The sequence below is a fragment of the Herbidospora solisilvae genome (genome assembly GCF_009901565.1).
In the GTDB taxonomy this organism is placed as follows: Bacteria; Actinomycetota; Actinomycetes; order Streptosporangiales; family Streptosporangiaceae; genus Herbidospora; species Herbidospora solisilvae.
Window position 1 is genome coordinate 563,495 of the sequence record NZ_WXEW01000005.1, and the last position, 47,681, is coordinate 611,175.

Sequence of the window (47,681 nt, forward strand, 5' to 3'; positions counted from 1 at the left end):
GCCGAGTTCGCCGACCGGCCCAACGTGAACGTGACGTGCGACCCCCACGTCCGGGTGCTGGCCGACCGCAGTGAGTTGTCGGAGATCCTGATCAACTATCTGGAGAACGCCTTCCGCTACGGTGCTCCGCCGTTCGAGATCCACGTGGCCGGGCGGGACGGGGCCGTGGAGATCCGGGTGTGCGACCACGGCCCCGGCGTGCCGGAGGCGTTCCGGCCGAGGTTGTTCGAGCGCTTCAGCCGCGAGTCGCGCAGCCGCAGGGAGAGCAAGGGTTCGGGGCTGGGCCTCTGGATCGTCCGGAGTCTGGCCCAGGCCAATGGCGGTGAGGCCTATTTCGAGCCGGGCGACCAGGGAGGCTCCTGCTTCTGCGTACGCCTGCCCGAGGCGCCCCCGACCTGAACGCCGACCGACCTAGCAAGATTTCCTTACCGCATCCAGTCCTTGCTCGATTTCGTCATCCTGTTACGTTGATGACGCCCTGAGTTTTCGGTAAGACGCAAGGAAGGAACTTTCGTTGCTCCGTAAGCGCATCGCCGCCGCGATGGGAGCGGTCGCGGCGGCCGCCGCCGTGCCGCTCGTCCTGTTCGCCGGGCCGGCCCAGGCGAACCCGACCACCCCCTACATGTGTCCGTGGTCGATCGTCGACGACACCAACACCGCGCGCTGGATCCACTCGTGGGTCCAGGGCTACGGTCAGATCATCTGCCACTACAACGCCACCGCGACCATCAGCTGCCGCTGGAACGCCTACAACGGCGACCAGTGGTGGGGCTGGACCAATCCCTCGTTCTGCCCGCCCCGCGCCATCCCGACCACGCCGTAGTCCTCCGAGCGACGCTCCGGACCGAGAGCGTCCCCGCCGGGAGACCGGCGGCCGGTCCGGGCCACGCGGAAGCCCTGCTCAGGGGAGTGGCGGCCGCCAGCTCGATCAGCGGTCGCGGGGGACGTAGGACGGCGTGCGCAGGAACACGAACAGTCCGATCACCATGAGCAGGATCGAGGCCACGAACAACAGGACACTGCCGGGAACCCCGCCGGCCTCGTCGTCGGAGATCGTCGCCATCGGCGGCGCCGAGACGGTCACCAGCGCGGGACTGGGGGGCATCAGCAGGTCGGCGGACTTCCGCGCCGACTCCTGGGGATCCATTCCGGCGGGTCCCGTCTGCCACTCCTCGACCAGTTGCGCGGAGACACCCGTCAGGCTCGCCTCGGCGCTGGGCGGCAGGTCCTTGCCGAGCACGTGGATCGTGCGCGACGGCAGCACCTCGTCCAGCAGGGGGGACCGCTCGAAGGTCAGCGGCAGGCCCGACGGCAGGACCGCCATGACGACGTCTCCCTTCTCGAGAGCGCCGACGATGTCCTTCTGCGACATCCGCGTCACCTTGAGGCGCGGGTAGGCGGCCTTCAGCCTGTCCTCGTCGGAGAAATCGGTGCGGACCGCGACGACGCCGTCGTCGGCGTTGAGCTCGTCCGGCAGGTCGTCCGCCTTGATCTTGTCCGCGTTGAAGATCAGCGTGTTGCGGACCGCGGGAGGGGTCAGCAGCACCTGGTAGCCGGGGTAGCTCGCCGTGCTGGCGGTGATCACGAGGTGGGGGCGGTCCCGGTTGAGATCGGTGAACTCCCGCACTTCCGAGTGGTAGTTCTGGTTACGCAACATCTGGGCGTAGATGTCGGCCAGATAGCGGTCGCTCTGTTCGGCGTGGACGGTGATCGACTGCCGGACCTCCGTGACGACGGGCGTCGCGGTGTCGACCGGCGGGGCCACGTCCTCCGGGCCCGCGAAGAGGCCGATCATGGAGTAGAAGAACAATCCCAGGCCGATCGCGAGCGCCGACCCGCTGACGACGTATTTCACGTTGCCGGGCAATATGCGCTGCAACCAGGATCTTTCGCCGCGCATCGCCCTGATGACGCTCTTGACCTGCTTCGGCGTGGCCGAGTTCCGCAACAACGCGTCGGCGATCTCCGTCCGGCAGGTGTCGGAGGTGAAGGCCGCCCTCGCCACCTCCGTGTAGCGAGGTTCCGGGTGCGGGAACGTGCCGAAGGGGGCCTCGAAGCAGTTGTGGTCGAGCATGGCGGACTGAAGGATCATCCGGTCCGCGCGGGTCTCGATGGCGTTGAGCAGCTCTCGGAGCCGGACGGCCACCTCCGAGTCCTGCGTCGCCATGCGGAGCGACCCGACCAGCCTGGTGATCGGCGGGCGTTCGGGCACGAGCAGCGGGGGCGGCTGCTTCGGAAGGGTGTCGCGTTCCCGGGGTTCCTCGGGGACGACCCGCGAGGCCCGTTCGGCGTCCGGCAGCGCGCAGTCCTCCAGCAGGTTGCGCGCCTTGAGACAGCCCGTCTCGTCGAACGAGATGGGGGAGGTCTTCTCCGCGAGCCGCTCCACGAGCTCCCGGGGCGGCACCCGGTGACCGCTCAGCAGGGCGGCGTACTCGCGGGCCAGCGGCTCGGCGGCGGGTATGGGCGCGCCCTGCCGCCACGTGACGACGTGGGTGCCCTCGGCGGCGTGCTTGGCGAACGACAACCTGATCTTGTGGCCCGCGGTCGCGCTGACCCAGGTGGCGGCGGTCAGCCGGGTGCGCATCCCGTAGGGGAGCAGCGCCGCCACCTCGTCGACGAACCGCAGGCGCTCGATCATCGGGACGCCGTCTGCGCCGAGCACGCACACGTGCTTGCCGGTCATCAGGAGCGCGGCGGCGCTGGTCGCGTCGCCGTAGAGCCCGTCGTCCGGGGGAAGGGGGGCGTGGGCGCGGACCGCGACGGTGGGGGGCCGGGTGTCGGCGAGGTCCTTGAAGGCGTCGTACAGGGCCTCGTAGCTGATCCGCTGTCCGGCGAGCCGGTCGTAGGGGATGTAGTACCAGCGGGTGCGGTAGATCTTTCGGTTGGTGCCGTCGCGATGGCCCGACCACTCGTTCTGCAGGGCGAGCACGACGTAGTAGGAGATCCCTTCGTCCGGCTGCCGGGTGGCGGCGAAGGCGATCGTCACCTGGGGCTGGTCGCCCGTGGCGCCGGTCGCGTAGCGGCTCCTGATCTCGTCGAAGATGCCGAGGCTGAGGCCGTCGCTGTGGCTCAGCACCTCGTAGTCGTTGTAGCTGCCCGGCGGTTTGCCCTCCAGCGCCCACTCGTAGTCGACGGTCACGTGGCGGACGGTCACGGGGCTGTCGGTCATCGCGACCGCCCCTGCCGGGACAGGCGCTCACCGAGCCACAACATCGGTTCCACCACGTTGATCGGATAGACGGGGCCCCGGATCCGCAGCGCGGCGTGGTCGGACTCGTCGGGGATCAGGTTCAGGTAGTCGTTCCAGTCGAACGTCTCGGTCTGCGGGTTGACGTAGAAGCCGATCGAGGAGGTCACGTAGAACTTGATGTGGCTCTCGTGGAAGAACTTGTCGAGTGAATTGATCACCATGTCGGCGGTGCCGGTGGCCGAGACCCGGGAGAGCTGGCCGAACAGGTCGCGCGCCTCGTCGCTGCCGACGCGCGGGAAACGGTGCCGGTCGTCCAGCTCGATCAGGCCGCGCTTCTGCGCGGTCTGCAGGACCCGGGGGTCGTCGAACTTGGTGATGCACACCGCGATGTGGTGGGGCAGTTTGCCGCCGATGAACTCGTTGCTCTCCAGCATCTTCTCGGCCAGCCGGTTCAGCGGGCCGTGGAGGTGGTCGTAGGCGTCGCCGACCTCGAACTCCCGGATCGGGTCGAAGAGGAACACGATGCCGCGGCTCTGGGTGAGGTTGGCCATCAGCTCCTCCTGCCGTTCCTCGGCGCCCCCTGTCGGGCCGCCGCGTTTGCCGGGGGCGAAGTGGCCGCCGGGCGCGTCGACCATGGTCAGCCCGATCGTGGTGGACGCGCGTTTCGACTGCCGCCGGAACAGGCTCCGCTGCGCCGGGCCGATCAGCGCCCACTGGAAGGTCTCCAGGGCGGTGCTGGCCTCGGGGAACTCCTTGCCCGAGGTCAGCGCGCTGGTCATCTCGGTCAGGTAGGCGGTGGACTCCGGGTTCTGCCCGATGATCTTCCAGTCGTCCTCGCGGCGGTTCAGCGCGATGGACAGCGCGGCCAGCAGTGTCGTCTTGCCACTACCGGGAGCGCCCCACATGGCGATGTGGTGGCGGGGCGATTCGGGCTGCATGGGTTCAGTACTCCACGTCGATCAGGGGGAACGGGACAGGGACGGCATCGGAGACGAGCCCGAGACCGGAGATGAGCCCTCGGATGTCGAGCGCGTCGAAGTTGGCCAGCGCCGCCGATCCGAGCTGCCGCCACACCCGCGGCAGCCGGTCTCCGTACTGGTAGTCGACGATCGCGCCGAAGACGACGTGCCGCGACTGCTCCAGGCGGATGGCGACGGCCCGCCAGTCGTGCCGGTGGGGGCAGGGCAGCACCCGGGAGGTGTCGAGTTTCGGCGGGTGCGGCGGCCGGTCGCCGATGGTGAGCAGCGCGACCGACGACGCCGGGTCGCGGGAGAGCCGGCGATCGACGGTGACCAGCATGTCCTCGACCTGGGCGGCGTGCGGATGGTAGGGGTAGCCCTGGGTGATCGCGCCGCGTTCCTCCAGCTCGTCGAGGGCGTCCTGGGCGGCGGCGACGTCGACCCGCCAGGCGCGCACCTCGACGGGGGAGTCCTTCACCGCCCGGTCGAACGAGTGGGCCCCGTACGCCACCACCGACACCGACAGGCCGGGCCGGCCCGACAACGTCGAGACCACCTGACGGGCCCGCCCCACCCGCTCGGCCACCTTCTCCTCGGCCCCGCAGACCTCGATCGCGCAGATGAGGTGTCCCGCGTCGGAGGGGCGCACGGGCAGCCGGGCCGGGATCTCGTCGATCAGCTCCGCCCAGCCCCGGTGGTCGTCGGTCAGCGGCGGCAGACCGCTGAATTGCACCCGGCCGGGCCGCCGGAGTTCGGCGGTGACGTTGTAGGTCCCGGGGTGGAGCGCCCCGGACGCCACCGACAGCAGCAGCGGCTCCTGCCCCTGCCAGGTGACCACTGCGAACGCGGTGCCGTTGGGGCCGCCCTGTTCGCAGTGGAGCGTCATCGTCATGGTCGCGCCGGGCCGGGCCTGCACCGGGAACAGCGGCACCGTCGCGAGTTCCAGGGTCCCGTCGGGACGGGGGCGTAAGACCACCAGGTCGTAGGAGCGGGTCAGCGGATCGTCGCGCAGCACCTCGGTGATCACCGCGGCGACGGAGGCGTCGACGCGCAGCGTCGGCGCGTCGGGACGGGCCGCCCGCAGCCACTCGAAGGCCTCGTCGGCCTGGGAGCCGCCCAGCGAGGAGCAGACGAGCAGCGTGTCGTCGCCGGGGTCGACGTCGGCCGCCCGGAGCAGGGCCGCGCGCTCCTGGCCGAGCTCGGTCCACGACGAGTGCCATCGGCGCCCGCGCGGCACCCCGTGGTCGTCACGGATGATCTTGAACGAGGTGAGCCCGTCGGCGGCCACCTCCACCACGCTCAGCCTGCCGCTCCCGGGGAGACCCGCCACGGCCTTGGCGAGCGCCTTACGAAGAAGATCGTTGTCGGGGTCGGGCACCGGGTGCGCCTCCGAGGGGTGTCGTCAATTGTGGAGTGTCGTTAACGGGGTCGGGACGGCGCCGTAAATAGGCGTCCCGATTACGCGAAGGTCCCGGTTTAAAGCGAAGTGCGATAATGCAGATAGGCTAGCGGGGGTTGGCCGTGACTGCGAGGATCTAGACCCAGCACAGAACGTGAGCTTCACGGGTGGGGAAAACATGAGGCGCTTTCTGATCGCGTTATCCGGGGCGCGGCCTGATGTCCTGGCACGGTGTAAAGGCGAGACCGCGAAATTCGAGGGCGTCGGCGGCGCGGTGCTGACCACGGCGGTGATCGCCGTGATCTCGATGTGTTTCGCCCTGGTGAGCGCCCTCGACGTCAGCGTCTGGCTGGCGGTGCCGACCGCGCTGGTCTGGGGCCTGATGATCCTGAGCCTCGACCGGTGGCTGGTCACCACGATGCGCAGCGACAGCCCGCGCCGTTTCGCGCTGGCGGTGCCGCGTCTTCTCATGGCCGTCCTGCTCGGGGCCGTCGTCTCGACGCCATTGGTACTGCAAATCTTCAAATCGGAAATTGACGCACAAATCGTAGAAATCAAGCAGCAGCGTGCCGAGGAGTTCGCGCGGGAGCAGAACCAGGGCACGATGGGCAAAAGCGTCGACGAGCTGCGCGCCGATGTGGCCCGGCTGCAGCAGGTGATTTCGTCCGGCGGAGACGTTCCGGTCGATCTCTCGCAGGACGCGAAGATCAAATCACTTCAGGCCGATCGGGCGACTGCGGAGAAACAGGCAGACAAGCACTACAAGGAATGGCAGTGCCAGCTCTACGGCGGCGCCGGCTGCACGAAGAAGGGCGACGGCCCCCTCGCGCAGAGCAGCAAGAAGGCCTACGACCGGAGCCAGGCGCGCATCGCCGACCTGAACCGGCAGATCGAGACCCGCAAAGAGGAGCTCACCGCCGCCGGCGCCGACGCGAAGGAGAGCCGGCTGGCCAGCGCCCGCGAGGCGCTCCCGAAGGCGCAGGAGCAGCTCGACCTCGCGGTGCAGCGCCAGTCCGACCTGCAGGCCGTCTTCGACGAGGAGAACCTCGTCACCGACGGACTGCTGATCCGGCTCCAGGCCCTCAACGAGGTCACCGGCAAGGACACCACCCTCAGCACCGCCCGGATCGTGCTGTTCCTGCTGTTCCTGCTGATCGAGTGCCTGCCGGTGACGATCAAGCTGATGATGCGGCCGGGCAACTACGAAAGGGTGCTCGCCCTCGCGGAGAAGGACGAATACCGCAAGGCCCGCAGCGCCTTCAACGAGGGAGGCCCTCAGGGCGAGGGCGGCGAACCCGACCCGGGCGGGTCGTGGAACGTGTGGGGCGTCTGGTCCCGGCCGTCCGACACGGGCGACAACTGGAGGTCGCCGGGCCCGCGTGGCCCCAACGGCACCACCGTGGAAGACCGCCCCGAACCCGTGGCCGGCATGCGCGACGACGACGCCCTGCGCCGGATGAACGACACCCGGGCCGCCCGCCTGTCCAGCATCGACCGCCCCGGCGGTGTGGAACTCCTGCCCGACGACGACCACTGACAGCGGGATGATCAAAGGTAGATACGAGCTGATCCGCCAGCTCGGCGCAGGTGGCATGGGCACCGTGTGGGTGGCCCGCGACACCATGCTCGGCCGGAAGGTGGCGCTCAAGCGCATCACCCTGTCCGGCCACAAGGAGGCCGTCGAGACCCAGCGCCAGCGCGCGCTGCGGGAGGCGAGGGCCGCCGCGTCGGTCCACCACCCGGCGGTGGTCCCCGTCCACGACTGGTTCCTCGACGACGACGGCACCCCGTGGATCGTGATGGCCTACATCGAGGGCGCCACGCTGGAAGAGTGGATGGAGCGCGGCCCGCTTACCGAACACGAGGTGGCCACGCTGGCCCGCCAGGTACTGGGCGGCCTGATGGCCGTCCACCGGGTGGGCGTGCTCCACCGTGACATCAAGCCCGCGAACATCGTGGTCACCCGCGACGGGCACGTGTGCCTGGTCGACTTCGGCATCGCCCGCATCGTCGGCGAGACCGGCGTGACCGCGACTGGCCTGCTCCTCGGGACGGTCGAATACATGGCCCCCGAACGGGTCAACGACCGCGCCCAGTCCCCGGCGGCCGACCTGTGGTCGTTCGGCGTGACCTTCATCCACGCCCTGGAGGGCCACTCGCCGTTCCGGCGCAGCACCTTCCCCGCCACCTTCATGGCCATTTTGAACGACCCCCTGCCGCCCCCGCGCCGCCCCGGTCCCCTGTACGACGCCCTGACGGCCGTGCTGCCCAAGGATCCGGGGCGCCGCGTCTCCGCCGAAACACTGGCCGCCCGGCTCGACAGGATCCTCGCCCCGCAGCTTCCCGCATATGGCCGGCGCGGCCGGGCGGCCTCCGGGCGATCGGACGGGGACGCGCGGGGCGGCTCGGGCCGGCCCGCGCAGCCGGACCCTCGTGCGCAGGGCGCGCCGAGGCGGTCTGACCCTCAGGCCCAGCGTGGTTCGGCCGATCCCGGCCGATCGGCTCCCGGCCCGGGTGCGCCTGTACAGCCGGACCCTCGTGCGCGGGGCGAGTCCGCTGCGGCCAGGCGACCGGAGCCTCAGGAACAGGGCGGCCGGGCGGCCTCCGGGCGATCGGACCCTGGCGCGCAGGGCGGCTCGGGCGGGTCGGCACAGCCAGGGCCTCGTGCGCAGGGCGAGGAAGGGGCGTTCAGGCAGCCAGGCCTTGAGGCTCAGCACGCTCAGGCGGGTCCCGGGCGATCGCATCCTGGCCTGAGGGATGGTTCGGGCGCGCCTGAGCAGCTGAGGTCTTACTCGCAGGGCGAGAAAGGGGCGTTCAAGGAGCCGGGCCCCGAAGCTCAGGGCGGCCGATCGGGCTCTGGCGCGCGGGGTGGCTCGGGGGCCGGGCAGCCGGGGTCTCGTGCGCAGGGCGAGTCTGGCGCTTCCAGGCAGTCGGACCCTCAAGCGCAGCGTGGCTCCGCCGCGCCCAGGCAGTCGGAGTCTCGTGCGCAACGAGATCCGGGCACGCCCAGGCAGTCCGGGCCTCGTGCCCAACGAGATCCGGGTGCGCCCGGGCAGGCTGGTCCTTCCCCGCGCCGTGGTCCGGTCCCGCGCGGAGAGGCCGTCCCCCCTGGGCGAGGTGGTCGCCGCGACCCCGCCGCCGACGGGCCGCCCGTGTCCGTCAAGAGGATGGAACCGCGGGGAGCGGCCGAGGCACTCGACGACCTGGTGACGACTCGCCCCCACGACGTGGCCGCGACCCTGAAAGCCCTGCCGGCTGAGCGGGCCGGGCGCATTCTGGGCCTCATGCGCCCGGATGGTGCGGCGGCGGTGCTGGGGATCCTGCCCCCCGACCAGGGCGTGCGTCTTCTCTTGCACACGGGTGAGCGCACGGCCGGGGCGTTGCTCGGTGTGCTCGGCGTCACCGTGGCGGCGACGCGCCTCCTTGAGGGCATGACTCTGGCCCGGGCCTGTGACGTGCTGGAGCATGTGCCGCCGGCCGTGACCGCCGGCCTGCTCAAGGCGTCGTCGGACGGCCGGTCGGGCCGCCTGCTCAAGGGCCTCAGCCCCGCGACCAAGGCCAAGATCGCCGAGACCGGCTGATCGGTGCCCGTGGCCTCGGTTCGGGCAGCCCGGGGTCCTGAGCGGTTCAGTTGCCGCGGACGACGATGTCGCCGTACGACGTGACCGCCCGGATGTCGACCGTGAGGTTCCCGTCGAACTTCTGCCGGAGGTCGCGCAGGGTGCCGTGACCCGTGGTCGCCTCGAGCCCCGCCGAGACGCCCGCCGCGACGCCGACCTCGATCGTCCCGGCGCTGGTCTTCAGGTCGAGCAGGCCGCTGACGGCCTCGGCGACGCGGATGTCGCCTTGGGCGGTGTCGGCGATGACGGGCCCGTCGACGGTGCCGAGGGAGATGTCGCCCTTGGCGGTCTGGATCCGGCCGCCGGCGAGGCGGCCCTCGGTCCGGAAGTCGGTGGCCATGCCGCTGCCCTCGATCGCCGACCCGGCGGGCAGCTCGACGGTCACCTCGACCGAGCCGCTCCTGCCGAACTTGGGACCATCGGGCGCCCTGACCTCCAGGACACCGCCGGTGAACGCGACGGTGGTCTGCTCGGCCGCCTTGGCGTCGACCGCGCCGCCGGGGTTGCTCGGCCGGACGTTCACGACGGTGTCGGCGCGGTCGCCGGCGACGATCCGGACGAGACCCATCGGGACGGTGATCTGGGCGGTGACGGCCTGGGGGGTGTCGAACTTCTGCATGGTGTGCTCCGTGGGCGTTCGCTGTGTTTCTGACATTGGAAAGGCTAAGTTGCGTTCGCGTATCCTTCAACTGGCTCGTTGCATAAAATGAGCATCTACGCATGTCACAGTGCTGAAATCATTGCAATGGTTCTGTGCCTGAATGCAATGCGACGCCATCTCGTGTTGCAATGACCTGGTGTGAAGGTCATAATCGGCAACGGCGGATGCGGTCGAGGGAAGGGGCGGGCCGGATGCCCGGAGGAAGACTCAGTCAGCAGGAGCGTCAGCAGATCGCCGCAGGGCTCGCCGACGGGCTGGCCTACGCAGAGATCGCCCGGGGGTTGGGCCGGCCCACGTCGACCGTCACCCGTGAGGTCATGCGCAACGGCGGGCCGACCGCCTACCGTGCCGAGATGGCCCACCGGGCCACCGAACGCCGCGCCCACCGCCGCAGGCGGTCACCCGCCGGCGCTCCGGCGGCGGCGCCCGACGCCTACGGGCGTGATCCCGAGGCCGTCCGCGACTTCGAGGAGGCGTTCACGACCTCGTTCGTCGAGTCGGGGCTGCCGCGCATGATGTCGCGCATCCTGGCCTGCCTCTACGTCAGCGACAGCGGCGGGATGACAGCGGCCGAACTGGTCCGCCGGCTCCAGGTCAGCCCGGCCTCCGTGTCCAAGTCCATCGCCTTCCTGGAAGGCCGGGCCCTCGTCCGGCGTGAACGTCGGGACGACCGCCGCGAGCGCTACGTCGTCGACCTCGACCTCTGGTATCAGTCGATGCTGGCCAGCGCCCGCGCGAACGACCGCGTCGTCGTGGCGGCGCGCCAAGGGGTCGAGGTGATGGGGCGGGACACTCCGGCGGGGCAACGGCTGGAGTCGGTGGCCCGCTTCATGGACCACGTCACCAACGATCTGATCCGCTCGACCCTGCAGTGGCGGCCGATCCTCTTCCCCGACAACGCCGGGAAACTGTCAGACGGCGTCGAGTGACAACCCGATGACGTCGAGGACATGGGCGACCCGTTCGCTGGGTTTCTCGAAGACGAGGTCGTGGCCCCGGTCGCGGACGGTCGCGCGGGCGCGCATCAGGCCGAAGATGCCGGTCGAGTCCATGAAGTCGACGTCGGCGAGGTTCACCCTCAGGCGACTGCGGCCCTCCACCATCAGCAGGAGGAAGTCGTAGAGGTCGAAGATCGATGTTATGTCGATGTCGCCGCCCACGTGGACGACGATCGCGGCGTCGCGTTTTCGTACGCTGAGCCGGAGGTTCATCTCTGGTCCCGGGTCAGACGACCATCAGCGTCCTGGTGTGCTGGTAAACGCCGCATACCCCCGCAAAACGCCCGCAAACCTGCGTTGATCACAGAGGGCGGGGTAGGGCGCACACATGACTAAAAAGGACGAACCATCCAAAGGTGACGAAGTCACGTGGAAGAGCCACGGTCAGACCGTCCACGGCAAGGTCGAGAAGAAGATCACCAAGCGGACCGAGGAGTCGGGCCGCACGGTCGACGCCTCGCCGGACGAGCCGCAGTACCGCGTGCGCAGCGACAAGAGCGGGCGGACCGCCGTACACAAGCCGGAGGCGCTCGATGACGACGGGTGATGAGGACTTCGACGGAGCCGTCAACATGACGGCCGCCGAACTGGAGAAGTGGCTCGGCACCGACGAGTCCAAGAGCGTCGGCCAGAAGACCGGCGGCGGCGAGTCGACCGGCCACGAGTCGGGCCGCAAGATCGTCGCGATCCTGCGCAAGCGCAAGGGCGAGCTCACCGACGCCGACCGGGCGCACATGCGCAAGGTGACCGGCTACGTCCGCCGCCACCTGGCCCAGCGCCCGAGCGGCGACGTCAGCGGCACGCCGTGGCGCTACTCGCTCATGAACTGGGGGCACGACCCGGAGAAAGCACGATCTTGATCGCCCCGTCGCGCTTCTTCTGGAACGTCTCGTACGCCTGCGGCGCCTGTTCCAGCGGGAGCCTGTGGGTGGTCAGGTCCATGACACCGAGCGGGTCGGACTCGTCGGTGACCAGGGGCATCAGGTCGTCGATCCAGCGTTTGACGTGAGCCTGGCCCATGCGCAGCGTGATGCCCTTGTCGAACAGCTTGAGCATGGGCATCGGGTCGCTCATGCCGGCGTACACGCCGGAGATCGAGACGGTGCCGCCGCGGCGGACCGCGTCGAAGGCGGTGTAGAGCGCGCTCAGGCGGTCGACGCCGGCCGTCGACATGAGCGGGGCGGCGAGCTTGCCGGGCAGGAGGGTGGTCATGGTCTGGGCGGCCTTGGCCACGGGCGAGCCGTGCGCCTCCATGCCGACCGCGTCGATCACCGAGTCGGCGCCGCGCCCGCCCGTCATGTCGAGGATCCGTGCCTGCACGTTGCCGGCCTCGGAGGCGTCGACGGTCTCGACGCCGTGGCGGCGGGCCATCTCCAGCCGCTCGGGCACGCCGTCGACGCCGATCACACGATGGCCGAGGTGGCGGGCGATGCGGGCGCACATCTGGCCGATCGGGCCGAGGCCGAGCACCGCCACCGAACCGCCCTCGGGCACGTCGGCGAAGGCGACCGCCTGCCAGGCCGTGGGCAGCACGTCCGAGAGGAAGAGGAACCGCTCGTCGGGCGGGCCCTCGGGCACCTTGATCGGGCCGAACTGGGCCTGCGGCACCCGCAGATACTCGGCCTGGCCGCCGGGGACCTGGCCGTAGAGCTTGGTGTAGCCGAACAGGGCGGCGCCCTTGCCCTGCTCGCGGACCTGGGTGGTCTCGCACTGGGCGTACAGCCGCTGGTCGCAGGTGTGGCAGTGGCCGCAGGAGATGTTGAACGGGATCACCACGCGGTCGCCCGGTTCGATGTGGGTGACCTCGGGGCCGACCTCCTCGACGACGCCCATGGGCTCGTGGCCCAGGATGTCGCCCTCCTCGATGAACGGGCCGAACAGTTCGTACAGGTGCAGGTCGGAGCCGCAGATCGCAGTCGAGGTGACCTTGATGATCGCGTCGTTCGGCTCCTTGATCGCCGGGTCGGGGACCTCGTCGACGCGGACGTCGCGCTTGCCGTGCCAGGTGACTGCCTTCATGATCTGCTCCCTTGGATTCGGAACCCCCTTTATTCGCCGTGCCCCCCTTCGAAAACCGCTAACGGATCGAATCCCGGGTAGTGCGGGGCGCATGAAGCGACTGGCCGTTCTCCTGCTGGTCGCGATCTCCGCCTGTGGTGGGGTGGGGTCGTCCACCTCCGGCTTCACCACCATGGGGTTCGGCCTGCCCGACGAGATCGCGACCACCCGTGTGGACGCCTTCAAGAAGGCCCACCCCGACATCCCGGTGACGATCAACCAGGGGCAGTTCGACGAGCAGGCGTTCCTGTCGTCGGTCGCCTCCGGCAACCCGGCCGACGTGGTCTACCTGCCCCGCGAGAAGATCGGCGGGTACGCCGCCCGGGGCGCCCTCCAGCCCATCGGCGGCTGCATCGGCGAACAGGCCATCCCGACCGGCGACTACTACCCGGCGGCGGCCGCCCAGGTCCAGCTCCAGGGCCAGTGGTACGGCATCCCCGAGTTCTACAACTCCGTCGTCCTGGTCGTGAACGACAAGGCGGCGAAGGACGCCGGCGTCGACCCGGCGAAGATCGACACCAGCGACTGGGACGCCCTGGCCGACCTGGCCGCGAAGATGACCAAGACGTCCGGCGGCACCATCGAACGGCTCGGCCTCCACCCCAAGCTGCCCGAGTTCCTCCCTCTCTGGGCCAAGGCCAACGGCGCCGACCTGCTCAGCGCCGACGGCACGACGCCCCACCTCGACGACCCGAAGGTCGCCGAGGCACTGGAGTACGCCGCGAAGCTGATCGCAGACCAGGGCGGCTGGAAGCGGGTGAAGGCCTTCGCCGACACCTTCGACTACTTCGGCGCGGGCAACCCCTTCGCCAAGGACCAGCTCGGCATGCTGCTCACCGAGCAGTTCGTCGTGGCGGCCATGGCGGGCGTCGACCCCGACGCGGAGATCACCGTCCTGCCGTTCCTGGGCCGCGACGGCCAGCCGGTCAACAGCGTCGGCGGCAACGCCTGGGCGGTGCCCAAGGGGGCCAAGAACCCCGAAGCGGCCTGCGTGTGGATGAAGGAGATGACCTCCACCGAGACGTGGATCGCGGCGGCCCGGGCCCGCCAGGCCAAACGGTCGGCCGAGGGCAAGGTCAACATCGGCACGTACACGGGGAACATGAAGGCCGACGACGTGATCTTCAGGGAGATCGTCAAGCCGTCGGGCCGCCGCGCCTACGACGACGCCGTCACGGTGATCCGCTCGGTGCAGCAGGCCGGTTTCACCGTCCCGCCGTCGCGGGCCGCGGCCGAGTTCACCACCGCCTACCAGCAGGCGGCGACCCGGGTCCTCCAGGGCGCCCAGCCGGCCGCCGACTCGCTCCGTCAGGCGCAGGCCGAGGCGGTCAAGGCGCTGGGCCCGTGAGGACGGGGGAGACGCGGTGGGCGTACACGTTCCTGCTGCCCTGGATCATCGGGCTGGTGCTGTTCCAGGCCGGGCCGATGATCGCCAGCGCGGTGCTCTCGTTCACCGACTACGACCTCATCGGGGCACCCGAGTTCGTCGGGCTCGACAACTACGCCGCCCTGGCCGCCGACCCGAGGGTGGCCCGCGCCATCGAGAACACGCTGCTCTACACCGTGATCCACGTGCCGCTGGCCTGCGTGCTCGCGCTCGGGCTGGCGCTGCTGCTCAACCAGGTCACCGGCCGGGCCGCCGGGGTGTTCCGCACGGTCTTCTACCTGCCGTCGATGACCCCCACCGTGGCGGTCGGGGTGCTGTTCCTGTTCCTGCTGAACGGCCAGGCCGGGCTGCTCAACGAGGTGCTGGGCGTGTTCGGGATCGAGGGCCCGCAGTGGACGAGCGATCCCGACTGGATGTTGCCCGGCATCGTGATCATGTCGCTGTGGAACCTGGGCGCGAGCACGATCGTGTTGTTCGCGGCGCTGCGCAACGTGCCGCGTGAGCTGACCGAGGCCGCCATGATCGACGGCGCGGGCAGTTGGCAGCGGTTCCGGCACATCACCCTGCCGATGATCAGTGCCGCGCTGTTCTTCGTGGTGATCGTCGACACGATCGCCGCGCTGCAGATGTTCGACCAGGTCTACACGATGTACTTCGGCACCTCGCAGGCCCAGCAGACCACCGGGGACGCCGCCCTGTTCTACGTCGTCTACCTGTTCCAGCAGGGCTTCCAGTACCTCCACATGGGCTACGCCTCCGCGCTGGCCTGGTTGCTGTTCGCCGTGATCGCCGTGATCACGTTCATTCAGATCAAGGTCGGTGACCGTCTGGTGCACTACGAATGACCGCCCGCCGGATCTTCCCCCTGATGCTCCTGGGCGCGGCCTCGGCGATCTTCCTCTACCCGTTCGTCTGGCTGGTCTTCGCCTCGCTGCGCCCGCGCGACCTCACCTTCTCCGGGCAACTGCCGATCCCGTTCCGCCCGCAGAGCTACGCCGATGTGTGGGACGCCGCGCCCATGCTGACGTGGCTGCTCAACTCGGTCGTCGTCGGCGTCGCGGCGGCCCTGGCGGTGACGGTGTCGAGCGCGTTCGTGGCCTTCGGGTTCGCCTACTTCCGGTTCCCCGGCCGGGGGGTCATGTTCGCGAGCGTGCTCGGCACGATGATGCTCCCGGCGGCGGTGACGCTGGTGCCGACGTACCTGATCTGGAACTCCGTCGGGCTGACCGGCACGCAGGTGCCGCTGTGGGCGGGCAACCTGTTCGGCTCGGCCTTCTACATCTTCCTGCTCCGCCAGTTCATGCTCGGCCTGCCCCGCTACGTCTTCGAGGCGGCGCGGGTCGACGGGGCGTCATACTTGGGGCTGTTCTGGAAGATCGCGGTGCCGCTGTCGCGCCCGGCGCTGATCATCGCGTTCATCTTCGAGCTCAAGGCGAGCTGGTTCGACCTGATGAAGCCGCTGATCTACCTCCAGGACGCCGAGCTGTTCACCCTGCCGCGCGGGTTGAAGGCCGTGGTCGACCAGTTCTACCAGGGCGGCGACCCGAAATGGGAGATCGTGCTAGCGGCAAGCGTGGTGACCACGCTGCCGCTGATCGTGGTCTTCTTCTTCGGGCAGCGCTACTTCCTCCAGGGCATCGCCACCACCGGCCGCCGGTGAGGCCTCAGCTCACCAGCGCCTGGGTCGCCGAGTCCTTCAGCCGGGCGTTGGCCCAGCGGAGCTGGCGGAGCGTGTCCGGGTGGCACCGCTGGGCGAGCGACAGCAGATCGGCCCGCCGCGCGCCCTGGGCGGCCTGGGCCAGCAGCTCCCAGTCGGCCGACACCCCGGCCGCCAGCCGGTAGAGATAACGGAAGTCGGCCAGCAGCAGCACCGAGGGCTCCCGGTGGCCGAGCCACTCGGCGTCGGCGGCGGACAACTCCGCCCAGACCTCCGGGGCGGCCGCCTGGAGTTCGGGCGTCCGGCCGGTCTTGGTGCGTGTGGAACTGGTAGAGCGAGCGGCCGGTGGTCAACCAGAACGGGAAGTCGTCGCCGGGCGACTCGTGCGGGGCGACGTACTCGGCCGCCCGGATGACCGCCCTGCCCTCGGGGTTCAGCGCGCGGTAGTCGGTGGCCTCGAACGGGGCGCCGGTGATCAGGTCGCGGCCGTAGGTCTCGCAGTAGTCGGGATCGGCCGGGAACTCGCCGCCCGCGTAGAGCCGCTCCGTGCCGTCGGGCCGCTCGTCGGTGCAGGGCCACTGCACGCCGCCCGCGCGGAGCCTCTCGTACGTCAGCCCGCTGTAGTCGCACGGGCGGCCCCGGGAGCACTCCTTCCAGGCCTCGAACGCGCCCTCGGGGTCGTGCCACTTGACCAGGGGCGCGCCGTCACGGTCGGTCAGGTCGAGCCGGGCGGCGAACTCGACCAGGATGTCCAGGTCCGATCGGGCCACCCCGGGAGGCTCGACGGCCTGCTCCGACAGGTGGACGGTCCGGTCGGTGTTGGTGAAGGCGCCGGTCTTCTCGCCCCAGGCGGCGGCCGGGAGCACCACGTCGGCCAGGTCGGTGGTCTCGGTCGGGAAGAGGTCCTGGACGACCAGGAACAGGTCCTCCCTGGAAAGGATCTCCCGGATGCGGCGCAGCTCCGGCAGCGAGACGGCGGGGTTGGTGCCGATGACGTACAGGAACCTGATCGAGCCCTCCTCCGCGTAGCGGAAGATCTGCATGGCGTGGGTCGGCGGCGAGTAGCTCGGGATGTCCAGCGGTTCGATGTTCCAGATCCGCGCCAGGTCGGCGACGTGCGCGGGGTTCGACCAGTTCCGGAAGCCGGGCAGGTCGCCGTCGGCGCCGCACTCGCGGTTGTTCTGCGCAGTCGGCTGGCCGTTCATCTGGAGCACGCCGCAACCGGGCCGGCCGAGCATGCCGCGCACCAAATGGACGTTGTTGACCTGCACCGCCGCGGCGGTGGCCTGGTTGGCCTGGTAGAAGCCCTGCAGCACGGTCGACAGCAGCCGCTCGGCGGTGCCGATCAGCTCGGCGGCCCGGCGCAGGTCGTCTTCGGGCACCTCGCAGATCAGCGCGGCCTTCTCCAGCGGGTAGTCGGAGACCACGCGCCGCAGCTCGTCGAAGCCGACCGTGTGGGCGTCGATGTAGGCCTGGTCGATCCACCCGTTCTCGATGATCTCGTGCAGCAGGCCGTTCATCAGGGCCACGTTGCTGCCCGGCCGGTTGGCCAGGTGGAGGGTCGCGGCCTCGGCGACGGGCGTCGTCCGGGGATCGACGCAGATCACGGCCGGGGGACGGGGCCCGGCCAGCCGGTCGAGGATGCGGCTCCACGTGACGGTCTGGGTGGCGGCCATGTTGTGGCCGTAGAGGCAGATGACGTCGGCGTGGTCGATGTCGGCGTAACTGCCCGGCTGGCCGTCGCAGCCGAACGACTCCTTCAGGGCCGCCGCCGCGGTCGCGGTACACAGGCGGGTGTTGCCGTCGACGTGGTTGGTGCCCAGGCCGCCGTGGGCGATCAGGCCGAGGGTGTAGTACTCCTCCAGGAAGAGCTGGCCGCTCGTGTAGAAGGCGAGCGCGCTCGGCCCCTGCTCGTCGAGCAGCTCCCGCACCCGGCCGGTCACCCGGCCCAGCGCGGTGTCCCAGCTCGCCTCGACCAGACGGCCGTTCTCCCTGACCAGCGGCCTGGTGAGGCGGTCGGGGGAGTTGTTGGCCTGCCAGCCGAACAGGTCCTTCGGATCGACCCGGCCGTGGTTGACCCGGTCGCCGGCCCGGCCCCGGACCCCGGCGATGCGGCCGTCCTTGACCGCGATCTCCAGGCCGTCGCCGTTGCTGTGCAGGACCGCGGCGCTCGGCACCCAGAAGTCGACGTCGCCGGGTTCCAGCCCGTCGGCCAGGTGACAGTCGACCCGCACCGGCCACGGTTCGCCCGGACCGTAGGGGGTGCGGGCTCCCCACGGGTCGGCGATCCGGCCGGTCGTCATTCGATTGCGCATGTCAGTCGCCTCACCTGTCATGTCTCTTGTGCGGATCGAGGGCGTCCAGGGACCGGCGGGCCGTCTCCACCCGCGAGGGCAGGGTGCGGCGCCGGGCCAGGGCGCGCGGCAGCCGCGTGACGGCCTCGCCCAGCCCCCGCCACCCCGCCGGGCCCGTGTGCGCCATCGTCAGGGCGGCGCGGGCCACGACCGCCCAGGGCCGCCGCAGCACGGCGGTGAGCAGGGCGTTGCGGCCCACGAGGATCTGCCGCCGGAGGGGGTCGCGGACCGGAGAGGGGTGGTGGTGGGCCACCACCTCCTCGACGTAGGACAACCCCCAGCCGGCCGCGGCGAGGTCCAGGGCGAGCCGCTCCTCCTCGCCCATGAAGAAGATCACGTCGTCGAAGCCGTCGGCGGCCAGGAACGCGTTCCGCCGCACCATCGCGCCGCACGCGAGGAACCCCAGAACGCTGGGGCCCGGAAGATCGGGTGCGCGCGGCAGCGGTGACCGGGCCATCTCCGCGCAGACCGGGTCGACGACCTCGCCGGACCCGACCAGCACCCGGGCCGCGAGCACGGCCAGGCGCGGAGAGGCGTCCATGAGGTCGGCGCCCCGCGTCAGCGCGCCCGGCTCCCACCACGAGTCGTCGTCGGCGAAGGCGACGTAGGGCGTGGTGGCGAGCCGCACCCCGATGTTGCGGGCGCCGGCGCCGAGGTTCTCGCCCGCTTCGACGAGCCGATGGTGCGGGAAGCGGGCCCGGATCATGGCGGCGCTGCCGTCGGTCGAGCCGTTGTCGACCACGATGACGGGCGAACCGTGGTGGGGGAGCGAGCGCTCCAGTTCGGCACGACGGTCACGGGTGACCACGACCACCGTCACCCGCGCGTCGTCGACTGTCATCGCCGCTCCCCCGGACCTGAGGTCAGCCCTCGCTCACGGCCTTGCTCACCGCGTTGGGCCCGTCGTACTCCCGATCGGGAATGGACTGCAGCGCCTTGACGGTCGTGTCGTCGGCTCCATGGGAGCGGGCCGCGTCGACCAGATCGCCGCGCCGGGCCGGATAGTCGACACCCGACAGGTCCTTCTGCAACTGGATCGGATTCGGTTTCGCCGCCATCTCCTTCTCCTTCCTCCACTGGGGACCGCCGGGTTCAGCGGTCCACGCGCAGGCTGGGCACCGGGTGCGGTACTCGTGTCCCGACTTCACGGCGTCTGACCAGCTCCGCCGCCAGGCGCAGGTGTTCCAGCTCCATGTTCAGGTGGAGCTCCAAAACGGAAGCACCTTTCGGTGATCGCTCATGAATCGGCTCCGGCTCCGCCGGTCCAGCCGATGAAGGGGGCGCATTGTTCGGCCCGTTGCGAAGCTACCCGGGGTCTCCTGGGTGCTAACGCGTCGTTTGCGATGGGTTCAGCCGGGTATGGCGGGTTGTCAGCACAACAGTCGCGCTGCCGAGCACTTCCTGTCTGTCCACAGGAGAGCTCATGAGGACTCATACGCCATCCCGGACCACGTCCCCGCTCCGACAGGCCGCGTTGATACTCGGCGTGGTGTTCCTGCTGGTGGGGATCCTCGGCTTCATTCCCGGCATCACCACCAACTACGACACGATGCAGTTCGCCGGCCACCACTCGCAGGCGATGCTGCTCGGCGTCTTCCAGGTGTCGGTCCTGCACAACATCGTCCACCTGCTGTTCGGCGTCTGGGGCCTGGCGGCCTACCGGACCTGGAACGCCTCCCGCGCCTTCCTCGTCGGCGGCGGGGTGATCTATCTGCTCCTGTTCCTGTACGGTCTGCTGATCGACCGCGCGAGCGGCGCCAACTTCGTCCCGCTCAACACGGCCGACAACTGGCTGCACCTGGCTCTGGGCGTCGTCATGATCGCCCTCGGCCTGGGCCTGTCCCGGCCGTCACTGGCCGGAAACCGGACGTGAGCTCATGGACGGCGCATCGGGGGTCCGGTTCATCGGGAACGCCACCACGCTGATCAGCCACGACGGCTTCACCATCCTGACCGACCCCAACTTCCTGCACCGAGGCGAACGCGCCCACCTGGGCTACGGCCTGACCACCCGGCGGCTGCGCGACCCCGCGATCGACATCGCGGAGTTGCCGCCGCTGGACGCGGTCGTCCTCTCACACATGCACGGCGACCACTGGGACCACGTGGCGAGCGACGGCCTGGACAAGGACCTGCCGATCCTCACCACGGGACACGCCGCCCGCCGCCTGCACCGCGAGGGCTTCGGCAACGCGCGCGGCCTGCGCGCCTGGCGCGACCACGAGCTGCGCAAGGGCGACCACTCGCTCACGGTCACCGCCCTGCCCGCCCGGCACGCGCCCGGCCCGGCGCAGTACCTGCTGCCGCCGGTCATGGGCAGCATGCTGGAGTTCTCCGGCCCCGACGACCGGGTCGACCTGCGCATCCACATCAGCGGGGACACCCTGCTCGACCCGAGGCTCGGCCAGATCGCCACCCGCTTCCCGGACATCGACCTGGCCATCGTCCACCTGGGCGGCACGAGGATCCTCGGCATGATGCTGGTCACCATGGACGCCGAACAGGGCACCGAGTGGGTCAGGCTGATCGACCCGCGCGAGGTGCTGCCGATCCACTACGACGACTACGACGTCTTCACCTCGTCGCTAGAGGACTTCCACGACCGCATGGACGAGGCGGGCCTGGCCGACCGCATCCGCTACGTCGACCGCGGCGAGACCTACCCGATCGGCCACCGAACGGGGGCCGACGGCAACATCGGACGAACCCATTACTAGAGCCGCCATTCTGGAATTATCTGTTAATTTTCAGAGGCGTATTTCCGATTCACGCGTCGGCGGGCTGCAGTGCCTGCTCGCTCGCCTGGCGCACTCGTTCGATCTGCGCCTCGGTGACGTTGAGGGCGCCGAATTGCTTGACCGCCTGGTAGTAGGTCCAGGCGACGCCGTTGCAGGTGTTGCGGGGCACGGTGGAGTAGCCCGCGCAGACCTGCTTCATGTCGAAGTAGAACGCGTCGTCGACACGCGCCTTGTTCGCCGGGAACTGGCCCACGGCCTTGTAGTTGCGGTAGCCGAAGTCGTGGCGGCGGCACGGCATCCGGAAGTCGAAGCCGAGCGGCTGGTCGGGGCTGGTGGAGCACAGGTCGGTCGACCAGTCGAAACCGTAGTCGGCCCAGGCGCCCTGGTTCTGCCAGGCGGCCCGCCAGCTGCCGGCGCTCGCGGAGGTGGGCTGGCTGAAGGTGGAGAGTGCGGAAAGCTTTTGCTGCAATGTCACCGCCTGTGCGGGAAATGTTAATCCGATTAATGTGGCGAGGGAGGGGGCGACGATCGCGACGGCTCGCTTGACCATGAGCTCTGCCTTTGTCCGTGAGGAGACATGCCGAAGTCCAACGATGCGGCGAAATCGTCCCCGGTGCCGGAACAGATCTGCATCAAGATCGGCCTGAACATTCACAGAACATCGCCATTTACAATCTGACATGTCTGTTGTCAGCCGATCGACGGGCGGGGCGAGACCGTCAGGAGCCGCGGCTACGCCGCGCCACCCGGGGGAGTGAAGAGGCCGAAGAGGTTGCCCGCCGGGTCGCGGACGTAGGCGTTGGCCGGGCCCGACTCCGACGCCTCATGCCGGGCGACCACCGTGCCGCCCAGTCGTTCGACCGTCGCGCACGTCTGGGCGACGTCCCGCACCGCGACCGTGAACACCGCGTGCCCCGGCATGGCGCCGTCCGTCGCCATGATGCCTCCCGTGGGGGCGGTCGCGCCCGCGGCGGTGATCAGCCTGTAGTCCATTCCCGCCGCGGCGCCCTTTTCGTCCTTGACCGCGCGCCAGCCGAACACCTCACCGTAGAAGGTCTGGGCGGCGTCCGGGTCGGCGGTCGCGATCTCGAACCAAGCCACGGTTCCCCACATCGTCATGGTCGTCTCCTCTTGTCGTTGACCTGCGTGCGCCCACCTTCGCAGGCCATGGCGACACCCTTATGTCGGGGTTTTTCCGGTCATGACGAAAGTCTTACGCCGGGCCCCGCGAAGCCCGCCGGGCTCGCCGGATTCCGTAGCGTCGCGGGCATGCGCGTACTCGTCACCGGAGGAGCCGGGTTCATCGGCTCGCACGTCGTCACCGCCCTGACCGCCGCCGGCCATGAACCGGTCGTGTTCGACGCCCTGGTCCCAGCCGTCCACCCCGACGCGGAGTTCGTCCGGGGAGACGTGCGGGACGCGGCGGCGGTGGCAGAGGTGCTGCGCGGGGTGGACGTGGTCTGTCACCAGGCGGCCATGGTCGGGCTCGGCACGGACTTCGGCGACGCGCCCGACTACGTGTCGTGCAACGACCTGGGCACCGCCGTGCTCCTGGCCGCGATGGCGCGCGCGGGGGTGACCCGGCTGGTTCAGGCGGGATCCATGGTCGTTTACGGAGAGGGCCGTTACACCTGTGCGGTCCACGGCGTGGTGCGGCCCGGTCCCCGGGCGGTCGCCGACCTGGCGGCGGGGCGGTTCGAGCCCCGCTGCCCGCGTTGCGGCGCCGGGCTGCTTCCCGGCCTGGTCTCCGAGGATGCGCCGGTCGATCCGCGCAACGTCTACGCCACCACCAAACTCGCCCAGGAACACCTGGCCGCCTCGTGGGCGCGGGCGACCGGCGGCCGGGCGGTGTCGCTGCGCTATCACAACGTCTACGGGCCGGGCATGCCCAGGGACACCCCCTACGCCGGGGTGGCCTCGTTCTTCCGGTCGGCGCTGGAGCGCGGCGAGGCGCCCACGGTCTTCGAGGACGGCGGGCAGCGCCGCGACTTCGTCCACGTGGGAGACGTCGCGCGGGCCAACGTGGCGGCGCTCACCACCATCGAGGGAGCGGGCCACACCGCCTACAACGTCGGCAGCGGCGACCCGCACACGGTCGGTGAGATGGCCGCCGCCCTGGCCGAGGCGTTCGGCGGGCCGATGCCGGTCGTCACGGGCGACTACCGGCTGGGCGACGTGCGGCACGTCACCGCCGACTCCTCCCGGGCGCGCGCGGCGCTGGGCTGGAAGCCGGAGGTGGCGTTCGCCGACGGGGTCGCGGAGTTCGCCCGCGCTCCCCTCAGGTCACCAGCGGCAGGGTGACCTCGAACCGGCAACCACCCGGCACGTTGCGCACGTCCGCCCGTCCCGCGTGGGCCTCGACGATGCCGCGCACGATCGCCAGCCCGAGCCCGGCCCCGGCGGGCGGGGTGCGGGCGGCGGTGCCGCGCCAGCCGGTGTCGAAGACCCGGGGCAGGTCGTCGGCCGGGATGCCGCCGCACGCGTCGGTGACCGCCAGGACCGCGCTGTCGCCGCGCCGGGTGGCGCTCACCGCGACCGTGCCGTCGGCCGGGGTGTGCCTGATGGCGTTGACCAGCAGGTTGGCCAGCACACGGGTCATCTCCTTGCCGTCGACCTCCACCGGCACGTGGTCGATCTCCTCGCCCACCAGCCGCACCCCGCGCTCGTCGGCCAGCGGCCCGGCCCCCAGCAGCGCGTCGGCGGCCAGGTCGCGCAGCGACATCCGGCTCGGCACGGGGGTGAACGCCCCCGCGTGGATGCGCGACAACTCGAACAGGTCGCCGACCATCGCGGTCAGCCGCTCGACCTCGGCCCGGATCTGCCGGTGGTAACGGCCCGGATCGGCGGCGACGCCGTCTTCCAGGGCCTCGGCCATCGCGCGCAGGCCGGTGAGCGGGGTGCGCAGGTCGTGGGAGATCCAGGCGACCAGCTCACGCCGCGACGCCTCAAGCGCCCTCTCCCGCTGCCGGGAGGCGGCCAGCTTCTCGCTGGTGGCGGCCAGTTCCCGGGCGAGGTCATCCAGTTCGGCGGTGGCCGGGGCGGCAGGCGCGGCGAAGTCGCCGCCGTCGCCGAAGTCGCGGGCGGCCCGCGCCAGGTCGCGGCTGCGGGCGACCACCCACCGGCCCAGCACCAGCGCGGTCGCCAGCGACACCACGGCGGCCATCGCGACCACCAGCGTCATCACCCAGAGGTCGTGGGGCGACAGGAACATCGCCCAGGCGACCGACAGCGTCCCGGCGAGCATGGCGGTGACCGCGACGACCGCCACCACGATCAGCGAGACGGCCACCGAACGCCGCCGCAGGAACATCAGCACGCCCGCCCCCGCGAGCCCGGCCAGCGCCGCCCCGCCGAGCGCGAACAACGCGATGAGCAGCACGTCCTTCATTCCGGCCGCCCCTGATCGAACCCGGGGTCGAAGCGGTAGCCGACCCCCCACACCGTGTGGATCAGACGGGGCTGGGCCGGATCGTCCTCGATCTTGCCGCGCAACCGTCTGACGTGGACGGTCACCGTCGACAGGTCGCCGAAGTCCCACCCCCACACCTCCCGCATCAGCTCCTCGCGGGTGTGCGCCCGATAGGGATGCGACAGGAAGTGGGCCAGCAGGTCGAACTCACGCAACGTCAGCGCCAGCTCGACCCCGTCCTTGGCGGCGCGGTGCGTCTCCGGGTCGAGCGTGATCCCGGCCGCGCCCAGCGGCCCGCGCACGGCCGGGACGGCCGCCCGGCTGCGCCGCAGCACCGACTCGACGCGCAGCACCAGCTCACGGGGGCTGAACGGTTTGGTGACGTAGTCGTCGGCGCCCACCTCCAGCCCGGCGATCCGGTCGTCCTCCTCGCCCCGGGCGGTCAGCATGATCACCGGGACGGGGCTCGCGGCGCGCAGCCGCCGGCAGACCTCCAGCCCGTCGAGGCCGGGCAGCATCAGGTCGAGCACCACCAGGTCGGGCCCGCCCCCGAGGGCGCGGTCGAGCCCGGTGGGGCCGTCGGCGGCCCGGTCGACGGTGTGGCCGGCGCGCAGCAGGTAGTCGGAGACGACACCGGCGACGGTCGGGTCGTCCTCCACGACCAGGATCCTCATGAGCCCAGCCTGACATCTGAGAGCAGGCATAACGGACGGCGTCCGCGTTTCGTAAGGACTCCACGGCCGAAATCCGGCCCGGTTCTTCCTACGGTGGCGGGTGTGATCCAACCAACAGTGGACGTCGTGCTGCCCTGTCTGGACGAGGCCGAGGCCCTGCCGTGGGTGCTGGAACGCATCCCGCCCGGGTGGCGCGCCCTCGTCGTGGACAACGGGTCGACCGACGGATCGGCCGAGATCGCCCGCTCCCTGGGCGCGACCGTGGTGCCTGAGTCCCGGCGCGGGTTCGGGGCGGCCTGTCACGCGGGGCTCGTGGCGGCGACGGCGGACGTCGTCTGTTTCTGCGACTGTGACGCCTCGCTCGATCCAGGGCTGCTGACGGGGTTCGTACAGAAGCTGGAAGCAGGCGACGACCTGGTGCTGGGACGCCGCCGCCCGAAGTCGCGCGGGGTGTGGCCCGCGCACGCGCGGGCCGGGAACCGGGTGTTGTCGCATCTCGTCAGACGCCGGACCGGCGTGCGGCTCAGGGACCTCGGCCCGCTGCGGGCGGCCCGGCGCGAGGCGCTGCTCAAGCTGGACCTCACCGACCGGCGCAGCGGCTACCCGCTGGAGATGGTGGTGCGCGCCGCCGACGAGGGCTGGCGCATCCGCGAGGTCGACGTGCCCTACCTGCCCCGCAGCGGGAAGTCCAAGGTCACCGGCACCTGGCGGGGAACGTTCCAGGCGGTCATGGACATGCGGAAGGTGCTGGCCCGATGACGACCCTGCTCGTGATCGCCAAGGAGCCGGTGCCGGGCCGGGTGAAGACCCGGCTGACCCCGCCGTTCACCCCGTCCGAGGCGGCGGCGCTGGCCGAGGCGTCCCTGGCCGACACCCTCTCCGCGCTGATGGACACACCGGCCGACCGCCGGGTGCTCGTGCTCGACGGCTCTCCCGGCCCCTGGACGCCACCGGGCCTGGAGATCCGGCCGCAGTGCGGCGGAGGCCTGGACGAACGCCTGGCCGCCGCGTTCGCCGCCTGCGCCGGGCCGGCCCTGCTGATCGGCATGGACACCCCGCAGGTCACCCCCGGTCTGCTCGAACCCGCCCTGGATTTCAGCCGGTACGACGCCTGGTTCGGCCCGGCCGACGACGGCGGCTTCTGGGCCCTCGGCCTCCGGGACCCCGACCCGGCGCTGCTGCTCGGCGTGCCGATGTCGGTGCCGCAGACCGGCTCCGCGCAACGCGCCCGGTTACGGCACCTGAAGGTCGGCGAACTCCCGGCCCTGCGCGACGTCGACACCGCCGCCGACGCCCGGGAAGTGGCCGCCCAGGCGCCCTGGACCCGGTTCGCCCGAGCACACCTGGCACTCTCGGCGGCCCTGCGGTGACCTGGCACGACGACCCTTATGCCCTCGCCCTGCGGGCCGGACGCGGCCCGCTGTTCCTGCGCCGCGCGGACGGCAGGCGGTTCCCCCTCGACGTCGAGCGCTGGTGCGCGGTCGCGGACGCCGCTGACTGGTCGGTGCTGGCGCGGTGCCGAGGTGCGGTCCTGGACGTCGGCTGCGGGCCCGGCCGCCTGGTCGCCGCCCTGGCCGAACAGGGCCACCGCACGCTCGGCGTCGACATCAGCCCGGCGGCCGTCGCCGGAACACGCAGCCGGGGCGGCATGGCCCTGTGCCGGTCGGTGTTCGACCCGCTTCCGGGGGCGGGCCGCTGGACCACGGCCCTGCTCGTCGACGGCAACATCGGCATCGGCGGCGACCCGGTCGCCCTGCTGCGCCGCATGGCCGAACTGACCGCCCCGAACGGCCGGTTGATCGCCGAGGCCGACCCCGTCGAGGTGGACGACCACCACGAGGTCCGCCTCGACGACGGCCGTGGCGGTCTCGGCGCCCCGTTCCGCTGGGCCAGGGTCGGCCCGGCGGCCCTCGTGAGACACGCCGCCACGGCGGGCTGGTCGCCCGTCGACGACTGGTCGGTCGCCGGACGACGGTTCGTCGAACTGGTCAGCGCCGACGCCGGACCAGCACCAGCACGACCGCGACCACGGCGACTGCAACCAGGCAGATCAGCAGGTTGAGCCCGTAGGGCTGGGCGAGCAGGGTCGGGTTCGGCGGCGGGCCGGGGCGCAGCAGCACGGGCACCGTGATCAGGACGAGCGCCCCCATGGTGATCAGTGCCCCGCGCACCACCGCCCGGTCGGGCAACCGCGCCACCAGCAACCCGGCCAGCAGGACCAAGGGGCCGATGACGACGTCGTGCAGGGCGATCGCGCCGGCGAACCCGACGACGACGCCCCACAGTCCCGGCAGCGGCAGCAGGAGGAACAGTCCGACCGTGATCAGCGCGACCCCGGCCGCGCCCAGCGTGATCCTCACAGCACCTCCAGCCGGGAGACCCACTTGGTCTGCAATACACCCGGCCGGTTGGGAGCGATGATCCGAGCCGGATAACCGTGGTCGAGCGAGAGCACCTCGTCGTTGAGGCGCAGCGCGAGGAGGGTCTGGGGGTCGTCGGCGTACGGGGCGGGCATCGCCGTGGTCCGGTAGTAGCCCCACACCTCCATCGACGTCACCCGCACCGCCGTGCCCGGCGGTATGCCCGCCCGTGCCAGCAGGTCGCGGATCGGCACGCCGGTCCACCAGGCGTCGACGCTCCATCCTTCGACGCAGGCGATCGGCAGGCGCACCCGCCGCTGCGGCAGGGCGGTCAGCTCCGCCAGGCTGATCCGGTACGGGGCCGGCCCGCCCACCTCCAGCGCCCAGTCCGCGGCCGAGGCGTGGGTGACCTGGGCGGCGGCGGCCGTCCGGTTGACGGGCACACCCTGGGTCGCGTTGTCGGGGTTGCGGGGCGCGAGCAGGTCGAAGGCGCGCAACGGGGTGAACGCCTGCCCGACGGTCGTCAGGGTGACGGCGCCCACGGCCGCGCCGACCCCGGCGAGCAGGGCCCGGCGGTCGGCCGCGTCCACGTCGGACGTCTTCCTCCTCCAGTGGGCTCTGATCAGCGGCGCCTTCACGGCCAGGTGGAGCAGCAGCGACCCGGCCACGATCCAGGCGACGGCGTAGTGGGCCTGGGTGAACGAGAACGGCCACGGATACCACTGCAAGATGTTGATCAGCCCGGTGAACAGCTCGAACACCGTCGCGGCGACGAGCAGGGCGATCGTCAGCCGCTCGACCAGGTGGGTGAGCGACCGGAACGGCGGCCAGGCGAACAGCCGGGGGTAGACCGTCCACAGTTTCGCCATGACCAGGACGATCGCCGCCAGCCCCGAGGCGACGTGCAATCCCTGCGTCAGCCGGTAGCCCCACACGGGCCGGGTCGGCAGCAGACCGGCCGCCCAGCCGGGCGGGTGCTGGAGGACGTGGCTGATCAGCCCGGTCAGGAAGCACACGACGATCGCCGCCCCGAGCCAGCGGCCGATCGCCACGGCGGTGCGGGGGTCGTGCAACCGCCCTCTGAACTGCGGAAGCGCGGATCTCATGGCTCCCATGCAACCGCGCCGCGGCCCCGATCAGAGGGGCCGGACACCTTACGAAACCCGGACGTCCGGCCGCACGGGGATCTCTTCTGGCGGCGCGCGGGCCAGGGTGGCGGAGTGAGGCTCACCGTCGTCCTGCTCGCCGCCCTGGTCGCCGCCGTGGCCTGTGCGGTCACCCGTGCCGGGCAACTCGCCGACCCGGCCGGCCTGACCGCCTGGTACGCCGTGTGCTGGGTGCTGTTCGCGGCGGCGGCGTGGTCGCTGCGCCGCGTGCCCGCCCGCCGGGCCGCCGCGCTGGTGATCGCGGGCGGCCTCGCCGTAGGGGCGACCGGTCTCCTGGACGGCCCCCGGACCAGCACCGACTCCTACCGCTACGCCTGGGACGGCCGCGTCCAGGCCGCCGGCGTCTCCCCCTACGACCATCCTCCGGCCGACCGCGCCCTGACCGACCTGCGCGACGAATGGTTGTTCCCGGATCGCTCCGTCTGCTCCCAGACCTACCTGTCGTGGCTCCCGGAGGGCGGCTGCACCCGCATCAACCGCCCCACCGTGCCGACCATCTATCCACCGGTGGCCGAGGCCTACTTCCTGGCCGTGCACACGCTGTCGCCCTCTGGCTCCCGCAACAAACCGCTGCAGCTCGGCGGCCTGCTGCTGGCCCTGGCGACGACGTCGCTGCTGGTCCGCGTCGCCGGGGCCCGAGCCGCGTCCCTGTGGGCGTGGTGCCCGGCGGTGCCGGTCGAGGCGGTCAACAACGCCCACGCCGACGTGCTCGCCGTCCTGCTGGCCGTCGCCGGGATCGTGGTCGTGGCCCGCCGCCGCGTCGCCGGGGGAGCGCTGCTGGGCGCGGCCGTCGCCGCGAAGTTCCTGCCCGCGCTGCTGCTGCCCGGCGTTCTTTCCCGGGTACGCCGACCGCGCGACGCCCTGGCGGTCCTCGTGCCGGCTGGGGCGGTGGTGGCAGCCGCCTACCTGCCCTACCTGCTGGCCTCGAAGGCGTCGGTGTTCGGCTACCTCGCCGGATACACGGCCGAAGAGGGCTACCAGGACGCCTCCGACGGCCGCTACTCCCTCGTCAGATGGTTGCTCCCCGACGCCTGGGCGTTGCCGGTCGTCGTCGTGGTGATGGGCTGCGTGGCGGCGTACACGATGATCAAAGGCGACCCCGAACGGCCCTGGACCGGCGCGCTGACCGTCACGGGCACCGCCTTCCTGCTGCTCACCCCCGGCTACTCCTGGTACGCCCTGCTGGTCGTCGCCCTGGTCGCGCTCGACGGGCGGTGGGAATGGCTCGGCGTCGCCGCGGCCGGGGCGGTCGCCTACGTGACCGACATGGGCACGGCCGCCTACGCGGCCGCCGCCCTGCTCGTCGCCGGGGTGACCTGGTGTCGCGCAGTCGCCCGCGGGGTAGATCAACGCCGCGCTGCGACAGCCGACGCCGGGGGACGGGAAAGCCAGGGATGACTGGTGATCTCCCTCATCACCCGTGCGGAACCTGCGGACGACTGACCGGATTTTGCACGACCGATAACCGGTCGAAACACCCGCCGGTCACTGTGGAGCCACATCCGAGCCCCCCGAGAGCTCGTGCCACGGATGGGAGTTCACCATTTCCACCAACCACTGGAGCTCGGCGAGCCGCCGCAGCCTGCTGGCCGCCGGCCTGGCCGCGACCTTCGCGGCCACCCTCCCCGCCCCCGCCAAGGCGTCGCCCGGTGACAAGGGCCACCCGAAACCCGTGAAGTGGGACCACCACCTCAGATCCACCCCGGACAAACTGCACTGGGGCGGCTACCCGATCGGCTGGACCCCCGGCCTCACGATGAGGTCAGGCCAGACCGTCCGCGTCGACACCCTCTCCCACCAGGGCTTCACCAACCCCGCCATCCACCCGCACGACTACTTCGGCGCCTTCGGGGTGAACCCGAAGGAGATCCTCCCCGACGGCATCGCCTTCTGGCAGACCCTCCCCGAACGCGAGGCCACCGGCAGACGGTACGGCGGCCACGTCCTGACCGGCCCCATCTACGTCGAAGGCGCGGAGCCGGGCGACACCATCGCGATCGACATCCTGGACGTCGACACCCGGGTCCCCTACGGCTTCAACAACACCGCCCCGACCGGCGGCGTCATGGCGACGTTCTACCCGGGTTGGCGCGAGGGCGACCAGGGCCTCGACATCCCCGCCGTCATCCCGCCCGACCTCCCGGCCGGCGTCTGGCCCGACGTCCGCACCCACCTTTACCGGACCGGCATGCACCGCGGCGAAGAGGTCGTCTTCTTCGCCGACGACATCATCATCCCGACCCACAAGTTCATGGGCATCATCGCGGTCGCCTCGCCCACCGGCGAGTTCATCGGCAACACCGAGAACGAGCCGCCACCCGCCACCGGCGTGCAGAACTCGACGCCTCCGGGCAAGTTCGGCGGCAACATGGACGTCCGCGACCTCAACGTCGGCACGACCCTCTACCTGCCGGTCTTCCAGCCGGGAGCGCAGATCTTCATCGGCGACCCGCACAGCTGCCAGGGCGACGGCGAGGTCAGCGGCACGGCGGTCGAACACTCGCTGTCCGGGACGTTCCGCATCACCGTGATCAAGAACACGACGACCGAACTGCCGTGGGCCGAGACCGACGACCACTGGATCATGATGGGCATCCACTGGGACCTCGACCGGGCGATGCGGATCGCGGTCGAGAAGACCGTGGACTTCCTGGTCACGACCCAAGGGCTGACCGTACCGAAGGCCTACTCGTTCGCCTCGATCGCGGTGAACTACCACAACGCCGAGGTCGTCGACCGGACGCAGGTGGTGACCGGCTACATCCCGAAGAACGTCTTCAAGGGCCGCCGGCGCTGAACCGGGGCGATCGGGTGCGGTCCTGACGGGGTGGCGGAGCGGATTCGCTTCGCCATGCCCCCAGACCCCGGTGAGCCCAGATTGATCGCCGGGAAGACGATCAACTTGCCGACCTGTGGGCAGCACCGAAGTTCTCGCCGACCCGGAAGCGGTCGCGTCCCTATTCGGAGGTGCCTGACATGGCCGTGTTCGAGCTGATCTGCTACCTGATCGCGTTCGTTCTCTTCGTCCTCGCCGCGCTCAACGTCGGCGCCCGCTTCAACCTGATGGCGGCCGGACTCGCGGCAGCCGTCCTGCCGACCCTGGTCGAGGCGTTCAACGCTCTGAACTGAGGAGCCGTTTCGAGAAAGCTCTCCAAGAGAGGGATCGCTTCTTGCGGCCGCCCACGAGCCGGCGTAATCCGCTCGCCGGCTCAATGGACGGTGTATTCGATTCTGTACGGATAGACGGCGCTCGGCCGGTGTGCGACGCGGAAAGCGGAATCACCGATGAGCGACCGTGAATCACCGGCCAGGCGACAGGGTCCGCACGGTGGTTCACGGAATCGCCGTCTTCGTTTCCCGACGGCACGGACTGTCGACTCCGCGTGATACGTGCTACCGTCAATTTCAGCCGCAGTTGTGATTTCCGAAAACTTCAGGTGCCTCACCGGGTTTCATGCCGGTGACGGCACTTTTGTATTTCTGGAGCTTTTCCAGATGGGGTGATCACCGTAGGTGGAGAACATCGTCCCGGCGTGAGGCGCTCCGTGAAGGTGGCCCTGCTCGGGCCGATCGCCTGGCGTACGCCTCCGCTTCATTACGGTCCGTGGGAGCAGGTGACGAGCCTGCTCGCCGAAGGGCTCGTCGCCCGGGGGGTCGAGGTGACCCTGTTCGCCACCCTCGACTCGGTCACGTCGGGGTCGCTCGACGGAGTGTGTCCGCACGGGTATGCCGACGATCCACGGCTCGACGGACGCGTGTGGGAGGCGATGCACGTCGCCCACGCGCTGGGGCGTTCGGCCGAGTTCGATCTCGTCCACAATCATCTCGACTGGTTGCCCCTGGCCTTCGCCGGTCAGTGCCGTGCCCCGCTGCTCACCACCGTCCACGGCTTCTCCGGAAAGGGCATCCTGCCCGCCTATGCGCGGGCACGATCGGCCTACGTGTCCATCTCGGACGCCGACCGTGCGCCGGAACTGGATTACGTCGCCACCGTCCACCACGGCATCGATCTCGACGCCCTCCCCTTCTCCGCCGAGGGCGGTTCCCGGCTCATCAGTTTCGGCCGCGTTCATCCCGACAAGGGAACGCACACCGCGATCGAGATCGCCCGGCGGGCGGGCATGCCGCTGACCATCTGCGGAATCGTCCAGGACGAGCGGTATTTCGAGGAGCGGATCGCTCCGATGGTCGACGGGGAACAGGTGCGGTTCCTCGGATCGGTCGGCCCAGAGCGGCGTGGCGAGATCCTCGGCGGCGGCGCCGCCCTCCTGCATCCCATCGACTTCGACGAACCGTTCGGCCTGTCGGTGGTCGAGGCGATGGCCTGCGGAACGCCCGTCATCGCCTACCGCCGCGGCTCCATGGCCGAGGTCGTGGACCAGGGTGTGACGGGCTTTCTGGTGGATTCACTCGACGAGGCCGTCGCCGCGGTGGCGCGCGTCGGGACGATCGATCGTGTGGGCTGCCGGGCGCGGGCGGAACACAGATTCAGCGTGCACAAAATGGTCACTAATTATCTGCGGGTATATGATGAATTGTTAGGACGTCGATAACGTCTCGCAATGTCGTTTCTGCCGCAGATCCCGCCATCGCCGAGGATCGCGGCAGCCGGGCACCCGCACGAGGGCGGGCCCCCGGTGACAGGCTCGCGAATTCATCGCCCAGGCGACGTACAGCCCTCTTCATCGAGCGAGCCCGCACGACATGCATCCTGGTGTGGGCGCTACTGGAAGGCATGACAGTTGGCCTGCACATATGGCTTTCTCAGTACCCATCCGCCCACCCGCTGCGGGCTGGCGACCTTCAACTCCGCGCTGGCCGCCCATCTCGGCGGCGGCGGAATCGTCCGGGTCACCGCGGACGGCGACGACGCACGGCCCCGGCCCGGAGTCGTGCACACCTGGGCCGCGGAAGCGCCCGACGGATGGAGCGCGGCGGCTTCCGCCCTGGAGAACTTCGACGTGGCGGTCGTCCAGCACGAATACGGCATCTATCCGGGGCCGGACGGCCAGGATGTCCTGCCGTTGCTGCGGTCGCTGGCCGTGCCCAGCGTCGTGGTGCTGCACACCGTCCTGACCAGGCCCACGTACCGGCAGAGGGTGCTGCTCGAGGAGATCGTGGCCGCCGCCGGCGCCGTCGTGACCATGACCGACACCGCGCGTGGCCGGTTGCTGGCGGGCTATCACGTCGACCCCGACAAGGTTCACCTCATTCCCCATGGAACCGCCGACCACAGGCGGGTGCCCGCCCGGCGACTGTCCCGGCCCCATCTGCTGACCTGGGGGTTGCTGGGTCCCGGCAAGGGCATCGAGTGGGCGGTGCGCGCGCTGGCGCTCCTCGACGAGGTGTCGCCGATCTACACCATCGCCGGCCGGACCCACCCCAAGGTGCTGGAGGCCGAGGGCGAGTCCTACCGCGACGGTCTGCGTGAGATCGCCGACGTCCTCGGCGTGTCCGCGTCCGTCCGGCACGACCCCGTCTACCTGGACCAGGATTCGCTGAGCCGGCTCGTGCGTTCGGCGGACGTCGTCGTGCTGCCCTACGACTCGGCGGAACAGGTCACCTCGGGTGTGCTCATCGAGGCCGTCGCCGCGGGCGTGCCCGTGGTCGCCACCTCGTTCCCGCACGCCGTGGAGCTGCTCACGGGTGGTCCGGGGCTGCTGGTGCCCCACCGTGACCCCGCCGCGCTCGCCGCCGCCGTACGCCGTGTCCTCAGGGAGCCCGGGCTGGCCGCCGAGCTCGTCGGGCGGACACCCGCCCTTGCTCCGACCCTGATGTGGCCCGCGGTCGCCGCCCGGTACGCCGGCCTGGCCGGGTCACTGCTCGCCGGGCGATCGGCCGCGATGTCGCCATGACCACCTTCACATCGGATTACCGGCACCTGATCCGGCTGAGCGACGACACCGGTCTGTTCGAGCACGCGCGGCACGCCGTCGTCCGCCGCCATCACGGCTACTGCACCGACGACGTCGCCCGCGGCCTGGTCGTCGTCAGCCGGGAACCCCGCCCATCCCGTCGGCTGATCCGCTTGTCGGAGTGTTACCTGACCTTTCTCACCCACGCCCAAGACGACTCCGGCGCGTTCCGCAACCGCCTGGGGTTCGATCGGCGCTGGCGCGACCATCCGGGGCTCGGCGACTGGTGGGGCCGGGCCATGTGGGGCCTGGGCACCGCCGCCGCCCGCGACGCCTCCCCATGGATCCGGGAGGAAGCCCTGTCCGCCTTCGCAGCGGGAGCCGGGCGGCGCTCCTCGCACCTTCGTGCCATGGCCTTCGCGGGGCTGGGCGCGGCGGAGGTCCTGCGAGCCGCCCCGGACAGCGCCGTGGCCGCGGCCCTGCTGACGGACGCCGCCGAGGCCGTCGGCATGTCCGCGGAGGATCCCTCCTGGCCCTGGCCTCAGCCCCACCTGACGTACGCCAACGCCGCGCTCGCCGAAGTGCTCATCGCGGCCGGGGACCTGAGCGGCGACCGGCACCTGCTCGACAGAGGTCTGCGGCTGCTCACCTGGCTCTGCGGCGTCCAGACGAGGGACGGCCGGTTCTCGGTCGTGCCCACCGCCGGCTGGCGCCGGGACGGACCGCGAGACCGCTACGACCAGCAGCCGATCGAGGTGGCCGCACTGGCCGACGCCTGCGCCGCCGCCGCGCTCGCCACCGGCGACCCTTCGTGGCTGGACGAGGTGCGGCGGGCCGCAGGCTGGTTCTACGGCGCCAACGACGCGAATGCCCTGATGTGGGACCCGGTCACCGGGGGCGGCTACGACGGCCTGACCGGCCACGGCCCCAACCTCAACCAGGGCGCGGAGTCCACCATCGCCCTGATCTCCACGATGCAGCACGCCCGGACGCTGCCGTGACCGCCGGAGACCTGGCCACCCGGCTCGCTCCGGCCATCGCCCCCGACCCGGGCAGAGTGATCGTCAAGCTCTTCGTGCCGGGCGAGGACGCCGCGATCACCCGGACGCGGGCCGCCGCGCTCATCTCGCGGATCATGCTCCTCGACGAGGACACGGCCGTGGACCTGCTCCGTGCCACGCTGCTCCGGTTCGGCGGCCGGCACCATGATCTGGAGGCGATCTTCGCCCATCACCACGACCTGGTCCGCCATCGGGTCCCCCGGCACGCCGAGTTGTCCCTGCCCGCCCGCCTCCTGGTGGGCGCTTATTTCAGCCACGAATACGCCGTGGAGGGCGCCGCGCTGTGCAACCCCTCGATGGTGCCGCACCCCGACCAGACCGGCCTGGACCCCGGCCGGCTCCGGGTGGCGATCAGCCTGCGGCAGATCGGCGAGGGGCACCTGTCGTCCATCGGCTTCGCCACGGCCGTGCTCGGCCCCGGGTCCGATCTGCTCCTCACCGACCGGGGCGGACCTCTGTCGGTCGGGCGCAGGCACTCGACGCGGCATCGGCGTGACCTGCTCGCGGGCGGGCTCTCCGACGACGCGAGGGACAACGAGGTCTCGGCCGCCATGCTGGACTCCATGCCGGAACGCTTCACCGACGACGACTTCGAGCGGGCGATCGCCCGGCTGCCCGCCGAACTGCTCACCCGCACCACCACGCGGCGGACGCTGGAGGAACTGCGCCGGGCGACGAGCTCCGACTACGCGGTGACCTTCCCCGAAGACCTCCCCCTCCACCGGCGGGTGCTCTGGCCGGCGACCGCGGCCGAGAGCAACGGCATGGAGGACGCGCGGTTCGTGCGGGTGTGCGACGAGGAGGGCCGGCCGTCGTACCGGGCCACCTACACCGCCTACGACGGGCGGCACATCCACTCTCACCTGATCGCCAGCGATGACCTGCGCCATTTCGAGATCACCCCGATGCGCGGTCCGGCCTCGGCCAACAAGGGCATGGCGCTGTTCCCCCGGCCGGTGGGGGGAAGAGAACTGGCCCTGTGCCGCTCCGACGGCGAGACCGTCGGTCTCAGCACGCTCGGCCCCGACCACACCTGGCGAGCGCCGGTCCCGCTCCACCGTCCCCGCCGCGGCTGGGAACTGGTCCAGGTGGGCAACTGCGGATCACCCATCGAGACGGAGTTCGGCTGGCTCGTCCTGACCCATGGCGTCGGACCCATGCGCGACTACGCCCTCGGCGCCCTGCTGCTCGACTCCCGGGAGCCGCACCGCGTGATCGGCGAACTGCCCGGCGCGCTGCTCACCGCCGACGCGACCGAACGCGAAGGCTACGTCCCCAACGTCGTCTACTCCTGTGGAGGTCTTCTGCACGCCGGTGCCGTGTGGCTGCCCTACGGAGCGAGCGACACCCGCGTCGGGTTCGCCCGAGTGCCGCTGGACGAACTGATCGAGGCCATGCGCCCCCGCTAGAGGTCGTCACGGCAGTGCCAGGCGCAGGACGCGCTTCCACACCGAGCCCACCTGGCGGGCCAGGGAATCGGAGGTGTAGGCGAGGCCGTACCGGTCGCACAGGGCCCGGACCCGGGGGGCGATCTCGGCGTAGCGGTTGCTGGGCAGGTCGGGGAACAGGTGGTGTTCGATCTGGTGGCCCAGGTTGCCGCTCATGATGTGGAACAGCCGGCCGCCGTCGATGTTGCAGGAGCCGAGAAGCTGGCGGACATACCATTCGCCGCGGGTCTCGCCGTCGAGGCGGTCCTCGGTGAAGAACTCGGCTCCGGCCGGGAAGTGGCCGCAGAAGATGATGGTGTGCGCCCACACGTTGCGGGCCAGGTTCGCGGTCAGGTTGGCCAGCAGGGCGGGCAGGAAGGCCGGGCCGGCCAGCAGCGGGAAGGCGACGTAGTCCTTGACGACCTGGCGTCGTACCTTGCGGGCGACCACGCCCAGCTGGGCCAGGACGTCCGCCGGAGTCTTCTCCCCGGACGGGACGCGTTCGAGTTCGAGGTCGTAGATCGCGATGCCGTATTCGAAGAAGAGCGCGAGCAGCACGTTGTAGAAGGGCTGGGCCAGGTAGATCGGACGCCAGTCCTGTTCGGGGGTGATCCGCATCGCGGAGTAGCCGATGTCCCGATCCTTGCCGAGCACGTTGGTCCAGGTGTGGTGGACGAAGTTGTGCGAGTGCTTCCACAGGTCGGCCGGGCAGACGATGTCCCATTCCCAGGTGGTGGAGTGGATCTTCGGGTCGCGCATCCAGTCCCACTGCCCGTGCAGGACGTTGTGGCCGATCTCCATGTTCTCCAGGATCTTCGCGGTGGCCAGCGCCGCCGTCCCGGCGAGCCAGGCGGGTGGCAGCCAGGAGGCCAGCAGCATCACCCGGCCGCCCACTTCCAGCCTGCGCTGGACGGCGATGACGTCGCGGATGTAGCGGGCGTCCCGGTCGCCGAGGTCGGCCAGTACCTCCTCCCGGATCTTGTCCAGCTCGCGGCCGAACTCCTCGACGTCGTCCAGGGTGAGATGCGCTGTGGCGGTCATGTGCGTTCCTCTCAGAGCTCCAGTTCGAGTGGGCCAGCGGCGGCTGACACGCAGGTCTGGATCAGGTCGCCGGCGTCGCCGTGGACCAGGCCGGAGCGCAGGTCGCGGACCCGGCCGGAGCGCAGGGGGGCCACGCAGGTGTGGCAGATGCCCATACGGCAGCCACTGGGCATGAGGACTCCCGCGTTCTCGCCGACCGTCAGCAGCGGCGTCGCGCCGTCGGCGTCGGTCTCCCGGCCGGTCGTAGTGAAACGCACGCGACCTCCCGCGGCGCCGGCGGCCGACGCCGCCGGAAGGAGGGATTCGGTGAAACGTTCGATGCGCAGCCGCCGCGCCGGGCCGGGCCACTGGGCCGCGAGTTCGTCGAGCATTCCAGGCGGGCCGCAGGCCCAGACGGCACGCTGCGTCCAATCGGGGCAGAGCCCGGCAAGGTCCGCCGGCCTGAGCCGGCCCGCGCTCCGCGTGTGCCGTTCATGCAGCCGCAGGTACGGTGACCGCGCGGCCAGCCGCCGGAGCCGGTCACCGAAGATGACCTCCTGCGGTGTGGGCGCCGAGTGGATCAGAACCACGTCGGGCGGCCGGTGTCCGGCGTCGGCCGCGATCTCCTCGGACAGCAGGCTGCCCAGCATGGCCATCACCGGGGTGATGCCGCTGCCGGCGGTCAGGAACAGCAGGCGCGGCGGTGTGGGCTCGGGGACCACGAACACGCCGTCCGGTCCGGCCAGCCTGACGATCGTTCCTGGAGTGATGCTCCTCGCGAGGTGACGGGAGACGAACCCGCCCGGGGTCGCCTTGACCGTGATGGTGATGCGGCCGTCCGGCCGGTGCGGGGGCGAGGACAGCGAGTAGGTCCGCCAGTGGCGCCGCCCTTCGATGTCGACACCGATGCGGACCCATTGACCTGGGAGATGTGCCCGCCAGCCGCGCCCGGGGCGGATCACCAGGGTGGTCGCGTCGGCCGTCTCCGGATGAACCCCTTCGACCCGGCCCCGCAGCTCGCCGGCCGGCCAGAGCGGATCCAGCAGGCTCAGGTAGTCCTCGGGCGACAACGGCGTCGACAACCACCGGCCGGCCTCGGCCAGCGGCCGCAGAACCCACGGCAACATGACGGTCATGACGCGGTGGTCGCCTTTCTCGGCACGGCGGGTCCTGGATGATCACCTGGGTTATCCCCGCCGGTCCATCAAGGGGTCGTCACCGCTGGCCCCGTAACACGTACATTCGCCCGAACCCGGTCATCGCCGTGGGTGATGGGCTCAGCTCGGATCGCCTGTTTCCATCGGGTGGCCGAGCGCCTTGACTGGGAGTGATCAGTCGGCGCAGCTCGCGTCGCTGTCACCGTGAGGGGGTCGTCGTGACCCTGAACACACCTGGGACGCACGCGACCGATCGCGCCGGCCTGAACGGTCAGGTTCCGCGCTGCGATCACGTCGACCAGCTACCGGCCGCGGGGCCCGGGCCACTCATATGCGAGGAATGCCTGGCCCTGGGCCGGCAGTGGGCACGCTTGCTGGTGTGCCTGACCTGCGGGTGGGTGGCCTGCTCAGACGATTCGCAGGGCGGTCACGCACGCGCCCACTACCAGGAGACCGACCATCCGGTGGTCGCCGCCCTGGAACCAGGTTCGACATGGCGGTGGTGCTACGTGCACCGCCGGACGGTATAGACGGAAAGTTGACTCATGAGCATCGACAACCTGGCGGCGGAACACCGCCAGGACTACGACGGCACATCGCCCTTCCCCGGTGCGGAAGAGCACATTCCCGCTGGGCGGACCCAGATGAGCCTGACGGCGGCGATCGTGATCGTGCCGTTCGTCGCCCTCGCTGTCGCGATCTTCCTGGCGTGGGGGCGGGGGATCACGCTCACCGATCTGGCGCTCGCCGCAGGTCTCTACGTGTTCACCGGGCTCGGGGTGACGGTCGGCTTCCACCGGCTGCTCACCCACGGCTCCTTCACCGCCCGGCCCTGGTTGCGCGTGGCGCTGGCGGTCGCCGGATCCATGGCCTTCCAGGGGAACGTGATCGACTGGGTGGCGGTGCACCGGCGCCATCACGCCTTCACCGACCGGCCGGGCGATCCGCACTCTCCCTACCGGTACGGCACTGATCTCCGTGGGCAGCTCCGCGGGCTCGCCCACGCCCACCTGGGCTGGCTGTTCGCCAAGGACACGACCCCGGCCGAGCGCTACGCTCCGGACATGGTGGCCGATCCGGCCATGAACCGGGTCGCCCGTGCCTTTCCCGCGTTGTGCGCGCTGTCCCTGGTGCTGCCTTTCGCGGCGGGATGGGCGATCACCGGCTCTCTGTACGGCGGCCTCACGGCCTTCCTCTGGGCCGGGCTGATCCGCGTCGCGCTGTTGCAGCACGTCACCTGGAGCGTCAACTCCCTGTGCCATGTGATCGGCGACAGGCCGTTCAAAACCCGCCGCCACGACCGCTCGACCAATCTGTGGCCGCTGGCGCTGCTGTCGTTCGGCGAAAGCTGGCACAACGGTCACCACAGTGAGCCCACCTGCGCCCGGCACGGCATAGACCGCCTCCAGATCGACCCGTCCGCCGGAGTGATCCGCTTGTTCGAGCGGTTCGGCTGGGTGGGGAACGTGCACTGGCCCGAACGCGAACGCCTTCAGCGCCGCCGCGCCGGTTGAACCGAATGAGTCCCGCCTGGGCGGGAAGTGGTGCCGGTATGGAGCTACGCCAGCTGCGCTATTTCGTGACGCTGGCCGAAGAGCTGCATTTCGGCCGGGCGGCCGCCCGCGAGCACATCGTCCAGTCCGCGCTGAGCCAGCAGATCCAGAGGCTGGAGCGCGAGCTGGGCGTACGGCTGCTCGATCGCACCACGCACCACGTCGGCCTGACCCCGGCGGGCGAGGCCTTCCTCGTCGAGGCGCGGCAGATTCTCGACCACGTGGGCCGGGCCGGACAGGCCGCGCGCGGGGCCGTCGCCCCGTCACCCACGCTGCGCGTCGGCATCATCGACGCCGGCTATGACTCCATGCCGCAGATCCTGCGCGAACTCCAGCTCGGTCATCCCGGCATCACGATCCACCAGGTCGAAGCGGGCACTCCCGAGCAATACCGGCAACTGGCCGACGGCCGGCTGGACATCGGCATCGGACCCGCCTCCCAACCCCCGCCCAGGGTGAGGTCGGAGCTCATCAGGCTCGATCCGCTCGGTGTGCTGGTACCCGACGATCATCGCTTCGCCGGGCTCGACGCCGTATCCGTCGCCGCTCTCTCCGGCGAACTCCTGCTGATCGGTGAAGAGACGCAGACCCCGGAGCTCAACCAGTTCGTCGTCGCGCTGTGCCGTTCGGCCGGGTTCGCGCCCACCATCTACGAGGGCACCGTCGAGAGCTCTCGCGCCGCCGCCGACCTTGTCCTCCAGCGCCGCTGCCTCTACTGCGTGCCCTCCTCCTTCCGCACCTCCAACAGACCGGGCACCAGTTGGCGGCCCCTGACCCAACCCGCCACCCACTACTCGTGGTCACTGCTGTGGCACGAGGCGAACTTCTCTCCACACATCGCCACCGTCGTCAGCACCGCCCGGCGGCTGGCCGATCGGCTCGGCTGGATGGAACCCGTCGTCCCGGCGGTCGCGGAACCACGGTGATTATCGCTGAATTCTATAACGGGCGCCGAATTTGGTGACGGTATTTTTCTCGCCGGCCTTCGAAGAAGGCGTACGATAAAAGAACCGAGGATATTTCGTGCGTTGGCATTCAAGTCGGCGCCACCCGCGGCGATGAACGTTTCCGGCCCGTGTTCAGGGCCTGACAGGCCAGGCGACGATGATGACAGCGCTCCTTTCCGAGCCCCGGATCAGCCTGAATCCCCTCCTCGACCGAAAGGGGACCGTCGACGGGGCGTGGTGGCCCAACACCCGGGACGCCGCGGCTGAACTGCCCGGCCTCATCTCCGCCGTCGACCGGTGGCTCGGCAGGGCCGTCTTGCGGGTGGGCCTGCAGTTGCAGGCATGGGACAACATCCCGCACCGCATCCCGGCACCCGGCCGCCAGGTCAGAGTCGGCTGGTTCCGCAGTGGCGATCCCAACCTGATCGTTTTGAACATCGCGGGAACCGAGCCCGTCACTCTGTTGGTGATCCCCGCCGGCACCCCGCAGGGCGAGGCCGTCGCCGCGCTCGCCGCCGCCGCCGCGGGAACGGTCGGCGTCCGCCCCGCTGACATCCTCCACCCCCCAGGCGAGGGCACTTCGGATCGTGACGGCTCGCTCTGCTGGGAGAACGAGGGCGGCCACGTCGCCGGTCCCAAACCTGTGCGACCCGCCACATCGGCCTGATCTGACCGAGATCAGCGCACGGCGGCAGCGGAGGCTGATGGAACAGCAACGGACGGCGAGAGTGTGGGGACTGATCTTCGCCCATGCCCGCGCGGACGGTCGGCCTATTTCCATCGACACGATCTGCCACGCGTGTGCCGACGCTTTCGGCGCCACCGGGGTGACGATCGCCCTCACCGGGGACCTGGCGGCGTACGAACCGGTCTCCGCGACGAGTCCCGCCGCCCAGTTGTCCGCCGATCTCCAGGTCACGTTCGGAGAGGGCCCCGGCCTGGCCGCGCTGGCCGACCGGCGTACCGTGCTGGTCCCCGATCTGGACGCGGCGGAGACCGTCACGCGGTGGCCGGTGTTCGCCCCGGCGGCCGTCAAGGCCGGCATCCGGTCGGTGCACGTCTTCCCGCTGCTGCTCGGCGCGATCACGATCGGCGTGCTGGAGATCAACCACGCCACTTCCCGGCTGCTGCTCCCCGATGAGATCGGCGACTCGCTGATCTTCGCCGACGCTGCCCTGCTCATCCAGACCCATCAGCTCGTCCACCTCGGCGCCGACCCGGCCGATCCGCGACTCGGGCAGGTGGAGCGGTGGGCGGAGGTACACCAGGCGACCGGCATGGTCGCCGCCCAGATCGACGCCGATCTGACCACCGCTTTCGTCCGGCTCCGCGCCCACGCCTACGTCTCGGGGCGCAGCCTGCGTGAGGTGGCGCACGACGTGGTGGCGCGAACGCTGCGGCTGGAACCGTGGATGGACAATCGAGAGAGTGAGGACTGAGGCAGGTGACAGAGATGCTCTACCGAAGAGCGGCACAGGTTTTCGTCGAACTCGCCGACACCCTGGTGGCCGAATTCGACGTCATCGACTTCCTGCAGTCATTGGCCGAACGCGCCGTCGAGATCTTCGATGTGGACGCCGCCGGAATCGTCCTGGCCGATCCGCGCGGCACCCTGACCCTGGTCGCCGCCTCCAGCGAGGAGGTGCGGCTGCTCGAGTTGTTCCAGTTGCAGGAAGAGGAGGGCGCCTGCTTCGACTGCTACCGTAGCGGCACCGCGGTGACCTGCGCCGATCTGTCGGCCGACCTGTCGCGGTGGCCGATGTTCTCGGCCACCGCGCGCGAACTCGGCTTCTCGGCGGTGCACGCCTTCCCGCTGCGGCTGCGTGATCAGGTGCTCGGCGCGATAGGCCTGTTCAACGCCGGTCCCGGTGGGCTGTCGGACGACACCCTCACCGTGGCGCAGGCGCTGGCCGACGTGGCCACGATCGGCATCCTGAACGAGCGCACACTGCGCGAGCACCGGGTGATCACCGAGCAGCTCCATTTCGCGCTGAACAGCCGGGTACTCCTCGAACAGGCCAAGGGCATGCTCGCGGAGCGGGCCCAGATCGAGGTCGGCGCGGCCTTCGCCATCCTGCGCAAGTACGCCCGCGACCACAACAGAACGCTGTCGTCGGTCGCCCGGGAACTGATCGACAACCGAGGGGGGATGACCGACCTCATCGCTGCGGCGACGAAACCCGCCGACTGATCATTCAGGGAGCCATACTCTCTTCGACGTGGGCGTCATTCGCCCCCATGTCCACCGTGTACGGGCCGAACTTGGGCCAGCCGGTGCGAACGAGGACCCGGTGCAGCCATCCGGACACCGAGACGATCTGCGCGCGGCCGTTCCGCTGTGCGCTCTCCAGGGTGCGCAGGCTCTCCACGTCGATGAAACTGATCCCGCCCAGATCGAGACAGGGCGGCCCGTCGTCTCGCCGCACCGCGGTCAGCGCCGCCATCACCGCGACCATGCCCCGGTAGTCCAGCTCGCCGTCCACCCGCACACCCGACCCAGCGGTCAGGGGGGTGATGCGCATGCTTTCGTCGTGGTGCTCGAGAAACGCCCCGATGTCCATTGTCCGTCCTTCGCGTGTTTGAACACCAAGCCGCAGGGACTGGACGGCACGAACAGCGTCGCGTATCCGCTCCGGTTGGACGGTGCGACGCATTTCAATAATGAGCGTACGCCTCATATGGGGTCGAAGAGCTCCTGGTAACCCTAATAACCCCCGAAAACGAGGCCCAACTCATCACCGCGGACGCAAAGAGGCCCGCACCGGCGAGCGGAGACCGGCGCGGGCCTAGCGGGTTCGGTGACCTGTGGACTGCCCCTCGACGACGGCGTCCTCACGGGCCTCGATGATCCGTTTGAGCTGACGCAGCCGTTCTGTGGATTTGCCGCCGGCAGCCCGCATGGCGACCTCCGCGCCTCGCCCACCGGGGGCGGGCGACACCCGGATCAGGTGCTTTCCCGCGAGCCGGACGAGGGCCGCGGGTCTGTCGGGGCCCGTCAGCTCCTCGGGTTCACACTCAATGGTGAGCGTGAACCACCTGCTGGAACCGGGCCCGCGCGACGAACTCAGCAGCCGACGCGCGATGAGCGCGACGCCGATACCCGCCGCCACTGCGGCGAGCCCTTTCACGCCCGTGCCCGGTGCGGGTGACGCGACAGCAGGACGCCCAGCGCGATCATGACGACGCCCAGGACGAAGTGCAGCCAGTCGTCAGCGGTGTTCAGAGGCACGAAGTTGGCGGCGCTCTCCTGACTGACGATGAGGCCGTACACCCACAGGATGAGGTAGATGATGCCGCCGCCGATGAGGAAGAGGCGGGCGCTGTCCCAGGTGCGCGCCATCGCGATGCCGGCGACGCCGAAGATCAGGTGGACGATGTTGTGGAGCACCGACACCTGGAAGAGCCCGAACAGCATGGCCATCGACTCGTGGCCCGCGGCCCCCATGGAGTTGTACTGGGTCGTGATCCCCGGGATGAAGCCGAGGATACCGACGATCAGGAAGACGACACCGACCGCGAGAGACGCCTGCTGGAGGCGGGTGCGGGTGAGTTCTGCCCGTGTACTGGTCATGATCTTCTCCTGGAGGTTCATGTTCCCTGTGGCGCTGCGGTTGACGGCGGCATGCAAAGGGTGCGTTCTCATCCATCGCTCGTGCGGCGAGATGGAATGTGCGGCGCCATGGCGCCGAAGGGTTGGGCGAAGCGGCGGCCCTGACGGCGTGCACCGCTCGTATGTGTTCGGACAGTGTTCCCGAGTGGCCCTGCCCAACGACTCCGCACCGGAAACAGCTCCTCCGGGTCCCCCGTGGGCGGTGCCGGGCGGTTTCGGAGTTCTGCCCCGGCGCGATCGCCGCCGGGGCCTGGGGCTTCCTCTAGTGCTGGTCGCTTAACCGGGAGGTCTGCTCCTCGGCGTGCTCCCTGCGCCGCGTCGGGCGCCGACTCCTTGACGTGCTGGACGGCATCCCGCGCCGTCGAGCCGGCCTCCTTGCCGAGCGTCTGGGCCGACTCCTTCAGTGCGGTGACCACCGGCTCGACGTACTCGCCGACCTGCTCTTCGACCTGGCGGGCGGTGCGGCGCTCGGCGATGGTCTGCGGGATGAGCACGGCGGCCAGAGCGCCCGCGCCGAACGCGATCAGCCCCGCGGCCATCGGGTTGCCCCGCACCGTGCGCCTCGCCGCGCCGGGCGCGGCCTTGACGGTGCCGGTGGCGCTCGACAGGTTCTGCCGCATGCCGCCCCCGGCCTTCTCAGTGGTCCCCATGACACGCTCCGTAAGGTCGCGGGTCCTGTCGCGGATGCCGTCGGCGCGTCGTCTGATGATCTGCCGGGGCTGGTCTTCTCCGTGAGCCGGTCGACGTCCTCGCCTTCAGTTCTTCAGATCGCGTGCCCATCGAGCGTCCTCCTTGAGGGTCCGTACGGTCTCCTCGGACACGGGGTTGACCTCGCGCATCCTGGTCCTGCCGAGGACGAACATCGCGGCGGCCGCGGCCCCCACAACAGGGCGACGACGAGCCCCGCCCACCCGGCGTCGATGACGCTGTCCAGCGCCCACACCAGGGCGAGGCTCAGGAACAGGGCGGTCATCCAGCCGGCGACCCCGGCGCCGCCGAACAGGCCGGCGGCTTTGCCGGCCTTGGCGACGCGCGGCCATGAAGCCCGCCGCGATCGCACCGACCAGGAACAGACCGGGCCGCCTGCGGGCGAAGTCCTACGCGTCGGAGGCGGCGCCGCCGATCCCTCGGTTCTCCAGGTAGTCGGCTGCCTTATGCCCGGTGCCCGCGACCTGCCGCAGCACGCCGTGCACCGGGCTGTCGGGCTTGCCGCCGTCGGTCATCGTGGTCAGGTCGTCGGTCCAGGTGCGAACACCCTGTGCCGCGCCGCGGCTCTGCGTGTCCGCCTGCTCACGGATACGTCCGCGCAGCTGACCGACCGCCTGGCCGGCCTGGGTGCGCATCTCGCCGCCGACGTCGCGGACCTGCTCCCTCGCCTCGGACGCGGTGTCGGCGGCCGCGTTCCAGGCACGTTATAGGGTGCCTGGATCGTGGCCAGTCGTGCCGGATCTCGGATACTCACTCACTACCGGCTCCTTTGCCGTTGCGACCGGTAACCATCCCGTCTGCCCGTCCAACCCCCTTCCAACCTGATGTGATCACACGGATATCCGTACGGTCATCGATTGGCGGCATCCCGTGCTCGGGGATTTCCGCGGGTAGACGCCGTGGTCTGCACCGATGGAGATCACGTCGGCTGAGCGACGGCTCAGCAGGGGGGCGTGACTGCTCTGGCGCTCACCCCCGTGGGATCGGCCGGTCGCCGATCCCGTGGTAGCCAGGCCCCTGAACATGACGGCCGCGGCTTCGCGCACTCGCCCTGATGGGTCCGCCCTGTCGCGTACATCCAGACGAGTGAAACGCCCTCGGCGTGCGATGCCGCCCTGGCGCTGTCTGTGTGACGAAACGACGGGTGCAGTCCTGGGCTCCGGCGGAAGCCGGGGCGGCACCTTCAGCGAAAGGACGCGTCAGCCCGTCGTCCGGAAGCCGCCCACGGACGGCACGGGAGCGGGGGCGAGCGGAACGTCGTCGTGGGCGTTCTTCGGGTTCCGGTAGTCGTCGAGGAAACCGCCATGCCTGGGGTACTCGCGATCACCTTGATGGCCGCGGTCACCGAAGTCACCGAGGTCCCCGAGATCGCCGGAGTCTTCTCGGTCGCCCTCACCGCCAAAGTCGCGCTCGGGAGCACCCTCATCGTCAAGGTCGCCTTCGGGAGCGCCCTCATCGGCAAGGTCGTCCTCGTCAAGGTCGTCCTCGTCGTCCTCGTCTCCGTTGTCGTCCGGCGGAATCGGTGTAAGCGTCGGCGTCGAGGTCGGAGTTGAGGTCGGCGTCGAGGTCGGAGTTGAGGTCGGAGTTGAGGTCGGAGTTGAGGTCGGAGTTGAGGTCGGAGTTGAGGTCGGAGTTGAGGTCGGAGTTGAGGTCGGAGTTGAGGTCGGAGTTGAGGTCGGAGTTGAGGTCGGAGTTGAGGTCGGAGTTGAGGTC

At 70.3% G+C, this 47,681-nt stretch carries 52 protein-coding genes and 2 pseudogenes (1 of these 54 cut by a window edge); 30 read left to right on the top strand and 24 right to left on the bottom strand.

Annotated features, from left to right (window positions below):
* Window positions 1-399 carry the 3' end of a PAS domain-containing sensor histidine kinase gene (locus GT755_RS19390; protein WP_161481068.1) on the top strand. 609 nt of this gene lie to the left of the window's left edge, so 399 of the gene's 1,008 nt are visible here — the last part of the coding sequence; its start codon lies off the left edge, out of view; the stop codon is at window positions 397-399.
* Between the two features lie 115 nt (window positions 400-514).
* Window positions 515-823 carry a hypothetical protein gene (locus GT755_RS19395; protein WP_161481069.1) on the top strand — a complete coding sequence of 103 codons (309 nt, stop codon included), beginning with the start codon at window positions 515-517 and terminating at the stop codon, window positions 821-823.
* A 105-nt stretch (window positions 824-928) separates the two neighbouring features.
* Here the strand turns inward: GT755_RS19395 and GT755_RS19400 are convergent, their stop codons facing one another.
* From GT755_RS19400 to GT755_RS19410, 3 genes are read right to left on the bottom strand one after another with little or no spacing between them, the layout of a single operon-like run.
* Entirely contained in the window at window positions 929-3,169 is a 2,241-nt protein-coding gene (locus tag GT755_RS19400) for a hypothetical protein (protein WP_161481070.1), read from the bottom strand.
* Window positions 3,166-4,128, bottom strand: coding sequence for an ATP-binding protein (locus tag GT755_RS19405; RefSeq protein ID WP_161481071.1), 963 nt, complete (start codon window positions 4,126-4,128; stop codon window positions 3,166-3,168). The genes GT755_RS19400 and GT755_RS19405 overlap by 4 nt, the downstream gene beginning before the upstream one ends.
* A 4-nt stretch (window positions 4,129-4,132) precedes the next feature.
* Window positions 4,133-5,527 (bottom strand): hypothetical protein, encoded by a 1,395-nt coding sequence (locus GT755_RS19410; RefSeq protein WP_161481072.1) that lies wholly within the window; start codon window positions 5,525-5,527, stop codon window positions 4,133-4,135.
* 199 nt (window positions 5,528-5,726) lie between these two features.
* On the opposite strand from GT755_RS19410, the gene GT755_RS19415 reads away from it, so the two are divergent.
* Window positions 5,727-7,085, top strand: a complete 1,359-nt coding sequence (locus GT755_RS19415; protein WP_161481073.1) for a DUF4407 domain-containing protein — start codon at window positions 5,727-5,729, stop codon at window positions 7,083-7,085.
* A 7-nt stretch (window positions 7,086-7,092) separates the two neighbouring features.
* Window positions 7,093-9,129 carry a protein kinase domain-containing protein gene (locus GT755_RS19420; RefSeq protein WP_161481074.1) on the top strand — a complete coding sequence of 679 codons (2,037 nt, stop codon included), beginning with the start codon at window positions 7,093-7,095 and terminating at the stop codon, window positions 9,127-9,129.
* 46 nt (window positions 9,130-9,175) lie between these two features.
* Here the strand turns inward: GT755_RS19420 and GT755_RS19425 are convergent, their stop codons facing one another.
* The gene (locus GT755_RS19425) at window positions 9,176-9,787 is read right to left on the bottom strand and encodes a DUF4097 family beta strand repeat-containing protein (protein ID WP_161481075.1); all 612 of its coding nucleotides are present in this window, start codon (window positions 9,785-9,787) and stop codon (window positions 9,176-9,178) included.
* A 233-nt stretch (window positions 9,788-10,020) separates the two neighbouring features.
* Here GT755_RS19425 and GT755_RS41585 point away from each other — a divergent pair.
* Both GT755_RS41585 and GT755_RS41590 read left to right on the top strand, forming a co-directional pair.
* Window positions 10,021-10,218: pseudogene (locus tag GT755_RS41585) on the top strand (helix-turn-helix domain-containing protein); the annotation flags it as partial.
* Window positions 10,219-10,338: 120 nt separating this feature from the next.
* Window positions 10,339-10,758: pseudogene (locus GT755_RS41590) on the top strand (MarR family transcriptional regulator); the annotation flags it as partial.
* On the opposite strand, the gene GT755_RS19435 reads toward GT755_RS41590, so the two are convergent.
* The gene (locus GT755_RS19435; RefSeq protein WP_161481077.1) at window positions 10,741-11,040 is read right to left on the bottom strand and encodes an STAS domain-containing protein; all 300 of its coding nucleotides are present in this window, start codon (window positions 11,038-11,040) and stop codon (window positions 10,741-10,743) included. The pseudogene GT755_RS41590 and the gene GT755_RS19435 overlap by 18 nt on opposite strands.
* Window positions 11,041-11,155: 115 nt before the next feature.
* Here GT755_RS19435 and GT755_RS19440 point away from each other — a divergent pair, with 115 nt between their 5' ends.
* Together GT755_RS19440 and GT755_RS19445 are read left to right on the top strand one after the other, a co-directional pair.
* A complete protein-coding gene (locus tag GT755_RS19440; protein WP_030455011.1) occupies window positions 11,156-11,374 on the top strand; it encodes a hypervirulence associated TUDOR domain-containing protein in 219 nt (72 codons plus the stop codon).
* Window positions 11,361-11,687, top strand: coding sequence for a DUF3140 domain-containing protein (locus GT755_RS19445; RefSeq protein ID WP_161481078.1), 327 nt, complete (start codon window positions 11,361-11,363; stop codon window positions 11,685-11,687). Before GT755_RS19440 ends, GT755_RS19445 begins: the two co-directional genes overlap by 14 nt.
* On the opposite strand, the gene GT755_RS19450 is transcribed toward GT755_RS19445, so the two are convergent.
* The gene (locus tag GT755_RS19450; RefSeq protein ID WP_161481079.1) at window positions 11,647-12,846 is read right to left on the bottom strand and encodes a zinc-dependent alcohol dehydrogenase; all 1,200 of its coding nucleotides are present in this window, start codon (window positions 12,844-12,846) and stop codon (window positions 11,647-11,649) included. The two genes, GT755_RS19445 and GT755_RS19450, sit on opposite strands and share 41 nt — an antisense overlap.
* A 91-nt stretch (window positions 12,847-12,937) precedes the next feature.
* Here GT755_RS19450 and GT755_RS19455 point away from each other — a divergent pair, with 91 nt between their 5' ends.
* Genes GT755_RS19455 through GT755_RS19465 form a run of 3 tightly spaced genes read left to right on the top strand, consistent with a single transcriptional unit; the run spans window position 12,938 to window position 15,932 of the window.
* The gene (locus tag GT755_RS19455) at window positions 12,938-14,233 is read left to right on the top strand and encodes an ABC transporter substrate-binding protein (RefSeq protein ID WP_161481080.1); all 1,296 of its coding nucleotides are present in this window, start codon (window positions 12,938-12,940) and stop codon (window positions 14,231-14,233) included.
* On the top strand, window positions 14,230-15,117 hold the full coding sequence (locus GT755_RS19460; protein WP_202610209.1) for a carbohydrate ABC transporter permease: 888 nt from the start codon (window positions 14,230-14,232) through the stop codon (window positions 15,115-15,117). Before GT755_RS19455 ends, GT755_RS19460 begins: the two co-directional genes overlap by 4 nt.
* Window positions 15,114-15,932 (top strand): carbohydrate ABC transporter permease, encoded by an 819-nt coding sequence (locus tag GT755_RS19465; protein ID WP_161481081.1) that lies wholly within the window; start codon window positions 15,114-15,116, stop codon window positions 15,930-15,932. The genes GT755_RS19460 and GT755_RS19465 overlap by 4 nt, the downstream gene beginning before the upstream one ends.
* On the opposite strand, the gene GT755_RS19470 is transcribed toward GT755_RS19465, so the two are convergent.
* The 3 genes from GT755_RS19470 to GT755_RS19480 are packed head-to-tail and all read right to left on the bottom strand — an operon-like array spanning window position 15,893 to window position 19,341.
* The gene (locus tag GT755_RS19470; protein ID WP_235966859.1) at window positions 15,893-18,244 is read right to left on the bottom strand and encodes a molybdopterin-dependent oxidoreductase; all 2,352 of its coding nucleotides are present in this window, start codon (window positions 18,242-18,244) and stop codon (window positions 15,893-15,895) included. The two genes, GT755_RS19465 and GT755_RS19470, sit on opposite strands and share 40 nt — an antisense overlap.
* Before the next feature lie 10 nt (window positions 18,245-18,254).
* The gene (locus tag GT755_RS19475; RefSeq protein WP_161481082.1) at window positions 18,255-19,124 is read right to left on the bottom strand and encodes a glycosyltransferase family 2 protein; all 870 of its coding nucleotides are present in this window, start codon (window positions 19,122-19,124) and stop codon (window positions 18,255-18,257) included.
* 22 nt (window positions 19,125-19,146) lie between these two features.
* Window positions 19,147-19,341, bottom strand: a complete 195-nt coding sequence (locus GT755_RS19480; protein ID WP_030455020.1) for a DUF2795 domain-containing protein — start codon at window positions 19,339-19,341, stop codon at window positions 19,147-19,149.
* A gap of 365 nt (window positions 19,342-19,706) precedes the next feature.
* On the opposite strand from GT755_RS19480, the gene GT755_RS19485 reads away from it, so the two are divergent.
* The gene (locus GT755_RS19485) at window positions 19,707-20,156 is read left to right on the top strand and encodes a DUF4383 domain-containing protein (RefSeq protein WP_161481083.1); all 450 of its coding nucleotides are present in this window, start codon (window positions 19,707-19,709) and stop codon (window positions 20,154-20,156) included.
* A 4-nt stretch (window positions 20,157-20,160) separates the two neighbouring features.
* Window positions 20,161-21,000 (top strand): MBL fold metallo-hydrolase, encoded by an 840-nt coding sequence (locus GT755_RS19490; RefSeq protein ID WP_161481084.1) that lies wholly within the window; start codon window positions 20,161-20,163, stop codon window positions 20,998-21,000.
* Window positions 21,001-21,049: 49 nt separating this feature from the next.
* Here the strand turns inward: GT755_RS19490 and GT755_RS19495 are convergent, their stop codons facing one another.
* Together GT755_RS19495 and GT755_RS19500 are read right to left on the bottom strand one after the other, a co-directional pair.
* A complete protein-coding gene (locus GT755_RS19495) occupies window positions 21,050-21,496 on the bottom strand; it encodes a phospholipase (protein ID WP_328794417.1) in 447 nt (148 codons plus the stop codon).
* A gap of 257 nt (window positions 21,497-21,753) precedes the next feature.
* Complete coding sequence (locus GT755_RS19500; RefSeq protein ID WP_161481086.1) at window positions 21,754-22,140, bottom strand: VOC family protein; 387 nt, start codon at window positions 22,138-22,140, stop codon at window positions 21,754-21,756.
* Window positions 22,141-22,290: 150 nt separating this feature from the next.
* On the opposite strand from GT755_RS19500, the gene GT755_RS19505 reads away from it, so the two are divergent.
* On the top strand, window positions 22,291-23,322 hold the full coding sequence (locus tag GT755_RS19505) for an NAD-dependent epimerase/dehydratase family protein (RefSeq protein WP_161481087.1): 1,032 nt from the start codon (window positions 22,291-22,293) through the stop codon (window positions 23,320-23,322).
* Here GT755_RS19505 and GT755_RS19510 read toward each other — a convergent pair.
* Window positions 23,300-24,409 carry a sensor histidine kinase gene (locus tag GT755_RS19510; protein WP_161481088.1) on the bottom strand — a complete coding sequence of 370 codons (1,110 nt, stop codon included), beginning with the start codon at window positions 24,407-24,409 and terminating at the stop codon, window positions 23,300-23,302. The two genes, GT755_RS19505 and GT755_RS19510, sit on opposite strands and share 23 nt — an antisense overlap.
* Window positions 24,406-25,104 (bottom strand): response regulator transcription factor, encoded by a 699-nt coding sequence (locus GT755_RS19515; RefSeq protein ID WP_235966860.1) that lies wholly within the window; start codon window positions 25,102-25,104, stop codon window positions 24,406-24,408. Before GT755_RS19515 ends, GT755_RS19510 begins: the two co-directional genes overlap by 4 nt.
* Window positions 25,105-25,206: 102 nt before the next feature.
* Between GT755_RS19515 and GT755_RS19520 the strand changes: the two genes are divergently transcribed.
* From GT755_RS19520 to GT755_RS40640, 3 genes are read left to right on the top strand one after another with little or no spacing between them, the layout of a single operon-like run.
* Complete coding sequence (locus tag GT755_RS19520; protein WP_328794418.1) at window positions 25,207-25,863, top strand: glycosyltransferase family 2 protein; 657 nt, start codon at window positions 25,207-25,209, stop codon at window positions 25,861-25,863.
* The gene (locus GT755_RS19525; RefSeq protein WP_161481091.1) at window positions 25,860-26,474 is read left to right on the top strand and encodes a TIGR04282 family arsenosugar biosynthesis glycosyltransferase; all 615 of its coding nucleotides are present in this window, start codon (window positions 25,860-25,862) and stop codon (window positions 26,472-26,474) included. Before GT755_RS19520 ends, GT755_RS19525 begins: the two co-directional genes overlap by 4 nt.
* Window positions 26,471-27,166, top strand: a complete 696-nt coding sequence (locus tag GT755_RS40640; protein ID WP_285585186.1) for a class I SAM-dependent methyltransferase — start codon at window positions 26,471-26,473, stop codon at window positions 27,164-27,166. The genes GT755_RS19525 and GT755_RS40640 overlap by 4 nt, the downstream gene beginning before the upstream one ends.
* Here GT755_RS40640 and GT755_RS19535 read toward each other — a convergent pair.
* Window positions 27,093-27,464 carry a hypothetical protein gene (locus tag GT755_RS19535; protein WP_161481092.1) on the bottom strand — a complete coding sequence of 124 codons (372 nt, stop codon included), beginning with the start codon at window positions 27,462-27,464 and terminating at the stop codon, window positions 27,093-27,095. The two genes, GT755_RS40640 and GT755_RS19535, sit on opposite strands and share 74 nt — an antisense overlap.
* Entirely contained in the window at window positions 27,461-28,570 is a 1,110-nt protein-coding gene (locus tag GT755_RS19540) for a molybdopterin-dependent oxidoreductase (RefSeq protein ID WP_202610210.1), read from the bottom strand. The genes GT755_RS19535 and GT755_RS19540 overlap by 4 nt, the downstream gene beginning before the upstream one ends.
* A 114-nt stretch (window positions 28,571-28,684) precedes the next feature.
* Between GT755_RS19540 and GT755_RS19545 the strand changes: the two genes are divergently transcribed.
* The 7 genes from GT755_RS19545 (at window position 28,685) to GT755_RS19575 (ending at window position 36,955) form a co-directional block, all read left to right on the top strand.
* Entirely contained in the window at window positions 28,685-30,028 is a 1,344-nt protein-coding gene (locus GT755_RS19545; RefSeq protein WP_161481094.1) for a glycosyltransferase 87 family protein, read from the top strand.
* A gap of 274 nt (window positions 30,029-30,302) precedes the next feature.
* Window positions 30,303-31,427: an acetamidase/formamidase family protein gene (locus tag GT755_RS19550; RefSeq protein WP_161481095.1), complete on the top strand. Its 1,125-nt coding sequence runs from the start codon at window positions 30,303-30,305 to the stop codon at window positions 31,425-31,427.
* A gap of 179 nt (window positions 31,428-31,606) precedes the next feature.
* Complete coding sequence (locus GT755_RS19555) at window positions 31,607-31,759, top strand: hypothetical protein (RefSeq protein ID WP_156045979.1); 153 nt, start codon at window positions 31,607-31,609, stop codon at window positions 31,757-31,759.
* Window positions 31,760-32,175: 416 nt separating this feature from the next.
* Window positions 32,176-33,183: a glycosyltransferase family 4 protein gene (locus tag GT755_RS19560; protein ID WP_161481096.1), complete on the top strand. Its 1,008-nt coding sequence runs from the start codon at window positions 32,176-32,178 to the stop codon at window positions 33,181-33,183.
* A gap of 189 nt (window positions 33,184-33,372) precedes the next feature.
* Window positions 33,373-34,485 (top strand): glycosyltransferase, encoded by a 1,113-nt coding sequence (locus GT755_RS19565; RefSeq protein ID WP_161481097.1) that lies wholly within the window; start codon window positions 33,373-33,375, stop codon window positions 34,483-34,485.
* The gene (locus tag GT755_RS19570) at window positions 34,482-35,486 is read left to right on the top strand and encodes a glycosyltransferase (RefSeq protein ID WP_161481098.1); all 1,005 of its coding nucleotides are present in this window, start codon (window positions 34,482-34,484) and stop codon (window positions 35,484-35,486) included. Before GT755_RS19565 ends, GT755_RS19570 begins: the two co-directional genes overlap by 4 nt.
* Window positions 35,483-36,955, top strand: coding sequence for a glycoside hydrolase family 130 protein (locus tag GT755_RS19575; protein ID WP_161481099.1), 1,473 nt, complete (start codon window positions 35,483-35,485; stop codon window positions 36,953-36,955). The genes GT755_RS19570 and GT755_RS19575 overlap by 4 nt, the downstream gene beginning before the upstream one ends.
* Before the next feature lie 6 nt (window positions 36,956-36,961).
* On the opposite strand, the gene GT755_RS19580 is transcribed toward GT755_RS19575, so the two are convergent.
* Together GT755_RS19580 and GT755_RS19585 are read right to left on the bottom strand one after the other, a co-directional pair.
* Complete coding sequence (locus GT755_RS19580) at window positions 36,962-38,014, bottom strand: fatty acid desaturase family protein (protein WP_030455040.1); 1,053 nt, start codon at window positions 38,012-38,014, stop codon at window positions 36,962-36,964.
* Window positions 38,015-38,025: 11 nt separating this feature from the next.
* Window positions 38,026-39,129 carry a ferredoxin reductase gene (locus tag GT755_RS19585; protein ID WP_202610211.1) on the bottom strand — a complete coding sequence of 368 codons (1,104 nt, stop codon included), beginning with the start codon at window positions 39,127-39,129 and terminating at the stop codon, window positions 38,026-38,028.
* Between the two features lie 239 nt (window positions 39,130-39,368).
* Here GT755_RS19585 and GT755_RS41220 point away from each other — a divergent pair, with 239 nt between their 5' ends.
* From GT755_RS41220 to GT755_RS19615, 6 genes are all read left to right on the top strand, one after another.
* On the top strand, window positions 39,369-39,680 hold the full coding sequence (locus GT755_RS41220; RefSeq protein WP_328794419.1) for a UBP-type zinc finger domain-containing protein: 312 nt from the start codon (window positions 39,369-39,371) through the stop codon (window positions 39,678-39,680).
* 15 nt (window positions 39,681-39,695) lie between these two features.
* Window positions 39,696-40,664, top strand: coding sequence for an acyl-CoA desaturase (locus tag GT755_RS19595; RefSeq protein WP_161481100.1), 969 nt, complete (start codon window positions 39,696-39,698; stop codon window positions 40,662-40,664).
* A gap of 38 nt (window positions 40,665-40,702) precedes the next feature.
* A complete protein-coding gene (locus tag GT755_RS19600; protein WP_161481101.1) occupies window positions 40,703-41,629 on the top strand; it encodes a LysR family transcriptional regulator in 927 nt (308 codons plus the stop codon).
* 181 nt (window positions 41,630-41,810) lie between these two features.
* Window positions 41,811-42,317, top strand: a complete 507-nt coding sequence (locus GT755_RS19605; protein ID WP_161481102.1) for a DUF5994 family protein — start codon at window positions 41,811-41,813, stop codon at window positions 42,315-42,317.
* 61 nt (window positions 42,318-42,378) lie between these two features.
* Entirely contained in the window at window positions 42,379-43,089 is a 711-nt protein-coding gene (locus tag GT755_RS19610) for an ANTAR domain-containing protein (RefSeq protein ID WP_161481103.1), read from the top strand.
* A gap of 14 nt (window positions 43,090-43,103) precedes the next feature.
* A complete protein-coding gene (locus GT755_RS19615) occupies window positions 43,104-43,841 on the top strand; it encodes a GAF and ANTAR domain-containing protein (protein WP_161481104.1) in 738 nt (245 codons plus the stop codon).
* A 4-nt stretch (window positions 43,842-43,845) separates the two neighbouring features.
* Here GT755_RS19615 and GT755_RS19620 read toward each other — a convergent pair whose 3' ends face one another.
* From GT755_RS19620 to GT755_RS38630, 7 genes are all read right to left on the bottom strand, one after another.
* Window positions 43,846-44,211: an STAS domain-containing protein gene (locus GT755_RS19620; RefSeq protein WP_161481105.1), complete on the bottom strand. Its 366-nt coding sequence runs from the start codon at window positions 44,209-44,211 to the stop codon at window positions 43,846-43,848.
* Window positions 44,212-44,436: 225 nt separating this feature from the next.
* Window positions 44,437-44,778 carry a hypothetical protein gene (locus GT755_RS19625; RefSeq protein WP_161481106.1) on the bottom strand — a complete coding sequence of 114 codons (342 nt, stop codon included), beginning with the start codon at window positions 44,776-44,778 and terminating at the stop codon, window positions 44,437-44,439.
* Window positions 44,775-45,221 carry a DUF4383 domain-containing protein gene (locus GT755_RS19630; RefSeq protein ID WP_030455050.1) on the bottom strand — a complete coding sequence of 149 codons (447 nt, stop codon included), beginning with the start codon at window positions 45,219-45,221 and terminating at the stop codon, window positions 44,775-44,777. Before GT755_RS19630 ends, GT755_RS19625 begins: the two co-directional genes overlap by 4 nt.
* A gap of 68 nt (window positions 45,222-45,289) precedes the next feature.
* On the bottom strand, window positions 45,290-45,910 hold the full coding sequence (locus GT755_RS19635) for a hypothetical protein (RefSeq protein ID WP_161481107.1): 621 nt from the start codon (window positions 45,908-45,910) through the stop codon (window positions 45,290-45,292).
* Window positions 45,911-46,023: 113 nt separating this feature from the next.
* On the bottom strand, window positions 46,024-46,233 hold the full coding sequence (locus GT755_RS41595; RefSeq protein WP_407929416.1) for a phage holin family protein: 210 nt from the start codon (window positions 46,231-46,233) through the stop codon (window positions 46,024-46,026).
* 124 nt (window positions 46,234-46,357) lie between these two features.
* Window positions 46,358-46,603 (bottom strand): hypothetical protein, encoded by a 246-nt coding sequence (locus tag GT755_RS19640; RefSeq protein WP_161481108.1) that lies wholly within the window; start codon window positions 46,601-46,603, stop codon window positions 46,358-46,360.
* Between the two features lie 838 nt (window positions 46,604-47,441).
* A partial coding sequence (locus GT755_RS38630; protein WP_202610212.1) for a hypothetical protein occupies window positions 47,442-47,681 on the bottom strand: 240 nt, incomplete at its 5' end.

Bases quoted from the DNA above. Each gene is read 5' to 3' on its own strand.
- GT755_RS19400 (WP_161481070.1), bottom strand. From the start codon at position 3,169: ATGACCGACAGCCCCGTGACCGTCCGCCACGTGACCGTCGACTACGAG.
- GT755_RS19405 (WP_161481071.1), bottom strand. From the start codon at position 4,128: ATGCAGCCCGAATCGCCCCGCCACCACATCGCCATGTGGGGCGCTCCC.
- GT755_RS19415 (WP_161481073.1), top strand. From the start codon at position 5,727: ATGAGGCGCTTTCTGATCGCGTTATCCGGGGCGCGGCCTGATGTCCTG.
- GT755_RS19420 (WP_161481074.1), top strand. From the start codon at position 7,093: ATGATCAAAGGTAGATACGAGCTGATCCGCCAGCTCGGCGCAGGTGGC.
- GT755_RS19425 (WP_161481075.1), bottom strand. From the start codon at position 9,787: ATGCAGAAGTTCGACACCCCCCAGGCCGTCACCGCCCAGATCACCGTC.
- GT755_RS19435 (WP_161481077.1), bottom strand. From the start codon at position 11,040: ATGAACCTCCGGCTCAGCGTACGAAAACGCGACGCCGCGATCGTCGTC.
- GT755_RS19440 (WP_030455011.1), top strand. From the start codon at position 11,156: ATGACTAAAAAGGACGAACCATCCAAAGGTGACGAAGTCACGTGGAAG.
- GT755_RS19445 (WP_161481078.1), top strand. From the start codon at position 11,361: ATGACGACGGGTGATGAGGACTTCGACGGAGCCGTCAACATGACGGCC.
- GT755_RS19450 (WP_161481079.1), bottom strand. From the start codon at position 12,846: ATGAAGGCAGTCACCTGGCACGGCAAGCGCGACGTCCGCGTCGACGAG.
- GT755_RS19455 (WP_161481080.1), top strand. From the start codon at position 12,938: ATGAAGCGACTGGCCGTTCTCCTGCTGGTCGCGATCTCCGCCTGTGGT.
- GT755_RS19465 (WP_161481081.1), top strand. From the start codon at position 15,114: ATGACCGCCCGCCGGATCTTCCCCCTGATGCTCCTGGGCGCGGCCTCG.
- GT755_RS19470 (WP_235966859.1), bottom strand. From the start codon at position 18,244: ATGCGCAATCGAATGACGACCGGCCGGATCGCCGACCCGTGGGGAGCC.
- GT755_RS19475 (WP_161481082.1), bottom strand. From the start codon at position 19,124: ATGACAGTCGACGACGCGCGGGTGACGGTGGTCGTGGTCACCCGTGAC.
- GT755_RS19480 (WP_030455020.1), bottom strand. From the start codon at position 19,341: ATGGCGGCGAAACCGAATCCGATCCAGTTGCAGAAGGACCTGTCGGGT.
- GT755_RS19485 (WP_161481083.1), top strand. From the start codon at position 19,707: ATGAGGACTCATACGCCATCCCGGACCACGTCCCCGCTCCGACAGGCC.
- GT755_RS19490 (WP_161481084.1), top strand. From the start codon at position 20,161: ATGGACGGCGCATCGGGGGTCCGGTTCATCGGGAACGCCACCACGCTG.
- GT755_RS19500 (WP_161481086.1), bottom strand. From the start codon at position 22,140: ATGACGATGTGGGGAACCGTGGCTTGGTTCGAGATCGCGACCGCCGAC.
- GT755_RS19505 (WP_161481087.1), top strand. From the start codon at position 22,291: ATGCGCGTACTCGTCACCGGAGGAGCCGGGTTCATCGGCTCGCACGTC.
- GT755_RS19510 (WP_161481088.1), bottom strand. From the start codon at position 24,409: ATGAAGGACGTGCTGCTCATCGCGTTGTTCGCGCTCGGCGGGGCGGCG.
- GT755_RS19515 (WP_235966860.1), bottom strand. From the start codon at position 25,104: ATGAGGATCCTGGTCGTGGAGGACGACCCGACCGTCGCCGGTGTCGTC.
- GT755_RS19525 (WP_161481091.1), top strand. From the start codon at position 25,860: ATGACGACCCTGCTCGTGATCGCCAAGGAGCCGGTGCCGGGCCGGGTG.
- GT755_RS19540 (WP_202610210.1), bottom strand. From the start codon at position 28,570: ATGAGATCCGCGCTTCCGCAGTTCAGAGGGCGGTTGCACGACCCCCGC.
- GT755_RS19555 (WP_156045979.1), top strand. From the start codon at position 31,607: ATGGCCGTGTTCGAGCTGATCTGCTACCTGATCGCGTTCGTTCTCTTC.
- GT755_RS19570 (WP_161481098.1), top strand. From the start codon at position 34,482: ATGACCACCTTCACATCGGATTACCGGCACCTGATCCGGCTGAGCGAC.
- GT755_RS19580 (WP_030455040.1), bottom strand. From the start codon at position 38,014: ATGACCGCCACAGCGCATCTCACCCTGGACGACGTCGAGGAGTTCGGC.
- GT755_RS19585 (WP_202610211.1), bottom strand. From the start codon at position 39,129: ATGACCGTCATGTTGCCGTGGGTTCTGCGGCCGCTGGCCGAGGCCGGC.
- GT755_RS19595 (WP_161481100.1), top strand. From the start codon at position 39,696: ATGAGCATCGACAACCTGGCGGCGGAACACCGCCAGGACTACGACGGC.
- GT755_RS19600 (WP_161481101.1), top strand. From the start codon at position 40,703: ATGGAGCTACGCCAGCTGCGCTATTTCGTGACGCTGGCCGAAGAGCTG.
- GT755_RS19605 (WP_161481102.1), top strand. From the start codon at position 41,811: ATGACAGCGCTCCTTTCCGAGCCCCGGATCAGCCTGAATCCCCTCCTC.
- GT755_RS19615 (WP_161481104.1), top strand. From the start codon at position 43,104: ATGCTCTACCGAAGAGCGGCACAGGTTTTCGTCGAACTCGCCGACACC.
- GT755_RS19620 (WP_161481105.1), bottom strand. From the start codon at position 44,211: ATGGACATCGGGGCGTTTCTCGAGCACCACGACGAAAGCATGCGCATC.
- GT755_RS19630 (WP_030455050.1), bottom strand. From the start codon at position 45,221: ATGACCAGTACACGGGCAGAACTCACCCGCACCCGCCTCCAGCAGGCG.
- GT755_RS19635 (WP_161481107.1), bottom strand. From the start codon at position 45,910: ATGGGGACCACTGAGAAGGCCGGGGGCGGCATGCGGCAGAACCTGTCG.
- GT755_RS41595 (WP_407929416.1), bottom strand. From the start codon at position 46,233: ATGACCGCCCTGTTCCTGAGCCTCGCCCTGGTGTGGGCGCTGGACAGC.
- GT755_RS19640 (WP_161481108.1), bottom strand. From the start codon at position 46,603: ATGCGCACCCAGGCCGGCCAGGCGGTCGGTCAGCTGCGCGGACGTATC.